General features: G+C 62.6%; 46 protein-coding genes. 20 read left to right on the forward strand and 26 right to left on the reverse strand.

The genetic code is table 11. The features are described from left to right. The 3 genes from VFF99_RS18640 to VFF99_RS18650 form a co-directional block, all read right to left on the reverse strand. The coding region (locus tag VFF99_RS18640) for a molybdopterin-dependent oxidoreductase (RefSeq protein ID WP_325020421.1) at positions 1 to 1732 on the reverse strand (1732 nt) is incomplete at its 3' end. After that, positions 1729 to 3318, reverse strand: a complete 1590-nt coding sequence (locus tag VFF99_RS18645) for a formate dehydrogenase beta subunit (protein ID WP_325020422.1) — start codon at positions 3316 to 3318, stop codon at positions 1729 to 1731. The genes VFF99_RS18645 and VFF99_RS18640, both read right to left, overlap by 4 nt. Further along, on the reverse strand, positions 3315 to 3812 hold the full coding sequence (locus VFF99_RS18650; protein ID WP_325020423.1) for a formate dehydrogenase subunit gamma: 498 nt from the start codon (positions 3810 to 3812) through the stop codon (positions 3315 to 3317). The genes VFF99_RS18645 and VFF99_RS18650 overlap by 4 nt, the downstream gene beginning before the upstream one ends. 114 nt (positions 3813 to 3926) lie before the next feature. Between VFF99_RS18650 and VFF99_RS18655 the strand changes: the two genes are divergently transcribed. From VFF99_RS18655 to VFF99_RS18690, 8 genes are all read left to right on the forward strand, one after another. Next, on the forward strand, positions 3927 to 4997 hold the full coding sequence (locus VFF99_RS18655; RefSeq protein ID WP_325020424.1) for a substrate-binding domain-containing protein: 1071 nt from the start codon (positions 3927 to 3929) through the stop codon (positions 4995 to 4997). A 112-nt stretch (positions 4998 to 5109) separates the two neighbouring features. Then, a complete protein-coding gene (locus VFF99_RS18660; protein WP_325020425.1) occupies positions 5110 to 5985 on the forward strand; it encodes a LysR substrate-binding domain-containing protein in 876 nt (291 codons plus the stop codon). A gap of 357 nt (positions 5986 to 6342) precedes the next feature. Next, on the forward strand, positions 6343 to 7473 hold the full coding sequence (locus VFF99_RS18665) for a porin (RefSeq protein WP_325020426.1): 1131 nt from the start codon (positions 6343 to 6345) through the stop codon (positions 7471 to 7473). Positions 7474 to 7521: 48 nt separating this feature from the next. Further along, positions 7522 to 8889: an aminotransferase class III-fold pyridoxal phosphate-dependent enzyme gene (locus VFF99_RS18670; protein WP_325020427.1), complete on the forward strand. Its 1368-nt coding sequence runs from the start codon at positions 7522 to 7524 to the stop codon at positions 8887 to 8889. 68 nt (positions 8890 to 8957) lie between these two features. Beyond that, positions 8958 to 10310: an MFS transporter gene (locus VFF99_RS18675; RefSeq protein WP_325020428.1), complete on the forward strand. Its 1353-nt coding sequence runs from the start codon at positions 8958 to 8960 to the stop codon at positions 10308 to 10310. Positions 10311 to 10337: 27 nt separating this feature from the next. Next, the gene (locus VFF99_RS18680; protein WP_325020429.1) at positions 10338 to 12530 is read left to right on the forward strand and encodes a N,N-dimethylformamidase beta subunit family domain-containing protein; all 2193 of its coding nucleotides are present in this window, start codon (positions 10338 to 10340) and stop codon (positions 12528 to 12530) included. 207 nt (positions 12531 to 12737) lie between these two features. Next, positions 12738 to 14405 (forward strand): 3-(methylthio)propionyl-CoA ligase, encoded by a 1668-nt coding sequence (locus VFF99_RS18685; protein WP_325020430.1) that lies wholly within the window; start codon positions 12738 to 12740, stop codon positions 14403 to 14405. Positions 14406 to 14429: 24 nt separating this feature from the next. Continuing rightward, the gene (locus VFF99_RS18690) at positions 14430 to 15485 is read left to right on the forward strand and encodes a phosphotransferase family protein (protein ID WP_325020431.1); all 1056 of its coding nucleotides are present in this window, start codon (positions 14430 to 14432) and stop codon (positions 15483 to 15485) included. A 49-nt stretch (positions 15486 to 15534) separates the two neighbouring features. Here VFF99_RS18690 and VFF99_RS18695 read toward each other — a convergent pair whose 3' ends face one another. Then, entirely contained in the window at positions 15535 to 16521 is a 987-nt protein-coding gene (locus VFF99_RS18695; RefSeq protein WP_325020432.1) for a GlxA family transcriptional regulator, read from the reverse strand. Between the two features lie 111 nt (positions 16522 to 16632). On the opposite strand from VFF99_RS18695, the gene VFF99_RS18700 reads away from it, so the two are divergent. The 8 genes from VFF99_RS18700 (at position 16633) to VFF99_RS18735 (ending at position 23320) form a co-directional block, all read left to right on the forward strand. After that, positions 16633 to 17283, forward strand: coding sequence for a DJ-1/PfpI family protein (locus tag VFF99_RS18700; RefSeq protein ID WP_325020433.1), 651 nt, complete (start codon positions 16633 to 16635; stop codon positions 17281 to 17283). Between the two features lie 73 nt (positions 17284 to 17356). Next, entirely contained in the window at positions 17357 to 18550 is a 1194-nt protein-coding gene (locus VFF99_RS18705; RefSeq protein WP_325020466.1) for an ABC transporter substrate-binding protein, read from the forward strand. 100 nt (positions 18551 to 18650) lie between these two features. Next, positions 18651 to 19508: a branched-chain amino acid ABC transporter permease gene (locus VFF99_RS18710; RefSeq protein ID WP_325020434.1), complete on the forward strand. Its 858-nt coding sequence runs from the start codon at positions 18651 to 18653 to the stop codon at positions 19506 to 19508. A gap of 7 nt (positions 19509 to 19515) precedes the next feature. Continuing rightward, on the forward strand, positions 19516 to 20517 hold the full coding sequence (locus VFF99_RS18715) for a branched-chain amino acid ABC transporter permease (protein WP_325020435.1): 1002 nt from the start codon (positions 19516 to 19518) through the stop codon (positions 20515 to 20517). Further along, positions 20510 to 21277: an ABC transporter ATP-binding protein gene (locus VFF99_RS18720; RefSeq protein ID WP_325020437.1), complete on the forward strand. Its 768-nt coding sequence runs from the start codon at positions 20510 to 20512 to the stop codon at positions 21275 to 21277. Before VFF99_RS18715 ends, VFF99_RS18720 begins: the two co-directional genes overlap by 8 nt. Continuing rightward, a complete protein-coding gene (locus tag VFF99_RS18725) occupies positions 21274 to 21978 on the forward strand; it encodes an ABC transporter ATP-binding protein (RefSeq protein ID WP_325020438.1) in 705 nt (234 codons plus the stop codon). The genes VFF99_RS18720 and VFF99_RS18725 overlap by 4 nt, the downstream gene beginning before the upstream one ends. A 34-nt stretch (positions 21979 to 22012) precedes the next feature. Next, on the forward strand, positions 22013 to 22879 hold the full coding sequence (locus tag VFF99_RS18730) for an alpha/beta hydrolase (protein WP_325020439.1): 867 nt from the start codon (positions 22013 to 22015) through the stop codon (positions 22877 to 22879). Between the two features lie 39 nt (positions 22880 to 22918). Then, positions 22919 to 23320 (forward strand): RidA family protein, encoded by a 402-nt coding sequence (locus VFF99_RS18735; RefSeq protein WP_325020440.1) that lies wholly within the window; start codon positions 22919 to 22921, stop codon positions 23318 to 23320. A 91-nt stretch (positions 23321 to 23411) separates the two neighbouring features. On the opposite strand, the gene VFF99_RS18740 is transcribed toward VFF99_RS18735, so the two are convergent. From VFF99_RS18740 to VFF99_RS18770, 7 genes are all read right to left on the reverse strand, one after another. Beyond that, on the reverse strand, positions 23412 to 24440 hold the full coding sequence (locus VFF99_RS18740; protein ID WP_325020441.1) for a methyltransferase: 1029 nt from the start codon (positions 24438 to 24440) through the stop codon (positions 23412 to 23414). A 34-nt stretch (positions 24441 to 24474) separates the two neighbouring features. Next, a complete protein-coding gene (locus VFF99_RS18745; protein ID WP_325020442.1) occupies positions 24475 to 25062 on the reverse strand; it encodes a LysE family translocator in 588 nt (195 codons plus the stop codon). A gap of 151 nt (positions 25063 to 25213) precedes the next feature. After that, positions 25214 to 26761: an alpha/beta fold hydrolase gene (locus VFF99_RS18750; RefSeq protein ID WP_325020443.1), complete on the reverse strand. Its 1548-nt coding sequence runs from the start codon at positions 26759 to 26761 to the stop codon at positions 25214 to 25216. Between the two features lie 136 nt (positions 26762 to 26897). Continuing rightward, entirely contained in the window at positions 26898 to 27176 is a 279-nt protein-coding gene (locus VFF99_RS18755; RefSeq protein ID WP_325020444.1) for a hypothetical protein, read from the reverse strand. Positions 27177 to 27220: 44 nt separating this feature from the next. After that, the gene (locus VFF99_RS18760; protein ID WP_325020445.1) at positions 27221 to 27454 is read right to left on the reverse strand and encodes a hypothetical protein; all 234 of its coding nucleotides are present in this window, start codon (positions 27452 to 27454) and stop codon (positions 27221 to 27223) included. 290 nt (positions 27455 to 27744) lie between these two features. Beyond that, on the reverse strand, positions 27745 to 28662 hold the full coding sequence (gene rarD, locus VFF99_RS18765; RefSeq protein ID WP_325020446.1) for an EamA family transporter RarD: 918 nt from the start codon (positions 28660 to 28662) through the stop codon (positions 27745 to 27747). A 4-nt stretch (positions 28663 to 28666) separates the two neighbouring features. Continuing rightward, a complete protein-coding gene (locus VFF99_RS18770) occupies positions 28667 to 29047 on the reverse strand; it encodes a tautomerase family protein (protein ID WP_325020447.1) in 381 nt (126 codons plus the stop codon). Positions 29048 to 29141: 94 nt separating this feature from the next. Between VFF99_RS18770 and VFF99_RS18775 the strand changes: the two genes are divergently transcribed. Together VFF99_RS18775 and VFF99_RS18780 are read left to right on the forward strand one after the other, a co-directional pair. Continuing rightward, positions 29142 to 29999, forward strand: a complete 858-nt coding sequence (locus VFF99_RS18775; RefSeq protein ID WP_325020448.1) for a LysR family transcriptional regulator — start codon at positions 29142 to 29144, stop codon at positions 29997 to 29999. A gap of 98 nt (positions 30000 to 30097) precedes the next feature. After that, the gene (locus VFF99_RS18780; RefSeq protein WP_325020449.1) at positions 30098 to 30439 is read left to right on the forward strand and encodes a YnfA family protein; all 342 of its coding nucleotides are present in this window, start codon (positions 30098 to 30100) and stop codon (positions 30437 to 30439) included. Positions 30440 to 30610: 171 nt separating this feature from the next. On the opposite strand, the gene VFF99_RS18785 is transcribed toward VFF99_RS18780, so the two are convergent. The 5 genes from VFF99_RS18785 to VFF99_RS18805 all read right to left on the reverse strand — a co-directional run bounded on the left by VFF99_RS18785 (position 30611) and on the right by VFF99_RS18805 (position 37008). Next, complete coding sequence (locus VFF99_RS18785; protein ID WP_325020450.1) at positions 30611 to 31279, reverse strand: hypothetical protein; 669 nt, start codon at positions 31277 to 31279, stop codon at positions 30611 to 30613. A 309-nt stretch (positions 31280 to 31588) separates the two neighbouring features. After that, positions 31589 to 32329, reverse strand: a complete 741-nt coding sequence (locus VFF99_RS18790; RefSeq protein ID WP_325020451.1) for a hypothetical protein — start codon at positions 32327 to 32329, stop codon at positions 31589 to 31591. Positions 32330 to 32351: 22 nt separating this feature from the next. Next, entirely contained in the window at positions 32352 to 35714 is a 3363-nt protein-coding gene (locus VFF99_RS18795; protein ID WP_325020452.1) for a bifunctional diguanylate cyclase/phosphodiesterase, read from the reverse strand. 301 nt (positions 35715 to 36015) lie between these two features. After that, positions 36016 to 36570 carry a dihydrofolate reductase family protein gene (locus tag VFF99_RS18800; protein ID WP_325020453.1) on the reverse strand — a complete coding sequence of 185 codons (555 nt, stop codon included), beginning with the start codon at positions 36568 to 36570 and terminating at the stop codon, positions 36016 to 36018. Between the two features lie 15 nt (positions 36571 to 36585). Further along, complete coding sequence (locus VFF99_RS18805) at positions 36586 to 37008, reverse strand: hypothetical protein (protein WP_325020454.1); 423 nt, start codon at positions 37006 to 37008, stop codon at positions 36586 to 36588. 59 nt (positions 37009 to 37067) lie between these two features. Here VFF99_RS18805 and VFF99_RS18810 point away from each other — a divergent pair, with 59 nt between their 5' ends. Continuing rightward, positions 37068 to 37466, forward strand: a complete 399-nt coding sequence (locus VFF99_RS18810) for a hypothetical protein (RefSeq protein WP_325020455.1) — start codon at positions 37068 to 37070, stop codon at positions 37464 to 37466. 22 nt (positions 37467 to 37488) lie between these two features. Here VFF99_RS18810 and VFF99_RS18815 read toward each other — a convergent pair whose 3' ends face one another. Both VFF99_RS18815 and VFF99_RS18820 read right to left on the reverse strand, forming a co-directional pair. Beyond that, entirely contained in the window at positions 37489 to 39207 is a 1719-nt protein-coding gene (locus tag VFF99_RS18815) for a diguanylate cyclase (RefSeq protein WP_325020456.1), read from the reverse strand. Between the two features lie 292 nt (positions 39208 to 39499). Beyond that, positions 39500 to 39760 carry a hypothetical protein gene (locus VFF99_RS18820; protein WP_325020457.1) on the reverse strand — a complete coding sequence of 87 codons (261 nt, stop codon included), beginning with the start codon at positions 39758 to 39760 and terminating at the stop codon, positions 39500 to 39502. 204 nt (positions 39761 to 39964) lie between these two features. Here VFF99_RS18820 and VFF99_RS18825 point away from each other — a divergent pair, with 204 nt between their 5' ends. Further along, positions 39965 to 40330 carry a hypothetical protein gene (locus VFF99_RS18825; RefSeq protein WP_325020458.1) on the forward strand — a complete coding sequence of 122 codons (366 nt, stop codon included), beginning with the start codon at positions 39965 to 39967 and terminating at the stop codon, positions 40328 to 40330. Between the two features lie 6 nt (positions 40331 to 40336). Here the strand turns inward: VFF99_RS18825 and VFF99_RS18830 are convergent, their stop codons facing one another. From VFF99_RS18830 to fdh3B, 8 genes are read right to left on the reverse strand one after another with little or no spacing between them, the layout of a single operon-like run. Further along, positions 40337 to 41116: a substrate-binding domain-containing protein gene (locus tag VFF99_RS18830; RefSeq protein WP_325020467.1), complete on the reverse strand. Its 780-nt coding sequence runs from the start codon at positions 41114 to 41116 to the stop codon at positions 40337 to 40339. A gap of 51 nt (positions 41117 to 41167) precedes the next feature. Then, entirely contained in the window at positions 41168 to 41845 is a 678-nt protein-coding gene (locus VFF99_RS18835) for an energy-coupling factor ABC transporter ATP-binding protein (protein ID WP_325020459.1), read from the reverse strand. Further along, positions 41842 to 42549, reverse strand: a complete 708-nt coding sequence (locus tag VFF99_RS18840) for an ABC transporter permease (protein ID WP_325020460.1) — start codon at positions 42547 to 42549, stop codon at positions 41842 to 41844. The genes VFF99_RS18835 and VFF99_RS18840 overlap by 4 nt, the downstream gene beginning before the upstream one ends. A gap of 6 nt (positions 42550 to 42555) precedes the next feature. Then, the gene (locus tag VFF99_RS18845; RefSeq protein WP_325020461.1) at positions 42556 to 43398 is read right to left on the reverse strand and encodes a formate dehydrogenase accessory sulfurtransferase FdhD; all 843 of its coding nucleotides are present in this window, start codon (positions 43396 to 43398) and stop codon (positions 42556 to 42558) included. Positions 43399 to 43425: 27 nt separating this feature from the next. Further along, on the reverse strand, positions 43426 to 43809 hold the full coding sequence (locus VFF99_RS18850; protein ID WP_325020462.1) for a hypothetical protein: 384 nt from the start codon (positions 43807 to 43809) through the stop codon (positions 43426 to 43428). 16 nt (positions 43810 to 43825) lie between these two features. Further along, a complete protein-coding gene (locus tag VFF99_RS18855) occupies positions 43826 to 44944 on the reverse strand; it encodes a formate dehydrogenase subunit gamma (RefSeq protein WP_325020463.1) in 1119 nt (372 codons plus the stop codon). Continuing rightward, on the reverse strand, positions 44941 to 45204 hold the full coding sequence (locus VFF99_RS18860; RefSeq protein WP_325020464.1) for a hypothetical protein: 264 nt from the start codon (positions 45202 to 45204) through the stop codon (positions 44941 to 44943). Before VFF99_RS18860 ends, VFF99_RS18855 begins: the two co-directional genes overlap by 4 nt. Further along, positions 45201 to 45827, reverse strand: coding sequence for a formate dehydrogenase FDH3 subunit beta (fdh3B, locus tag VFF99_RS18865; RefSeq protein WP_325020465.1), 627 nt, complete (start codon positions 45825 to 45827; stop codon positions 45201 to 45203). The genes VFF99_RS18860 and fdh3B overlap by 4 nt, the downstream gene beginning before the upstream one ends. Positions 45828 to 45870: the final 43 nt, after the last annotated feature.

The following is a 45870-nucleotide window of genomic DNA, read 5'->3' on the forward strand; positions in this document are numbered from 1 at the left end:
TGTTCTGGCCGCGCAGCGGGTTGACGCCGACGCCTTCGCGCCCGACGTTCCCGGTGGCCATCGCAAGGTTCGCAATGGCCATCACGGCGGTCGTACCTTGTGCGTGTTCGGTGACGCCGAGACCGTAATAGATTGCCGCATTGCCGCCCGTGGCGTACGTACGGGCAGCTTCGCGCAGCAGCCGGGCCGGTACCCCCGAGACGGCTTCGGTCGCCTCCGGCGCGTTTTCCGGCTGCGAGACAAACTGGCGCCATGCATGAAAAGCCTTGCCCTCGCAGCGCCCGGCGATAAACGCTTCGTCCAGCAGGCCTTCGACGACAATGACATGCGCGAGGGCGTTGAGGACGGCGACGTTCGTTCCGGGACGCAGCTGCAGATGGCAGGCCGCGCGCACATGCGGCGACTTCACCAGGTCGATGCGGCGAGGATCGATGACAATCAGCTTTGCGCCCTGGCGCAGCCGCTTCTTCAAGCGGGACGCAAAGACCGGGTGGCCGTCGGTGGGATTGGCGCCGATGAGCATGATGACATCGGCACGTTCCACCGATTTGAACGTCTGCGTACCGGCGGATTCGCCCAGGGTGTGCTTGAGCCCGTAACCGGTCGGCGAGTGGCATACCCGCGCGCAGGTATCCACATTGTTGTTGCCGAATGCCGCCCGCACCAGTTTCTGTACGAGGTAACCCTCTTCGTTGGTACAGCGCGAGGAAACGATCCCGCCAACCGAGTCGCGGCCGTATCCGGCCTGGATTCGCTTGAATTCGGAAGCAGCAAAATCGAGCGCCTCGTCCCAGGACACTTCGCGCCACGGCTCGGTGATCGCGTTGCGTATCATCGGCGTGGTGATGCGGTCGCGATGCGTCGCATAGCCCCAGGCAAAGCGCCCCTTGACGCAGGCATGGCCCTCATTGGCCTTGCCGTCCTTGTAAGGCACCATTCTCACGACCTGGTTGCCCTTCAATTCGGCTTTCAGTGCGCAACCGACGCCGCAGTAGGCACAGGTGGTGACGACGCTGTGTTCGCCCTGGCCGAGCCAGATTACCGACTTTTCCTGTAGGGTTGCGGTCGGACAGGCTTGAACGCACGCGCCGCAGGAGACGCACTCGGATTCCATGAAGGTGTCGGCCTGCCCCGCGGTAATGCGTGATGCAAATCCGCGTCCCGAAACCGTCAGCGCGAACGTTCCCTGGGTTTCCTCGCAGGCGCGGACGCACCGGTTGCAGACGATGCACTTGGCGGGATCGTAGGTGAAGTAGGGATTCGACTCGTCCTTTTTGTCGGCGAGGTGATTGGCGCCGTCTATGCCGTACCGCACCTCCCGCAGTCCGACGACGCCCGCCATGTCCTGGAGTTCGCAGTCGCCGTTTGCCGGGCAGGTGAGGCAGTCAAGCGGGTGGTCGGAGATATAAAGCTCCATGACCCCCTTGCGCAAGGATTGCAGCTTCCCGGACTGCGTGCGCACCTTCATGCCTTCTTCCACGACGGTGGTGCAGGATGCAGGGTAACCCCGCCTGCCTTCAATTTCGACCAGGCACAGCCGGCACGAACCGAATGCCTCGATGCTGTCCGTCGCGCAGAGTTTCGGAATATTGATGCCGCTTTCCGCCGCCGCGCGCATGACGGATGTGCCGGCTGGAACCGTGACCGCAATGCCGTCGATCTCCAGGTTGACCTGAATCGCCGATGAGCGCGCCGGGGTGCCGCAGTCTCGCGTCAGAACCGTTTCTTTCATGGCATTCGCCTCTCCATGTCGCGCCCCGAATCATCGCGGCGAAAGTCATCGGGAAAATGGTCCAGCGCAGAGAGAACCGGCAAAGGCGTCATGCTCCCCATTGCGCAAAGCGAGCCGTGCACCATCGTGTCGCAGAGATCGCGCAGGAGTTGAATCTGCTGCATGCTGCCGTTGCTGCCGTTGCTGCCGTTGCTGCCGATGATCTTGTCGATCACCTCCACGCCGCGGGTTGAGCCGATGCGGCAGGGCGTGCATTTGCCGCAGGATTCGATGGCGCAGAATTCCATCGCATAGCGCGCCAGGCGCCCGAGGTTCGCGCTGTCGTCATGGACGACGATGCCGCCGTGGCCCAGTACGGCGCCGATGGCGGAAAATGCTTCGTAGTCGAGCGGTGTATCCCAGCGCGATTCCGGAAGATAGGCGCCGAGCGGGCCGCCGACCTGCACCGCCTTGATGGGGCGGCCCGATGCCGTTCCACCCCCGTATTCGTATAACACCTCGCGCAGCGTGACACCGAAGGCTTTCTCGATGAGACCGCCGTGCTTGATGTTGCCGGCAAGCTGGATGGCGATGGTGCCGCGCGACCGGCCCATCCCGAAATCACGATAGAAGTCTGCTCCCCGGTGCAAGATGACCGGGACGCTCGTGAATGAAAGGACGTTGTTGACAATCGTCGGCTGATTGAACAAGCCGTGAACCGCGGGCAGCGGGGGGCGCGCCCTGACGATTCCGCGGTTTCCTTCCAGGCTTTCCAGAAGCGCTGTTTCCTCGCCGCAGATATACGCGCCGGCGCCCTTGCGCACCTCCAGGTCAAACTGCTTGCCTGAACCCAGGATATCGTCACCCAGGTAACCGGCATGTCTCGCGGTCTGGATTGCCGCTTCCAGCGTGGCCATGGCATGCGGATATTCGCTGCGGACGTAGAGGTAGCCCTTCGTGGCGGATACCGCCATGGCAGCGATCGTCATACCTTCGATGAGTGAAAAAGGATCGCCCTCCATCACGAGGCGGTCTGCGAATGTGCCTGAGTCGCCCTCATCGGCGTTGCACACCACGTATTTCCGGTCCGCGTTCGTATCGAGGACGGTTTTCCATTTGACGCCGGTTGGAAACGCGGCGCCCCCGCGGCCGCGCAAACCGGAGTGCGTCACCGTCTCGACGATGGCGGCCGGGGGCATGGCAAGTGCCGCGCGCAATCCCCGGTAGCCGTCGTGCCGAAGGTAATCGCTGAGCGAAAGCGGGTCCACCACGCCGTTGCGTGCGAAGGTAAGACGCTCCTGGCGCTTCATATATGGCAGCTGGTCTACCAGACCCAGCGAGAGGGGATGGCGTGTGCTGCCCAGATGAAAGCCGCTCGCGAACAAGCCGGGAACATCGGTCTCGCGCACCGGTCCGTACCCCGCGCGACCGGCGGGGGTGTCCACCTCCACCAGGGGTTCGAGCCAGAACATGCCACGCGAACCGGTCCGCACGATTTCCACGGGCACACCCAGGCGCTGTGCCTCGGACACGATCGCCTTGCGCACCTTCTCCGCGCCCAGCGCGAGCGCCGAGGAGTCGCGCGGCAAAAAGATTCGTACCGTCATAGGGTTTCCTGTCTGGCTTGGTCGAGGATTTCGGCAATGCGGTCAGGGGTGACGCGCACCCAAAGACGCTCGTCGACCGTCAGTGCCGGCGCAACGGCGCACTGCCCGAGACAGTAGACGGGCTCAAGCGACATCGAGCCGTCGGCAGTTTGTTCATGCATCCGGCAGCCGAGGATGCGTTCCGCTTCGGCAAGCACGCCGTCGGCGCCCATGCTTTGGCAGGCCTCAGCCCGGCAAATCCTCAGTTGATGTTGCGCAGGCGGCGTTGTCCGGAAGTCGTGATAGAAGCTGACGACGCCATGTACTTCCGCGCGCGAGCGATTGAAGGCGCCGGCAATCGCCGGAACGGCTTCGGGCGGTATCCAGCCGAGTGCTTCCTGGACCGCGTGCAAGGCTGGAACGAGGCCGCCGGGGATCGCCGATTTGTCCGCGGCGATGCGTACAACCGTTTTGGCGACAGGATCGGCGACAGTGCAGGGGAGTCGGCTATCCATGTCGGTCCCCGCCAGTGATATATGCATGAAAAAGCATATGAAATCCAGTTGTTGATTTGATTGGCCGCAGGCTAACATGCTGAAAATTCAGCTTCAATATGATTGAAACAGCATATGAAAATCGAAATTCGACCGGAATGGCTGCTGCGCCACGGCGACGGCACGACGATTTCGCTGCCCTTGCTCCTGCGGCTGTTGACGGAAATCCGCGACCAGGGAAGCATTGCCAGCGCGGCGCAGACAGCCGGACTGTCTTATCGCTATGCGTGGGGCTTGCTGAAAGAGTTCGACGAACGGTTCGGCGCCGCATTGGTGCAAAAGTCGCGCGGACAGGGCACGCGCTTGTCGCCGCTTGCCGAGAAGCTGATCTGGGCCGACAAGCGGATTGAAGCGCGTCTCTCGCCATTCCTTGAAACCCTGGCTTCGGAACTGGAGCGTGAACTCGCGACCGTGCTTGCCGAGGAAAGCCCCGCTCTCCGGCTCACCGCATCTCATGGGTTCGCAGTCGACGCCCTCGTCAGGAAGTTCAGTGCGGGCGATATCGTGGTTGACCTGAAGTACCGTGGGAGCACGGAAGCGGTTGCCGCGCTCGCCCGCGGGGAATGCGACCTGGCGGGATTCCACCTCCCGGTCGGGGAATTCCGGAGAGCCGCCGCACAGCAGTACCTCAAATGGCTGGATCCGAAGCGCCACGTCCTCGTGCACCTCGCATACCGGACGCAGGGCCTGTTCGTCGAGAAAGGCAATCCGAAAGGCATCACGTCGCTTCGCGATCTTGCGCGGACCGATATCCGCTTCGTGAATCGCCAGGCCGGCTCGGGCACGCGGGTACTGCTCGAACTACTGCTGGCGAAGGAGAAAATCAGGACGGCCCGAGTGCCGGGCTATGAAAGCGCGGAGTTTACGCACGCCGCCGTGGCTGCATTTGTTGCGAGTGGCATGGCAGATGTGGGGTTCGGTGTCGAGACTGCCGCACGCCGCTTCAATCTCGACTTCCTCCCGGTGGTGCGCGAACAGTATTTTTTTGCGGCCGAGCGCAAGCAGCTGGACGACCCGCGGCTTTCCCTTGCGGTGAAACTGATGGCAAGCGATGAAATCCGTCACGCGATCAGCGCTCTGGCCGGTTACGACGGCGCGCTGTCGGGGACGGTGATGGAGCTGGACGATGCGGCCGCCGCAGCATAGGACAGCACCGGGCAAGGCCGATGAATGCCCCATGTGCGTGGTACCATTTTCGACCGGGTTCGGCAACGCTGCACCCCTCCCGGTGCGGCGAACCTGACTACTTGAGCGCGATATGAAACTGCCTCCCCTGAACGCATTGCGCGTCTTTTACGTACTGGGCCAGACCACGAGCCTGCGCCGCGCCGCGGAAACGCTGTGCGTGACCCACACGGCAGTGGTCCGGCAGATCAAGGAGCTGGAGGCATGGTTCGGCGTCAAGCTGGTATCGACAACGGTACGCGGCACCGAGCTGACGGCGGAGGGGCGGCGCCTCTACACCTTCGTCGCTGAAAGCTTCAAGCTCCTGGCGCAGGGAACGGAGGAGATCAAGCCTTCCCGCCAGACCAAGGAGCTGCGGATCTGGGCGATGCCCGGTTTCGCCACGTTCTGGATTCTTCCGCGGCTGGGATCCTTGCAGGAGGCCTTGCCAGGGGTGGCGATATCGCTTCTCCCGACCGAACAAACGCCCTCCTTCTTCGACAACGAGGTCGATGCCGTGGTGCGTTACGGCTGCCCCACCGCGCGCGATCTCTCGAACCACCTGATCCTGAGACCGCGCCTGATCGCGGTGGCGTCGCGGGCGTGGGTGGAAAAGCATCCGGAAATACGCCAGCCCAAGGACCTGCTGTCCGTGCCTCTCATCCACGAGCGTTACCAGGAAGACTGGCAAAACTGGTTCGATGCGCTGGGCATCAAGAACTGCGGCCACTTGAACGGGCCCCGCGTCGGCGTGTCGACCGCAGTGCTCGAGGCGGTGCACCGGGATCAGGGTCCCGGCCTTTTTCCCGACGTTTTCAACGTGCAAAACATGCGCGGCGGCCTGCTGCAGGTCGTTCCCGATGCGCCCCGCATCGGCGGCTACTACTTCGTCACCAGAAGCGATCGCGAGAATGAGCCGCGCATTGTGCGGCTGCGGGAGTGGCTGATGGAAAATCTCAAGGACGCCTGAGTCCTCTCTGCATTTCCCCCTCTGCATTTCCCCCGAAATCGTCACCTCGATTGCCCCGCCCGCACTGGGCCGGGTGTGGTGACTTTTTCGTTCGTCCAAGCCCCTCGGTGGAAACTTTTTGAGACCGCCCGGGTGAGAATTTTGTGCCTTACTGACACATCTTCCTGTTGCTAGCATGGTCTTGCTGCAACACGACTGGCGAATGAACTTACTGCATTTTCAGAGTTGAGGACGACACGCTTTCGATTCATTCCCGCGAGTGTCGTGATTGCGGCGAGGCTTCCGATAAACCAAATAATCCGTGCGCCCGGCGAATGCCGCAATGCGTAACGGAAAACAACGATTAAAGGTGAATCCATGCGAAAGCTTGCTTGCTTGCTCCCGCTATTGCTTACTTCCGGGGCAGCTTCAGCGCAATCCAATGTGACAGTGTATGGCCTGCTCGATGTCGCCGTCAGCGTGACAGACGCCGGCGGCGCCGCGCTCCGGCAAAAGGAAATGACTTCCGGGGTAGGGCTCGGGAGCAGAATCGGATTTCGGGGCACCGAAGATCTGGGCGGGGGCCTGAAGGCGAATTTCGTTCTTGAGAACGGATTCAACCCCGACACGGGAACGATCGGCCAGGGCGGCGTGCTGTTTGGCCGTCAGGCATGGGTGGGCCTGGCATCGTCCTCGCTCAGTGTTTCGTTCGGACGCCAGTACTCGCCCATGCTGCTGACCCTGGCAACCACGGATCCCGGCAGCCAGGGCTACTGGGGCAACAATCAGGGAACGGGCAACGCGCTGTATCAAAGTCCCGGTTCGGGCGCCGGATCAGGCGGACACCAGGCGACGGGGCGCATCAACAATTCGATTCTCCTTACCGGCACCTCCGGGGCGCTTTCCGGCCGCTTGATGCTGGGGCTGGGCGATGAAAACCCCGCCGGGTCGGGCCGTCTTGTCGGCGCCAGCGGCAACTACGCATCGGGCCCGGTCCTGCTGTCCGCCGCCGTTACCCGGTTCCGCCAGTACGCATCCACCATCGTCGCCGGCGCCGAGCCGGACTGGCAAACGGAATACGCGGTCGCCGGCACCTACAACTTCAATGTCGCGAAGCTGTTTACGGGTTACTACAACTATCGGCCGTCGGGTGCGAATCTGGTCCCCGCGGCAACCACCGCGACCGGCCTTGCCCTCGATCCGCGCTTCACCGAGAACAAGACGTTCTGGATCGGCGCGCGCGTTCCGCTGGCCGGCGGCACCGTCATCGCCAACGCCATGCGCACCACCTTTGAATATGCCGCGCTGCCGGACGGCAAAAGCACTACCCTCGGCCTGGCCTACGAATACCCGCTCTCGAAGCGGACACTCGTCTACGGCAGCTACGGCCAGGTGATGAACAACGCGACAGGACGGGTAAGCCTGCTGGCCGCCATTCCTGCAGTCTTCCCCTCGGCCGCGGGCGCCGATCCGAAGGCGCTTTCCGCCGGCATCCGTCATACCTTCTAAGGTCATGACGGGCGCGTTCCATCCAACGCTTATTCGTCAGGTATCAACATGAATGCAAACGAATCGATCGCCGCCATCGGCGCGGCTTCGTCAACGCTGCACGGCTTCGCGGACCTTCGTGCGCTCCAGCACAGCGCCAGCCTGAAGCTCATCAAGGGCGGCCGCGGCGTCTGGGTCTATGACGAGGCCGGGCGCCCGCTTCTTGAAGCGGCTTCCGGCATGTGGTGCGCAAGCCTCGGTTTCGGCGATCCCGAACTGGTCGAGGCAGCCATCGAGCAGTTCAAAACCCTTCCTTACTACCATACGCTGGGAGGGAAATCGGTGGTGCCGTCCGAAGTGCTGTCGGAACGGCTGCTTGCAAAGTCGCCGATCAGTAAAGGCAAGGTCTACTTTGCCTGCACCGGGTCCGAGGGCAACGATTTCCTCGTCAAGTTCGTGCGCTTTGCGAACAACGCCGCCGGGCTGCCGAAGAAAAAGAAGTTCATCTCCCGCACCAATGGTTATCACGGCGCCACGCTGGCCGCATCGAGCCTGACAGGCATCGCCGGCAACCACAAGGGCTTCGATCTGCCGCTGCCCGGCTTCCTGCATACCGCGGACCCGCACTACTACCGCAATGCATTGCCCGGCGAGTCGGAAGACGACTTTTGCCAGCGGATGGTGCGCGAACTCCGCACCTTGATCGAGTCCGAGGGACCGGAAACCATCGCCGGCTTCCTCGCGGAACCGGTCGGCGGAGCAGGGGGAGTGGTGATCCCGCCTTCCGGCTACTACAACCGCGTCCAGGAGCTGCTGCAAGGTTTCGGCATTCCGTTCTTCTCCGATGAAGTGATTACGGGCGTCGGGCGGCTGGGGGACTGGTTCGGCAGTGACACGATGGGCATCAAACCGCGCGCCATCGTGATGGGCAAAGGGCTTACCAGCGCCTACTTCCCGCTCTCCGCCGTCATCCTCGAGCAAGAGCTGGTCGACCGGATCACGGAAGGCAGCGACAGGAACGGCCACTATTTTGCCCATGGAGCCACTTACGCGGGGCATCCCGTCGGTTGTGCAATTGCGCTTGCCGTGCTCGATATCATCGAACGACGTAATATTCTTGACCATGTAAAACGCATGGCCGAAGTATTCAAGCGGCGATTGCTGGCGCTGCAGGAGCATCCCCTCGTGGGCCACGCCCGCTGTGTCGGACTGGTCGGCGCCGTCGAGCTGCGGCCCGCGCCGGGCAGCGCCGGCGATCCCGGGGGCGAGCTGGTAAAGAAGGTACATGCGATCGCGGAAAACAGATATGGCCTGATCTTCCGGAAGCTTGCGAACAACGTATGTGCTTTTTCGCCTCCCCTCGTCATCACCGAGGAGGAGGTCAACGAGCTCTTCGACCGTTTCACAGCAGCCCTTGACAGTGCAATGGCCTCTTGAACCCAAGCGAGCGGCCGTAATTCCGTAAATTGCGGCCGGTCTGCCCAACTCACCCATTAGGAGTGAAGATGAATACAGGATTTTCTGCCGGTTTGTCCCAGGATCTGGTACGCAAGATTTCGTGGAGGATTACCCCCGTCCTGATGCTCATGTATTTCATGTGCATCATCGACCGGGTCAACCTGGGATATGCCTCCCTCACGATGAACAAGGAGCTCGGCCTGACGGCGGCCCAGTACGGATTTGCCGCGGGTCTGCTGTACATGACCTACATTCTGTGCGAGGTCCCGAGCAACATTCTTCTCCACCGCACCTCGCCGCGCATCTGGTTTACCCGGATCATGATTACCTGGGGCCTGTGTTCCGCCGCCACCGGCCTGATCCAGAACGAAACCCACCTCTACACCGCGCGGCTTCTGCTCGGCGCGGCCGAGGCGGGTCTTTTCCCCGGCGTCCTGTACTACCTGACCCGGTGGCTTCCGCGCGAGGAACGCGTTTCTGTCGTCGCCATGTTCATGATGGCGGCGCCGATCGCCTTCGTTGTCGGCGCACCGGTATCCGGCTACCTGATCGACCATGCGTCAGTCTTCGGCTACTCCGGATGGCGCGCCATGCTGATCATCGAGGGCCTCATTCCCGTGGCACTCGGCCTGATGCTGCCTTTCATCCTGACCAATACGCCTGAAGAAGCAAAATGGCTGAGCGCGACGGAAAAGAGCGCGATTCGCAGCGCCCTGGCAGAAGAGGAAAAGTCGGCGATCGCCAACGACCACGGATTCCTCAAGGCCTTGGCGGACGGGAAGGTCTGGGCGCTGGGCTTCGTATTCTTTGGCATCAACGTCACGTTCTCCATCCTGTTCTGGTTCCTGCCGCAAATGGTCGCCGGGTTCAAGTCGACGATGGGCGGGAACCTGACGACCGGCCAGATCGGCATGATCTCCGCGTCGCCGTTCGCCACTGCCGCCATTGCGATGCTTGTCTACGGCTTCTGGCTCAAGGGAAAGGCCACGACGGTGGCGCATGTGAGCGGGCCGATTGCGGTCGCCGCGCTGGGCACGGTCATTCCGGCGATGTCGGCTTCTCCCTACGTGATCATGGTCGGTCTGTGCATGGCTGCGGCGGGCGCTTTCTGTGCGATGGTGTCGTTCTGGCAGTTGCCGCCGATGATCTTCAAGGGGCGGACGGCGGCAAGCGGTATCGCGATGGTCGCCGCGATCGGCGTGTCATCCAATGCCGTCATCCCCTGGATCAATGGCTACATCAAGGACATGACCGGCTCGCTCGACGGTGCAATGATGTTCAACGGCGGCGTCATTGTTCTCGCACTGATCACCGCGATCGTCATCAGCTTCAAACTGACGCGTCAAAGCCGCGCGCCGATTGCCGAGGCTTCCGGCATTCGCGGCACGGCGCGCAGCTAGTTTTTGTTCAATCAATCAGGCACAAGCATGGTTCCTATCATCGGATACACAAACAGGTCGTCGGCACGCCCCGGGGAGCAGGTCGAGGTCAAGGTGAGTTGCGATTACGACGGCACCTACGACGTCGACTTCGTCCAGATCCTCAGCGCCGATCCGAACCCCGACAGCACCGGGGTCCGGTACCGTGAAATGGCAGCGCCGTTCAACGGCTCATACCCGTCGCGGAAGCAACAGATCCGGGTCGGCTCATACGGCGTCGTCGACGTTCCGGGCGGCACCGGGCTCGGCAACCGATGGACCTTTTCGGTGCGCGTCCAGCCCTGGCTGCTGGATGACAAGTACCAGACCGTCGCCGCGCTCGTCATGCAGCAACCGATCTCGATGTCGGTCTCGGCGCGCGGCACGGTACTTGCGTTGCCGTCCGGGCTTGAAGTGGCGCTCCCTCCGATGCACAGGAAAAAGTGGTATGAGTTGCGCGTCGTGAGCGACGGGGCCAAGGTTTCCTTCCACCAGATCCCGCTCCACCGGCGAGACGGGGCACCGGTCCACAAGACCGTGGTGGGAGGCCTGCCGCCTGACCTCGCCTTGCAACGTGTCGTACTCGCTGCGGCATGGGATGCGAGCGCCGGGCAGTATTCGCGGTTCTTCAACGGCCGCCTGGAAGACCCCGCAGTCCTGACCTCGGCAATCGACACGCCTGAATTGCTCGACCTGGAGGACGCCGTGCAGCGGAGCGGCGACGTTGCCCACTGGTGGGATTTTTCAGCCGACATACCGGGGCAGACCTTGACCGATCGCGGTACCCGCCGCGCGCCGGGCCACGTCGTCAACCTGCCCGCGCGCGCCGTGTGCGGCTCGCGCTGGTCAGGCAGGGAAATGAACTGGACGCAGGCGCCGCGCGATTATGCCGCCATCCATTTTCACGAGGATGACCTGTACGACTGTGGATGGGAAACGGACTTCGTGGCAAGCATCCCCGAGGATCTTGCCAGCGGCGTGTACGGCTTCCGCTTGCGTTGCGGCCGTAGCGAAGACGTGATTCCGCTGTACGTGCTGCCGGCCAAAACCGCGTCGAAGAAAGCAGTCGCGCTGCTTGTTCCGACCTTCACCTACCAGGTGTATGCCAATTTCGATCGCGCCAATTTCGACGATGCGTACCGCGCCCGCCGCGCAGAGTGGGGAGGGTACCCGCACCATCCCGCCGAGCACCGCGAGTACGGCTATTCGACCTACGACCGGCACCGGGACGGAAGCGGAGTGATCTATTCGAGCTCGCGCCGCCCCGTCCTCACGGACCGTCCCGGCTACATCTGCTATGTCGACCTGAAAGGATCGGGCATCCGCCACCTGTCGGCCGACATGCACATCGTCGATTGGATGCGCGCATCGGGGATCGAATTCGATGTGATTACCGACCATGATCTCCATCGCGAGGGCCGCGCGCTCCTCCAGGATTACCGCTGCGTGCTCACCGGAACCCATCCCGAATACCACACCGTCGAGACCCTGGATGCGCTCCAGGCTTACATCGACGATGGCGGGAAGTTTGTCTACCTCGGTGGAAACGGCTTCTACTGGAAACTCGGTATCAGCAGCAGCGTGCCAGACGTCCTCGAAGTGCGGCGGGCCGAAGCCGGTACGCGCGCCTGGGCGTCCGACCCCGGGGAGTACTACCACGCGCTGGATGGCGCGTTCGGCGGCCTCTGGCGGCGCAATCGCCGCCCGCCGCAGGCACTGGTCGGCGTGGGGATGACCGCGCAAGGGTATTTCGAGGGGACCTATTACCGCCGGCTCCCTGAATCGTACCGGCCGGACATGGCATGGATGTTCGAAGGGATCCAGGACGAACTGCTCGGCAACTTCGGCCTTTCCGGCGGCGGCGCCGCCGGCTTCGAGCTCGATCGTGCCGACATCGAACTCGGCACGCCCGTGAATGCCGTCGTAGTTGCACGTTCCGAAAAGCACCAGGCGCATTTCGGCGTTACGCCGGAAGAAGTGTTGTCGACGCTTCCGCACATCGGCGGCGGCGGCTCCGCCGACCTCATCCGCGCAGACATGACTTACTTCGAAAGGCCCGGCGGAGGCGCTGTTTTCTCCGTTGGCTCGATCACGTTCTGCGGCAGCCTCTCGCACAACAACTACGAGAACAACATCTCGCAGCTGTTAAGGAACGTCGTCAGGCGGTTTGCGGCACGCGCAGAAGTGCGAGGGGAACGATGAGACCGTCGATATGAGCCGGGACATGCAAGCGACAAAAGAAGACATACGCGCATGGATCCTCAGCCGATATAAAACCCGCATTCCGCTGCCGGATATCACGGATATCCAGCGCGCGGTGGGGTGGACAAGGCCGAGCGACGCTTCCAGGCAATCGAATTCCGCGTTTGGCGGAAATCTCTCATTCCAGCGACAGCCCAGGAGAATCTGATGTTCCAGTTTTCGTCGAGCCCCGTAGAGGGACAAATGATGAGCGATCCGCTGCTCATTTCGTCGATCATCGAGTATGCAGAGCGGTATCACCCGGACACAGAAATCGTGTCGCGCCGGGTCGAAGGAGACATGCATCGCTACACCTATCGCGACTGTCACAAGCGGGCGCGGAAGATGGCGAAGGCGCTTGCGGCGCTCGGCGTCCGCCCGGGTGAGCGGATCGGAACGCTGGCGTGGAACGGCTACCGGCATCTCGAGCTGTACTACGCGATTTCAGGTTCCGGCTCGGTGATGCATACCATCAATCCGCGCCTGCATGCCGACCAGGTCGCCTACATCATCAACCACGCGGAAGACCAGTACCTCTTCTTCGACATCAGCTTCCTTTCCCTGGTGGAGTCTGTCGCGCCGCAATGCAAGGGGGTAAAAGGCTTCGTGATGATGTGCGGCCGCGAGCACATGCCAAAGACAACGGTGCTCTCCAATCTCCTCTGCTACGAATCACTGCTTGAACAGCATGACGACGACTACACATGGCCGGTGTTGAACGAAGCGGCCGCATCGAGCCTGTGCTACACGTCGGGAACCACCGGGAACCCGAAGGGCGCGCTGTATTCGCACCGGTCGACGTTGTTGCACTCGTATGCGACTGTACAGCCAAACGCATTCGGCCTTTCTTCGCGCGAGGTTGTGATGCCGGTGGTGCCCATGTTTCACGTCAACGCATGGGGACTTCCCTACTCGGCGCCGATGGCCGGTGCAAAGCTGGTGTTGCCCGGTCCGTCACTTGATGGGAATTCATTGTTCGAGCTGATCGAGGGGGAGGGCGTTACTTTCTCCGCCGGCGTGCCGACGGTGTGGCTGGGAGTGCTCGACCATGCGGACAAGGCTGGAAAGCGCTTTACCACGTTCAAGAGGATCGTCATTGGCGGATCGGCTTGCCCGCCGGCGCTGATGAAAGCTTGGCGCGAGCGGTACGGCGTCGAAGTGATCCACGCCTGGGGCATGACGGAGATGTCGCCGGTCGGCGCGGTATGCAGCTTGCACCCGCGGCACGCAGTGCTGGGTGCCGAAGAACAGCAGCAACTGCGAGAAAAGCAGGGGCAGGCGGTGTTCGGAATCAAAATGAAAATCGCCGGCGACCTCGGCGAGGACCTGCCCTGGGATGGAAAGACGCGCGGCAACCTGCTGGTAAAAGGGCCTTGGGTGATCAGCAGCTACTTCAAGGGCGAAGGGGGCGAGGCGCTGCAGGATGGATGGTTTCCGACGGGCGACGTGGTCACGATCGACAACGATGGCTACATGCAGATCACGGACAGAAGCAAGGACGTGATCAAGTCGGGAGGCGAATGGATCGGCTCGATCGATCTGGAAAACATCGCCATGGCCCATCCTGCCGTCCATCAGGCGGCGTGCATCGGCGTCTACCACCCGAAATGGGACGAGAGACCCCTCCTGGTTGTCGAGAAGAGACCGGGCGCGGAGCTCGACAAGCAAAGCCTGCTGGCCTTCTACGAAGGGAAAGTCGCCAGATGGTGGCTGCCGGACGACGTGGTATTCGTCGATGCCCTGCCCATCGGGGCGACAGGAAAGGTATTGAAAAGCGAGATCCGCAAGCAGTTCAAGGACTTCAAGTTGTCGGCCGAGCCGGCGCGGAACGGGTAACAGCCCGGAGTTGACGATTACAGCATGCAAGCACCACACACAATCGAAGCATTCGATGCGCGCGCACGCGCGCGGTTGGATGCGTATCTGTCCGAACATGTCCCTGACTTCGATGGCATACGGGAGTTGAGCAAGTTCGAAGGCGGGCAGTCGAACCCGACCTACCGGTTAAGCACTGCAACACGGAATTACGTGCTGCGCACCAAGCCGGCGCCGGCTACGGAGCTGCTGCCCTCGGCGCACGCCATCGACCGCGAGTACCGCGTGATCAGCGCGCTTGGACGGGCCGGGATTCCGGTTCCCGAGACCTTTGTGCACTGTGAAGACGAGGGGATTATCGGCCGCCAGTTCTACCTGATGGGTTTTGTATCCGGCCGCATCTTCTGGGACCAGGCATTGCCGATGCTGCCGGCGTCGGAGAGAGCGGCGATCTATGGCGAAATGAATCGCGTGATCGCCGCGCTTCACAGCGTTGATCCCGCCAATGCCGGACTCGCGGATTTCGGGAAGCCGGGCAATTACTTCGGCCGGCAGATTTCGCGCTGGACGAAGCAATACCGGGCCTCGCAGACCCAGGTACAGCCGGCGATGGAACAGCTCATCGAATGGCTGCCCGGGCATATTCCGGACGGCGAGGAAACGTGCATCGTCCACGGCGACTTCCGCCTGGATAACCTGGTGTTCCACCCCACCGAACCGAGGGTGACCGCGATTCTCGACTGGGAGCTCGCCACCCTGGGCCATCCGCTAGCCGATTTCTCGTACCACTGCCTCGGCTACCGGATTGCGCCGCACCAGTTCCGCGGCATCGCAGGACTGGATCTGCCGGCGCTCGGCATACCGTCCGAGCAGGCATATATCGCGATGTACTGCGACCGCACCGGCCGCAACCGGATCGACGACTGGGAGTATTACATCGCGTACAACCTGTTCCGGCTTGCGGCCATCCTTCAGGGAATCGCCAAGCGCGCCGAGGATGGGACCGCGGCGGCCGCGGATGCGGCGCGGGTGGGGGCGCAGGCGCGCGAGCTCGCAGAACTGGGTTGGGCGGCCGCATTGCAGTGCGGGAAGCGCGGGTAGGCAAGCCGAACGATTCGGTTTGCCGTCGCCGAGCGCGGCAGGCGGCGTGTCACCCGGAATGAAGCAAGCCGTATTGCGACGGAGTCATGTCGAAGCGCCGCCGGAACACCCTCGCCAGATGTTCGTCCGATGTAAATCCCGCAGCCCGCGCGGCGGCCTTCACCGATGCGCCCGCTTCCAGCTTGTTGCGCGCGACCTGCAGGCGTAGTTCTTCGATGAACCGGGCCGGCGTGAGCCCGGTCTCGTCCCTGAAGTTGCGGTGGAAGCTGCGCACCGACTCGTTTGCCGCTTCGCTCAAACGCTGCACGTCGAGCGGCTCGTGCAAATGCGTGCGCATCCAGTCGACCAGCTCGGCATAGCGGCCAAGCTGCGAATCAAGAATGAGCGAAAACTGGGACTGGTTGCCCAGCCGCCGTGTCGACAGGATGAGATGCTTGGCGATGCTCGCCGCCATCAGCCGGCCCAGATCTTCCTCGATCATCGCCAGGCACATGTCGATCCCGGCGGTGACCCCGCCCGATGTCCATACGCGCCCGTCGCGGACGTAGAGCGCTTCGGGGTCCACGTCGATCGCCGGAAAGCGGTTCGCCATGTATCCCGCGGCCAGCCAGTGAGTGGTCGCCCTGCAGCCGTCGAGCAGTCCCCATTCCGCAAGCGCAAGCGCACCCGAACAAACAGACCCGTATCGCCTGGCCACCTTCGCGGCCTGCTGTGTCCAACTCTTCAGGGATGGATCGTGCACCAGCGCACGAAGGCCTTCATCGGGGCCGCCCGCGAGAATCAGCGTGTCGAGCGAAGACGGCCGTATGTCTTCAATCGACGCACTTGCTATTTCGAGTCCGCTCGAAGTCCGGATCGGGCCGCCGCCGGCGGACAGCACAACGATATTGAACGGTGGTTCGGGGCTGAGGCGATTGGCAAGGGAAAAGACATCGATCGGGCCGGCAAAGTCGAGAAGCTGCACGGAAGGGAATGTGACGAATGCGACGGTGCGCCGTCGGCCGGCCTTGCGCTGTTTTGTTGCGGGTCTGCTCATGCGCAAACTGTAGCAGAAATGCGCAGGTCTTTGTCATTGCTGCCAACCTGCACGGACACGATACTTGTGATCCAAGTTGTCGATCAGGCGGCAACGCAACCAGGAGGAAATATGAAACCGTTGAAGATCGGAGTGCTGCTGTTTCCGCATGTGACAGCGCTGGATTTGGTCGGGCCTGTGCAGGTGTTCGCCGCCGCCACCGGCGCCGAGGTCTACCTCGTATGGAAGGACCTGGCGCCGGTGCCGGTCGATTCAGGCTATAGCATCACGCCGACCGCGACGCTGGAAACCTGCCCGCAAGTTGACCTTCTGTGCGTCCCGGGCGGACCGGGACAAGTCCCGCTCAGGGACGATGCGGAATTGTGCCAGTGGCTGCGGCGCCAGGGAGAAGCCGCAAGCTGGGTCACCAGTGTCTGCACCGGCTCCTTGCTGCTCGGCGCGGCAGGCTTGCTGAAGGGGTATCGGGCGGCAAGCCACTGGAACTACAGGGAGCACCTGGCGGCGTTCGGAGCGATTCCCGACACGGGCAGGGTGGTGCACGACCGCAACCGCATTACCGGGGGAGGATGCACGGCCGGCATCGATTTCGCGCTGCAAGTCGTGGCGCACATTTTCGGAGAGCAGGAAGCCAAGGAAATCCAGCTCTTCATCGAGTATGCGCCGCAGCCTCCGTTCAACTCCGGCCGCCCGGAGGATGCCGATGCACTGACGGTCGATCGCGTCAAGAATCGGCTTGCCAATCTGAGAAAAACCCTGGCGTGAGCATTCCCGCGTCCTCGCGGTAAAGCAAACGCCACAACGCATGGCGTACCTATAACAAGGAGACATGACAATGATGGATCGTCGCAATTTTCTGAAACTCTCTGCAGCCGCACCGCTCACCGCTGCTTTCGGCAAGGTACTTGCCCAATCCGATACGATCGAGCTCGTTTGCCCGGTGCCCCTGTCGGGACCGTTCGCCGCAAACGGAAAGTTTTCGGAAATGGGCGTGCGCCTGGCCGTGGAGAACTACGGCAAGCTGCTCGGCAAGCGCGTGACCTACACCACGATGGACACGGAAGGAAAACCGGCAACCGCGGTGCGCAAGGTGCAGGAAGCGGCACAGCAGAAGGGCGCCCGATTCTTTGTCGGCGGCATCCTGTCGTCCGAGGCGCTTGCCATGAGCAAGGAAGTGGACAAGGCGGGAGGCGTGTACATGACCATCGCCGGCGCCGATGAAATCACGGGCAGCGATTGCAATCGCTCGACGTTCCGCTGGTCGGTGCCGACCTACGGGATCATCGACCAGACCGTGCGCCAGGTGGCGGAGAAATTCCCGAATGCGAAGCGCTGGTACACGATCACCCCTCAGTATGTCTTCGGCGAAGGCCTGCTGCACTGGTCGAAGGAAGTCTTCAAAGCCAAGGGGATCGAGCACGTGGGCAACAGTTCCCACTCGCTTGCCGAGAAGGAGTTCAGCGGCTATCTCACCAACGCCATGGCGGCCAAACCCGATGTATTGCTGCTGTTGAATTTTGCCTCGCAGTCGTCCGACACGCTGCGCCAGGCCGTGAGCTTCGGCATCAAGAAAAACATGATCGTCGTGGTGGCGCAGTCCGCCGGCCTGGAACAGTTCGAATCGCTGGGTCCCGATATTTGCGACGGCGTGTATTTCGGTCTGCAGAACTGGCACGGCGTCGATACCCCGTTCAACAGGGAATTCACCAGGCTGGCCAACGGCGCGACCCGGAGCGATCCCAATTTCACGGTCACCAGTACCTATACCTGCGCCAAAGTCGTTCTCGACGCCATCAAGAAAGCCAATAGCACCGACCCCAAGGCTGTCATCGCGGCGATGGAAGGCATGCAGTATGAAGGGCCGACAGGCATCGAAGAGATCCGCAGGGGAGACCATCAGGTCATCAAGGATTTTTATCTGCTCAAGGGCAAGCCCAAGGCTGCGATGAAAAACAAGAGTGACTACGGCGATATCGTCTCCTCCGGCAAATCCTTCCTGCCGGTGGAAAAGACCTTGTGCAAGATGGCCTAGCGAGGCCCGCCAAAAAAAAGCAGCCGCTCATGCGGCGGCGGCGGTTTACCGTCGCCGCGGCCGCCGGCTGTCCTACGCTCGAAGCGCCCGGCTTGAAAAGATGAACATCTACCTACTTCAGATAATCAACGGCATCGGCATCGGAATGCTTTACTTCCTGATGGCCGTGGGGCTGAGCATCGTCTTCGGACTGCTCGGCTTCGTCAACTTTGCGCACGGTGCATTCTTTCTGCTCGGCGCGTACGCCTGCTATCAGTTCGCATTGGCCGGCCTCGACTACTGGCTGGCATTGGTGCTCGCGCCGGTCATCGTCGGCGGCTTTGCCTGGATCACCGAGAAAGCCTTCCTGCATCGCATTTACAAACTGCCGCATGAATTTCATATCCTGCTGACGGTCGGCGTCGCACTGGTCTTGCAGGAGGCGGTGATCCTGCAATGGGGCATCGTGGGCCAGAACGTCGCCGTGCCCGAGGCACTTGAAGGCGTGCTGATACTGGGTCAGTTCGTTTACCCCAAGTACCGGATCTTTGTCATTGCATTCACGGCCGTCATTGCACTGTTGCTCTGGTGCTTGCTCGACAAGACACGTCTCGGCGCCATTGTCCGCGCGGGGAGCGAGTCCACCGAAATGGTGTCGCTCCTGGGAATTCACGTTACCCGGATCTTCAGCTTTGTCTTTGCGCTCGGCGGCGCCACGGCCGGACTGGCGGGGGTCCTCGCTGCGCCGCTCCGGGGCGTGGAGCCGTTCATGGGCGTCGAGGCGCTCGGTATCGCGTTCGTCGTTGTTGTCATCGGCGGCATGGGGAGCTTTGCCGGCGCGCTGGCGAGCGGGCTCCTGGTCGGTGTCGTGCAAAGCCTGATGAGCACCCTTTGGCCGGAGGGGGCCCGGTTGATGATCTTCGTCGCGATGGCGGCGGTCATGCTGTTGCGCCCGAACGGGCTGTTTGGAAGAACCTAGGAATCCAATGAACGCAAGCTTTCTCTGTCAATATCGCCACCTGGCGATGGCGGTAGCCACGGTGGTCGTGCTGCCTCTCGTCCTGACTTCCGGTTCGCTCGCCACCGAAGTCCTCATCTTCGCGCTCGCGGCGCTGGGATGCAATCTGCTGCTCGGCTATACCGGGCTGATGTCATTCGGCCAGGGCATCTTCCTTGGACTCGGCAGCTATGCCGCCGGACTGGCCCTGCTGCATTTGCGCATCCCGCTGATCGCCGTTCTTCCGCTGGCGATGATTGTGGGGGCACTGGCGGCCGCGCTGGTCGGCTGGTTCTCGATCCGGCAGCGCGGAACCTACTTTGTCATGTTGACCCTCGCGTTCGCGCAGATGTTCTACTTTCTCGCTTACACGCTGCGCGACATCACGGGCGGCGACAACGGCCTGCTCGACATACCGCGTCCTCCTCTGGAAATCCTCGGGCAAAGACTGCTCCCGACCGCAGGGCCATGGGAATACTACACGCTGGTTGCCGTCGTATTTGTCGTCGTGTTCTGGGTATTGCAGCGGATTGTCGATTCCATCCTCGGACGTACTCTGCTGGCGGTACGCGACAATGAAGCGCGCGCCGCGGCAGCCGGATACGACGTGCGAATGCTCAAACTCATCGCCTTCATGATATCCGGCGCCATCACCGGTCTCGCCGGCGCGCTTCACGCAATGCTGACCGGAATCGCTCCCCTTTCCAACATCGAATACGGGACGAGCGAGTCCATCCTCATCATGACGGTGATCGGCGGAACAGGAAAACTGTTTGCGTCGGTGCTCGGCGCGGGCTTCTATGTCCTCGTCGGGGACTGGCTTTCCACGCTCTGGCCGCGCTGGCTCATGCTTCTCGGGATGCTGCTGATTGCCGTCAGCCTGTTCATGCAAAAGGGGTTATGGGGTGTGGGAACGGGCTTGCTCCAGCGTGTGCGTCGACAGGGGCGGGCTGACGACACCGCAACGCAAAGGAGTGCCGCGTATGACTGAGCCGATCCTCCAGGCACGGAATATCGTCAAGCGGTATGGCCGGTTCACCGCGGTAAACGGCGTATCGATAGACGTACTTCCACACACGGTGCATTCGGTGATCGGGCCCAACGGCGCAGGAAAGACGACCCTGTTCCATGCATTGACCGGCACCGTCCCCCTCACCTCCGGCCAGATCCTTGTGGACGGCGTGGATATTTCAGCGTTGCCCGGATTCAAACGCGTCCGCACAGGCCTCGCGAGATCGTTTCAGGTGACCAGCCTGTTTCCGAACCTGACGGTACTCGAGAATCTGCGGCTGGCGGCGCAGGGCGTGGATGCGGTGCAGGCATTCCATCCCTGGCGGCGCCCGGAGAGTTTCAAGGCCGCATGCGAGACCGCGGCGTCTCTTGCCGAGCGCTTGAATCTCACGCTTGTTCGCTCCCGCCTCGCGGGGGAGTTGTCCCATGGCCAGCAGCGCAGGCTTGAGGTCGGCATGGCGCTCGCGGCCCGTCCCAAAGTGATTTTTCTCGACGAGCCCACGTCAGGAATGGGTGTGGATGACATTGGCGACATGAAGCAGCTGATCTTCAGCCTGCGCAGTGACTACACCGTGGTTTTGATCGAGCACAACATGGATATTGTCATGGACATCTCCGACACGATCACCGTGATGCAGCTTGGCCAGGTACTGGTCGAGGGAGCGCCCGACGCGGTGCGTTGCGACGACCGCGTACGCTCGGCGTACCTCGGAAGCATGATCACCGGGGGGCGGAAATGATTCTCGAGCTGCTCGATGTCCACAGCTATTACGGCAAAAGCCACATTATTCAGGGTGTTTCCCTTCACGTTGAAAAAGGCGAGGTGGTTACCCTTCTCGGGCGGAACGGCGCCGGCAAGACGACGACACTCAAGACCATCATGGGCGTCGTGGCGCCGCGCAGGGGGGCCATCCGGTTCGATGGAAAAGAGATCGCCGGGTTGCCACCCCATGCCATTGCCGGGAAAGGCCTGAGCCTTGTTCCCGAGCATCGCGGGATATTCCGCCTTCTGACGGTTGAAGAGAACCTCACCATGGCCGCGCGCCGCGATTCTCCATGGAGCCTGGAAGAGATATACCGCATCTTCCCGCGCCTGCGCGAGCGGCGCCGGAATGGCGGCAGCCAGCTGTCGGGCGGCGAGCAGCAGATGCTTGCCATCGGCCGGGCGCTGATGACCAATCCGAAAGTGCTGATGCTCGACGAGCCGGTGGAAGGGCTCGCGCCGGTCATCGTGGACGAGATCGTTACCCAGATCGGAAAAATCAAGGAAAGCGGTATTCCCATCATTCTGGTCGAGCAGAATCTGGCGGTGTGTACGCAGCTGGCCGATCGGCACTACATCATCGAACAGGGTCGCGTCGTCTATACGGGAAGCAATGCCGAATTTCTCGCCGACGACGGCGTCAAGGACCGCTACCTTGGCATCAATATCGCGGCATGACAAGAACCGCAGAATCTGCATGCAAGGAGGATGTATGACAGGGCACCACCAGTACACGCCGGAAGAACTGGAGCGGCAGTACAACGTGCGTTTGGCACGCCCCGATTTCGAGAGCGTGGTGATTCCGGGATGGACGGCGCGAAGTGCCGGGTTTCGCGCAGGGACGAATGCGAAGCTTGACCTGGCGTATGGTGCGCAGGCGCGCGAGCGGCTCGACGTCTTCTCTGCCGGCGGTGCTGCAGCCGCTCCGGCGATTGTGTTTTTCCATGGAGGGTATTGGCAGCGATTCGACAAATCCGTGTTCAGCTTTATTGCGGAGCCCTTTGTCAGACGCGGCGTGTCCGTCGTCCTGCCGAACTATGCGCTTTGTCCCACGGTCCGCATCGGAAAAATACCGGAGCAGGCCAGGCGAGCGGTGGCCTGGGTTTGGCGGAACGCAAGTGAACTGGGCATCGATCGAAACAGGATCTTCGTCATGGGCCATTCTGCCGGCGGACACATTACCGCCATGCTCATGGCAACCCGGTGGGCAGCCGTCGCGCCGGCTTTGCCAAGCGATCTCGTCAAGGGGGGCATTCCGATTTCCGGTCTGTTTGAGCTGGAACCGCTGCGCCACACCTCGATCAACCGGGGTTTGGGCCTGGACGAAGAGGAAGCGGCGAACCAGAGCCCGATGAATCACGAACCGGCGACCTGCGCGCCGCAGCTCGTCGTGTGCGGCGGCAAGGAGTCCGCCGAATTCCACCGCCAGTCCGACGTTTATGTGCAGGCCTTCGCGACGAAAGAACGGCGCATCGAGCGCTTCACCGTTCCATGGCGCGACCACATGGACGTACTCGATGACTTGTCGGATGAGAACGCCGCGTTCTTTCAAAAAGTGCATGCCCTGGTTACGGCGTGAAGCGATATTGACGTTGTTACTGACAAAAATGAGGAAATCATGACTGTTCAAATCATCAATCCGGAGACGATATCCGCGCCGCTCGGCGCCTATAGTCAGGCAATCCTGACCACAGGGCAGGGCCGGACACTGAATATCTCGGGTCAGATCGGCATCCGCGAAGACGGTCGCGTGGCCGGCGGCTTTGCCGAACAAGCGGACGCGGCATGGAAGAATATTGTGGAGATCCTGGGTGCGGCCGACATGGATGTCTCGAACCTGATCAAGATCGTGACATATTTGACTGACCCGGCCGACGCGGCCAGGCTTGCGGAAATCAGGTCGAAGTACCTGGGCAACAACAGGCCGGCGTCGACAATGGTCGTTGTCAAATCGCTACTGAAGTCCGACTGGCTGATCGAGATTGAAGCGACGGCGTTCAAGCTCGGTAGGCCGGGATGAAATCCCAGCAAGCGTCCCATCGTTAAACTGCGCTGGGATTGCATCCCAGCCTACGGCCTTCGCACCTCTCTCGGCCTGCTGCCAATCGGCCTCATTTGTACGCAACCGCTGCACTTGCCGGACCAGCCAAGGGGATGATCTCCACCTTCCGGAAGCCGACGTCGCGGCACCATCCTTCAAAGTCGCGGCCGGTGAAGTCGAAGGCGTCGCCGAATTCAATGAGCATGTTCAGCGACATCATCAGGCCGAAGGCGTTCTCGCGGCGCGCGTCGTCGATCAGATTCTCGATGGCGACGAAGGCGCCGCCTTCGGGCAATGCGTCATATGCGGCACGAATCAGGTGCATCTTCTTGTCGAGATTCCAGTCATGCAGGATCATTCCCATGGTGATGATGTCGGCACGCGGCAATGGCTCGGAGAGGAAATCGACGGAAGCCGCCTTCACGCGGTTTTCCATATTCGCCGCAGCGATCTTTCGCCGGGCGATGGGCGTTACGACCGGCAAGTCGGCCGTGGTGCAGCGCATGTGCGTGTGTTCCCGGGCCACGATGAGCGATAGCTGGCCGGTGGCGCCGCCGATGTCGCAGAGGGTCGTGTATCTGGAAAAATCAAACTTGCCGGCAAATGCCTGAAAATTCGCGAGCGAAATTCCGGTCATGGCGTCCATGAACTGTTCGAGGCGTTTGGGATCGCGATAGAGCTCGTCGAACATTGGCTTGCCGCTGTGCTTCACTTCGTTTTGCGGGCGCCCGGTCCGCAGCGCCTCCGTCAGGTCGCCCCAGAAGGGGTAGAGCCTTGCGTTGGCCATCTCCAGAATCCCGCCGATGTAGGAGGCGCTCTCACGATCGAGGAAGCGGGCGGTGTCGCTTGTGTTGCCGTAGCGCGCGTCCCTGCCTTCGCCCTCGCGGGCCAGAAGCTTCAATGCCACCAATGCGTCGAAGAAGTCTGGATTGGCCCGCGGATGCAGATCGAGCGTGTCTTCCAGCTCCTTTCCTGTCATGGGCCGTTTCCGGAGCACGGTAAAGAGGCCGATTTCGACGGCGCTGAGCAGTATCTTGGATGGCCAGAAACCGAAGCCGATGTCGAGGATGCGGGCGGGTGATTCAGTGGCGGTACTCATGATGGTCCTCTCAAGCAGTTGAACAGGGGGCTTGCTACCAAAGCATGAAGATGGTGATTGCGGTGAGGATAGCGACGCAGCGGTTGAGTCTCCGTAACGCGAGCGGGTCGCGCAGGATATGCCGTATGGCTGCGCCGAACAACACCCACGCGAACAGGATAGGTGCGGAGAAAAGCATGAACAAGGAGCAGAGGACGGCTTGGCCCGCATAGCTGGTCGCGCTTTCCGCGAACGCGGTGACAACAGCAATGGCAATGAGCCATGCCTTCGGGTTGACGAACTGGAATACCAGCGCTTGCGCGAGCGGTATTGGCGTCGAGCATGCGGCCTCGGGCGTGCTTGCCGCGTTCCAGAGCCGGCGTGCCAGCCAAAGGAGATAGACGGTGCCCGCCAGCCGCAGCAGCCAGAGAATGCGTGGCTCCGCAAGGATCATGGCTTGCAGGCCGGCGGCAATGGCGGCCAGCAGCAATGCGAATCCCATCAGGATGCCGGCGAATTGCGGCAGCGAGCGTCGCACGCCGAATGCCAGGCCGGAAGCCGCCAGCATCACGGTGTTTGGCCCCGGCGTGGCGGTAATGAGCCCGGCAAATGCCGCCAGCGAGAGTACGGTGCTTGTTTCCATCTTGCGATGCCTCCTTCCGGAAACTGTTGTGGATCGGATAGGGGAGCGGGGCAGGCAAAGCGCCGGCCCGTAGGAACGAACAATACGGAATCGGGCGCCGATGGACATCGTCAGAAAGAGCCATTTTGCAATGGCTCTTTGGGCGCGCCGGTCAGGCGCCGAGGGTGCTGATGACGGCCGCTGCGGCGGCGCGGTTGGACAGATCGAGCTTCAACAGGATATTGGCGACATGGCGCTTGACTGTGTGCTCGCTGAGATGAAGCCGGTCAGCGATCATGGCGTTAGTCAGGCCGAGCGAGATCAGCGTGAGAACTTCCTTTTCACGCGCGCTCAGTGATGCGAACTTCACCCTCAGTCCGTGCGAGCCATTGGCGACGGGGCCGGCAGTGCCGGCTGTGAAGACGGGAATCTGGCGATTGTCGAGTTCCAACACGGTCCTGGAGTCCATATAGCTCAGGCCGGACCCGACGGTGAGGTCCCGGACGACGCCGGTGACGAGCACTTGCGAGGTGGTGGAGGCGAGGGCGAGTTGTCGTGCGAGCTGCACGGTCACGCCGCTGACTTTGTCGTGGCGCTTCTCGGCTTCTCCGATGTGCACGCCGCAGGCAAGCGGCACGCCATGCGCTGCCGCGTCTTGCAGTAAGGCTGCTGCGCATTGCACGGCGCGCACCGGGCCGTCGAACCATCCGTAGATTTCTTCGTTCGAGGAAAAGAAGGCCACGCCACGGTTCGCGGAAATCACGTTCATGGCGCGCTGGCGGAGCTCGGCGCGCTTGCGTTCCCACTCGGCGTCGCCCCACTTGATCGCCTGGGCGACAGGATCGACGATGGCGGCTGCCACAACGGTGACGAGGACGGTGGCGTCGCTGGGGGCCGGACGGTTTCCGGTCACGAATTCCTGGATTTCGTTGGTGATTGCGTCGACGTTGCCGGTGAAGAAAAGATGGTCGCGCCCCTCCAGTTCCGCATAGCGCGCGCCGTCGATACTCTCCGCGAGGCGGCGGCCGGAAGATACGGACACGCGGGTATCGTCGCGCCGATGAAGGATCAGCGTGGGGACCCTGATCGATGGCAAAAGGTCGCTGACGTTGATCTCCGCGTTCATCCTGACCAGCGAGACGGCGGCGGTTGGGCTCGCGGAATGGCGTTCGTAGCGCGCCCACCATTCGACCATGCGCTCGTCGTCGCTCAGGCTGGGTGCGAAGTAGCGCAGGCTGGCGCCTGTGCCCCAGCCATTTTCCATGGCGTCGATATAGCCGGCCAGCCCGGAACGGTCCAGCACATCCGGGTGGAAGCGCGAGTAGGTGCCGTATAGGACAAGCGCGCGGGTGCGATGCGGGTAGGTCGCAGCAAACAGCATGCTCATCGGCCCGCCTTCGGAAACGCCGATCAGGACCGCGCTTTTCATGCCTGCCGCGTCCATGACGGCGCGCACATCATCCATCCGCGCCTCGAGCGTTGGCAGGGCATTGCCCGGCACCCGGTCGCTCAGGCCGGTTCCGCGTTTGTCGAAGACGACGAGCCGGGCAAAGCCCGCGATATTTTCAAGCAGGCGCCGGAATCCGGAATGCTCCCATTGCAGGTCCACATTGGAGACGAATCCGGGGACGAGGACAATATCGATCGACCCTTTCCCGATCACCTGGTAGGCGATGCGATGGGTTCCGCTCTTCGCGTATTGCGTTGTGGGAATGGTCATCGGAAACGTTGAGCTGACGCGACAGCGCCATTGTAGAGTTGGCGGCCGTGCGGCTGCAAGGCGGGATGTCCGGACGACCCAGGCGGCCGTTGCAGGCTGAACCTGAAAACAGGAGACGCTGCAACGGCCCAATGCCTCAGTAGCCGAAGTTGATGTTGTTGTTTGCGGTCTGGACCGGCGACACGGTGGACGTGATGCCGCTGGCGAAGGCGACGTTGTTGCCGTTGTTGTTCTCCACATTCTGCGATTGGCCGATCATCTGGGAAGCATCGAAGCTCATGTTGGCCGGCTTGCCGTACAGCTTCGGCATGTCGTACTTGGGCGGGCAGTACGAGCAGCCGCCGCGCACTGCTGCCATGGCTTTACCGTCGAGGTCGGCGGCGTTGGAAAGGTCTTTGATCAGAAGCGTCGTCATTTTGGTTTCCTCAAGTGTGTGAAGTGTGAATGCGAGTGGGTCGCTTAGTACGGGGCGACGCCGCCAACGAATGCGGCGTTGTTGCCGTTGTTGTTCACGACGTTCTGGCTCTGCCCGACCATTTGCGAGGCGTCGATCGAGAATTTCTGGAAGTCGAACTTGGGCATGCCGAAGAGCGGCGCCCAGCCCGGCAGGCCTTGGCCGCCACGTACGGCAGACATCGCGTCGCGGTCGAGCTCCTTGGAGACGGACAAGTCTTTCATCATCAGGGTTGTCATTGCGGGGTTCCTAAAAAGTAGTGTCGAGTTGGTGAAGAAGCGAGCATTTCTTGCGCTCGACAGACCTATTGCAGGCGGCGTGCCAGCGCCGGGGACGCATGCGGTCGAATGCCGCAAGCTGTTGAATTGATGGAGAAAACCTTGTGATGAGGTGTGCTTGATTCGGCAGGCAAGCCAGGTGGAGCCGGGGGGATGACGGCTTGGCGCCGACAGGCCGGCAGCATTGGTTCGGGCGCGGCAAACAGAATGGCCTGTTGGCCGCCCCCGGGACACTGGGGTGCCGGGCTTCCTCAGAGCGGTGAAGGCCGGGCCTTGAAGTCACCCTCTGCGCGAAGATGAAGGATGCCGTCCGCGGCAAGGAAGATCAACGCGCCCCAGATCGGCGCATACGTGAACCACTCGCCCTCGGAGATTCGCTCACCGAGAAGCAGCGATACAACCAGCATCAGGATGGGTTCGACGTAGCTCAGCAGTCCGAAGAGGCTGAAGGACAGCAACATGTTGGCCATGCTGTAGCTCATGAACGCGGCAGCGCTCATGATGGCCAGGCCTGCAACCAGGAGGTAGAGGCGAGGGGTGTGGGAAAACGCTTGAAGCGCGTCCGCATTGCCCGAAACGAACCAGGCAGCAATGGGAAGCGTGATGGCCATGTCAAACCACAGGCCGCCCAGGCTGTTGGTATTCAGCTTCCGCCGCAAGGTGAAATACGCCGGAAAACCGATGGCCACGGCCATGGCTTCCCATGAGAATCCTCCGACACGCAGTACTTCATGCACCACCCCGAGGCAGGCGCTGCACGCAGCGGTGGTTTGCAGGGCGGTCAGGCGCTCTCCATACAGCAGCCGGCCGATGATGAGCATGGACAGGGGCATGAGGAAATAGCCGAGGGACACTTGGAGTGCCCGCCCGTTGACGGGCGCCCAGAGGAACAGCCACTGCTGGCTGCCGACCAGCGCGCTGCTCAGGATCAGGCCGGCGGCGAGCATGGGCTGTGCACGCACGCGCCTGGCGATGCCGCGAACCAGATGCCATTGGCAGGTTGCAATGAGAAACACGGTCACGCACGGCAGCGTGAGCAGCATGCGCCATCCGAAGATCTGCTCGCCGTTCAACGGATGCAGCAAGGTCGCGTAATAGTAGAGGCCGGCAAACAGTGCCGACGAGAAGACCGAAAGAACGATGCCTTGCTGCATGGATGAAGCTTGCATCGCGTCAGGCGTATTGCGCTACACCGTTGCCGAGCGACCAGTTCTCCTTTGCCACCTCGACCAGGCTCACGAATACGTCTTCCGGCCGGATGCCGGGACGGTCGCCGAGCAGCTCGACGAGGCGCCGGTACAGCGCTTTCTTCTGTTCGGCGGTGCGGGTGTTGTTGGCGGTGATCTGGATATACACGACGTCGGCGCTCCGGGCGACGCCGAGATAGGTCGGGCTGTAGCGGAAATTCGCCGCTTCGTGCTCCGTGATGGTCATGAACTGGTCGTCTTCCGGCACGTTGAATGTTTCGTGCATCGCCCGGTAAACCCCGTCGAAGATCGCTTGGCGGTAGGCTTCCGGCTTTCCTGCGCGCATGGAAATGTGAACGAGTGGCATTGCGGCTCCTTTCGATTTATCCGGACTTCATGGTAAGCGCCGCCGCATAATTTTGATATGCTATAGGAATTAATTTCAATGATAACGGTTTGAAATGATAGAGCGTCCTCTTGACCTGGATGCCGTCCAGGCTTTCATCCGTGTTGCCGAGCTCGGCAGCTTCACCCGCGCTGCGGAAGCGATGCGGACGACGCAGGCCGCGGTCAGCCTGAAGCTGAAGCGGCTCGAAGACAGGCTCGGCTGCCGGCTCGTCGAGCGCACGCCCCGTTATGTGCAGCTTTCGGCGCACGGCGAAGCTTTCCTCGACCACGCCCGCGAACTCCTGGAAGCGCACCAGCGCGCGCTCGGCGTATTTGCCGCCAGCCGCCAGCGTCTCACCATCGGCATCAGCGACCACGTGGCGGGGCCGGAGCTTCCGGCCCTGATTGCGCGCATGAACGCGCAAGACCCGCAGCTCTTGATCGAGATCCGGATCGGTTCTTCCGGCGACCTGCTGCAAAGCTTCGACCGGCGGGAGCTGGACACGGCGATCGTGCGCCTGCACGCCGGGCGCAATGACGGCGAGATCCTTGCTGAAGAAAAGTTCGGCTGGTTCGCGGCGCCGGGCTGGCAGCATCGCACGGGCGAGCCCCTGCCGCTCGCCACGCTTGCCGAGCCCTGCGGCGTGCGCGCGCTGGCCGGACAGCTTCTCGATGCGGCTGCCGTGCCGTGGACGGAGATCTTTGTCGGCGGCGGGGTTGCGGCCGTCTCCGCTGCCGTCATGGCCGGGCTCGGCGTCGCTGCATTGGCGCCGCGCATGGTGCCGTTTGGCGCGGTTGACGTCGGTCCAAGGCTCGGGCTTCCCGATTTGCCGCGCTTGCCGGTTTTGCTTCATTCAAGGGTCAAGGGCGGCCGGGCGCGCGAAGCGCTTGCCGCGCTTTCGGCGGCATTCAGGGGCGCGGTCCGGGGTTAGGCGCCGGACCGAAAACTTCCATACCGCTTCGCTGAAAGAAAAGAAGTGCCTGAAGCCGGTAGAATCGTCCGCTTTCAAGAACTCGGGCGGACATGAGCATGGAATGGACAGGCTTCCTTCGCACCTTCGGATTATTCTTCGCTACTGCAATCGCCGAACTGCTTGGGTGTTACCTGCCGCTGCTTTGGCTGACGGGTAAGGCAAGCATCTGGCTGCTCTTGCCTGCGGCACTCAGCCTGGTAATGTTTGTCTGGCTCCTGACGCTGCACCCGACGGCCAGCGGCAGGGTCTATGCGACCTATGGTGCGGTCTACATCGCGGCCGCGCTGGGATGGCTCTGGCTGGTCGACGGCGTGCAACCGAGCTGGAGCGACGTCCTGGGTGCCGGCCTCGCGCTCTGCGGAGCAGTGGTCATTGTGATGGGGCAGCGAGCAGCCTGAGGCCTGAGGCCTGATTCGAGAGGCGGCGCGGCATGGCATGACGAGCGGGACATCAACGACCGCGCCAGGGGCGGCGCTGCATCGCGCTGATGGACGGCCCATGCGGGGCCGGAATGAACAGGAGGCGCAAGGGAACCGTGCGCCTCCTTTTTCAGTGCCTGATCCGCCGGATCAGAAGCGGTAGCTGACGCCCACGCGAAGAACCGGATAGGCCTTGAAATCCTTCACTTCATCGCGCAGACGAACGTTTTCCGCGGCGACGTCGGCCGCCAGCTGTGCGCAGACGGGGGCCGGCGCGGTGCAGCCATTGTTGGCGAGCGAGGTCCGCGGGGAGCCCTGGAGGAGCACGCCGAGGTCGGCATTGAAGCCGAAGCCAGCCTTGTCGCCGGCGACGGCGTTGCCCCAGCCGATGCCGAGATAGGGAGCGAAATTACGGAAGTCCACCTGGCCGTTCAGCGTCCCTGCCGACGCGGCGGTATACGTGTTGCCGTTCAGCGTATAGGTGCCGGCTGCGGTCGGGCGGCCGTTCGCGGTGATCTTGTTGCCGTTGTAGACCACGCCACCGGTGAAGCGGAATGCGCCGCCGGCCGGGTACCAGTCGAGCAGGGCGTCGAGCGTCTTGAGCTTGAGCTTGAAATCGTAGTCGACGTTGGACGTCGAACCGTCGAAGGAGTAGTTCAGCAGGCTGGTGCCGATGCGGGCATTGAGCTGCTTCTGTACCGGGACAACGGCGTGGATGCCGAGGCCGGTGGTTCCGGCTTCGACGGAAAGACCGATGTCTGCTGCAGCGGCGCTCATCGATGCCGCGCCGGCCAGTACTGCCAAGTAAAGCTTCTTCACGTTTTGTTTCCTGTATGTAGTTGCGGATGCAGTACCCCGCGCGCGCGGTGGCGCCTTGGGTTGACTGGGGGGGAAACTGCGGGCCGAACTCTAGCAGCGCGTGTTTCAGGGCGACAATCCCATAAATCGGGGAAGGAAAACCGCCTACACGCAGACTCCCCCGGACTCGGACACGTTGCCAGCCGCCGTGCCGGGGATGCGTTCAGCAATAAGTGAACCGATTCCAGCGGATGCCGAAAGGTTCAATACTGCGAAAGGGAATGGGTTGCATCCCCCGGCATGCGCAAGGGGATGCAGATGCGCACTTGCTTATAGCGAGGGACGGATGGCGACATTCAGTACCGCGCTTGCTTTCACCTTGTTTGCCGACAAGGTCTGCGGCTGGCCGGCGGCGACGCCGCAGTACGCGTCCTTGCCCGCTGCGGCCACCCCGCAATACGCGTCCTTCCCTGCCGCGGCTACGCCGCAGTAGGCGTCCTTGCCTTCCGCAGCCACCCCGCAGTAGGCGTCCTTGCCTTCCGCAGCCACACCGCAGTAAGCATCCTTGCCTTCCGCAGCCACACCGCAGTAAGCATCCTTGCCCGCTGCAGCGACGCCACAGTACGCATCCTTGCCTTCCGCCGTCACACCGCAATAGCCCGGCGCGGTGGTGCCCGGCTCGCCGAATTCTTTCTCATACAGCCCGCGCGTCGTCTGCCCCGCTGTAGACAGGTTGCGCGCGTCGTCCTCTCCGCGCATGCCGAAATAGGGGAAATGGTGGAGGAAGTAGCCGAATACGCGCTGGCAATCCTCGGCGTACTTCAGTGTGTCCAGGATGTGGCCGTGCCAGAATTTGTCCACGGCCTTGTTCGGTACGATCGTTTCTTCGGGGTACTTCGCCAGCAAGGTCAGGAAGCGTTTGTACTCGCGTTCCATCGCGTCGGCATGCTGGCGCGACCAGCCGTACCCTTCTTCACGGTCCATCAGCTTGAACTTGATCGGGCTCAGGTCGAGTGCGTCAATGGCCGCGACGATTTCATCCTTCGTTTTTCCTGGCAAATTCGCTTTCATGTTGAATCCCCTATGACTAAGATTAAACGCCGCAGGGCAGCGATGCCCTGCGGTTCGACACTCCACGCTCCACCGAGTCGTGATTGTGTTGGAGTAGGGGTGTGATGTCTTCGCCGCACATTGGCTTGCAAAAGTAGAACCCCTGTATCTGGTCGCATCCGTTCATCTTCAGGAACTGCAGCTGCTCGTCCGTCTCGACCCCTTCCGCAATGACCTTCAGGCGCAGGCTGTGGCCGAGTCCGATGATGCCCAGTGTCATGGCCATGTCGTCGGCTTCCTGCGGGATGTCCTTGATGAAGAAGCGGTCGACCTTGACGCAGGTGACGGGCAGCCGCCGCAAGTACGCAAGTGACGAGTAGCCCGTGCCAAAGTCGTCGATCGAAAGCTGGATTCCCATGGCGCGCAGTTCCGTCAGCACGCGGATCGCGTGGTCGGTGTTATGCATCACCATGCTTTCCGTGACTTCCAGTTCCAGCCATTCGGGCGAGATGCCGGTGGCGGCGAGCGCATCGCAGATGTCCTTGACGAGGTTCGCATGCCGGAACTGGCGCGCCGACAGATTGACCGCGATCGGCGTCTTCGGCAGGCCCTGCTGCTGCCAGGTCCGCACCTGTTCGCACGCTGTTTTCAATGCCCAGTTGCCGATCTCGATGATCAGGCCCGATTCCTCGGCGACGGGAACAAAGTCGGCCGGGGATATCCAGCTCCAGTCCGGATGGCGCCAGCGCAGCAGCGCTTCCACGCCAGCGATCCTGCCGGTATGCAGGTCGAGCTTGGGTTGGTAGTGCAGTTCCAGCTCGCCGCGCGCAGTGGCATGCCGCAAGCTGGCCTCCAGTGCCAGCCGCTGGAAATGGCGTTCGTCCATCTGCGACGAATACAGCTTGTAGGTATTTCCCTCGGCCTTGGCGCGGTACATGGCCGTGTCCGCGCTCGTCAGCAGGGTCTCCACGTCGGTACCGTCGTGCGGATAGCGGCTGATCCCGATGCTTGCGCCCACCAGCAGTTCCTGCCCCTCGAAGGTGAACGGTTCCACCAGCGCCGCCAATACCTTCCGCGCGATGGTGAGAACATCGCCGATATCCGCGAAGCGTTCGATGAGCAGCGCGAATTCGTCGCCGCCGAGGCGGGCGACGATGTCGCTCTCGCGCGTGCATGCGGTCAGGCGCCGGGCGCACTCCTGCAACAGCCGGTCTCCCGCGCCGTGGCCCAGGGTGTCGTTCACCAGCTTGAAGCGGTCAAGGTCGATGAACAAGACGGCGAGCCCGGCGCAATGGCGGGCGTCGCGCGCGATCGCCTGCGTCAGGCATTGATTGAACATGCACCGGTTGGGCAGGTTGGTCAGCGAATCATGTGCCGCAACATGGCGCAGCGTGTTCTCTACCGACTTGCGCAGGAAATACTGCCCTACCTGGCGCCCGATCGAGTCGAGCACCCCCGCCACCGCATCTTCCTGCTGGTTCAGGGCCGGCACCGTGCACACGATGACGCCGAACAGGTTGTCGGCGGATTGGATGGGGAATGCGGCGAGCAGCGTTCCGATTCCGTCGCCATGCTGTTGCGCAAAAACCGTGCTGCGCAGGCGAGCGGCGCGCTCGGAAACGCCGGCCGCGTCCGTCTCGGCCGACGAGCCGGGCCAGCGCAGGCACTGCGTCAGGCGCTTGCCGCGCTCATCCATGCGATAGAAGACGCCATTGGTCCAGCCAAAGCCGGTGCACACGATCTCGATCACCGCCGGCATGACCTGCTGCGCGTCTTCGGTGGCCGACGCCACATGGCGGGTCACCCGATGCTCCACTTCGGCCCGTACACTCGCCAGCTTGCGCTCGGTGATGTCCATCACGATGCCGTCCAGGCCATTTTCCTTGTTGCGGCGGCATACCAGCTGCGCCCAGACCGGCGCGCCTTCGTTTTGCGCGATGCGCAGTTCGGCCTGGAACTCTTTGGCCGAACGCAAGACACTTTCGAATCCGGCCTTGACGGCGGCGGCGTCGTCCTCATGCACCCGCGCAAGAAAATCCTGGTAATGCATCGGCCGTCCGCCCGGCGCCAGGCCGAATATGCGATAGGTCTCGTTGGAACACTCCATGCGCCCATCGGCCGGGTAAAGCTTCCAGTTGCCCAGGCGCGCGATGCGCTGCGCCTCTTTCAAGTTCGCCTCCCGCTCGGAGAGATCCTTGGTGATCTCGCGGGCGATCTCCAGGGCCCGGCTGCGCGATGTCGCAATCGAATACAAGAGATAGAAGAGCGAGGCCGTCAGCAGAAATCCGGTAGCGAGCGCAAGCCAGGGCGCCACGCGGTCGAAGCCCAGTATGTAAGCATCCTTGCGTGCGGTGAATTCGACATTCCATGTACGGCTGGCGATGACCATCGGCAGGCGCGCGATGAACTGGTCGTCGTCCACCTCGTGCGGTTCGACGGCCGGCGAGGGATGCAGGTTGTGACTGTCGAACAGGAGGCGCGGCACGTCGCTGCCGGGTTGCGGCCGGCCGGCTGCCGGTCCCATATCCGACAGGCGGAAGCGCACGTAGTTGAGTTTCTCTTCGTCGAGCACGCCGCGCATCAGATTGCGGACGTTGAAACCCGCGCCGAGCGAGCCCAGGTAGGCGGCGCGGCGCTCCTCGACTGAGGCGAGCGGCATTCCGTAGCGGTACACCGGCAGCCGCATTGCCAGGCCAAGATGCGGGTTCCGGCCGTCGACCTTGATCAGCGTGCCGGAGGAGGTGAGGGCGCCGGTGTCGCGCGCTGCTTCCAGCGCCGCCCGCACCGGCGGATTCGCCGCAATGTCGAGACCGAAGTTCGGTGCGCTCTGGTCCATGGGTTCAAGATAAGTGAGGACCGTGTACTGGTCCCGTTCGCCCGCCGGTTTGACCGCAAAGCCGGGATAACCCGCGGGCGTCATGCTCGTGTCTTGCCGGACCTGACTCTCGAATGCCTGCTTGCGTTCATGCGGGACATGCTCGGCATAGTTGATGCTCTGGAAGCCCGGATAATGCGTTTGCAGGTTCAGGCCGGTGACATAATCGTGGAACTGCTGGCGCGACACCGGCACCGGTGTGTTGAAGCGCGCGGCGAGGCCGTGGATCACATCCGCGTACGACTGGATGCGCCGGTGGATCGCTTCCTGCCCCTCGTATGCCATGCGTTCGAAGCGGAATCCGGCCTGTTCCTCGATCTGGCTTTTGACGAAAGAGAAGAAGAAAACCGAGAGGACGATGCCAACGGTGAGCACACCCCACGCGCTCACGAGCGGCCAGACGGAGATGCGGCGGTCAGGCGAAGCGTCCTTGTTTCCTCCCGTGTGCGGCGCTAGGGCTGTCGCCCTCGCCGGCGCCAACGGAATCAGCCGGCGGTCCGCAGCGGCGGGGGATCTGCGGGTGGACATCATGCGCCCGGCCCCTGCCTGTGCAAGCCGGCGGCACTGCCCTTGTCCGCCGGCGGCAATGACCGGCGAAGGCTGGTGGTTCTGCGCCCGAGACACATGATTGCGGAATCCATCCAATGAGAGTAATTGCGCCGCAGCGATGACATGGCGCCGTGCCATGCCGCCCGGGGCAAGCCGTGCAAGCGCCTGTCCTTAGGTCCAAGCTAATGCCATCCTTGCCGTAAGGAAATTACTGTTAAAGAATATTAGTTGCCGTTTTGCTCAGTGCGTCTCTGCAAAAGGGCAATGCGAGGCAGGCGGCGGCTCAAGCCGGTTCTTTTTCTACCTGGTAGGTCGACTGCACAAAGCCGAACGGGTAGGACTTCGACGAGGCGAGCTTGAGCGTCACGTCACGGGAGAGTGTTCCGAAGAGGGTGCGGCCGGCACCGAGCAGCACCGGAATGGTCGTGATCGTGAGATCGGTGATCAGGCCGTCCCGCAGGAACGCCTGGATGAGCTGCCCTCCATCGACATACAAGCGCTGGTGACCGCATTGCCCGGCAATGGCGACGATCTCGCGTGGCGAGTCGTTCATCAGCCGCACTTGCGGCGGCAGTGTCGCGGGGAGACTCTTGAGCGTGCGGCTGACGACCCAGACCGGCTTGTCGCCATACGGCCACGCAGGAAAGGACAAGACGGTTTCGAAGGTCCCCCTGCCCATGACCAGCACATCGACCGATGACATGAAAGCGCCGTATCCGCAATCCTCGCCTTGCGTCACCGTTGCGTTGGCCGCCTCCAGCCAATCGATGCTCCCGTCGGAGCGCGCGATGTAGCCGTCGAGGGATGTGGCGATGAAGACCGAGCAGCGAAGAGACATTTGACGCACGCAATCCTACATGACGATGGCGAAGTTGAACTTCGCATGCATTGCCGCCGCTTTTCTTGCGAACGCGAGGCTTTCTTGCAGTTCGATCATGACATTGTCATGGTCGTTCCTAAGGAGGCCGAACCTTGTCTTTTTTGCCTGGATTTCGGCGAGAAGCGCCTCCAGCAAGCGAACCGCATCCTGCGACGCCACCCAGACGCCGTTTTGCGCCATGAGCTCGTTGGTGGACTTTACGCCGTCCGGAAGTTCATCATCCCGCAGGTTAAACTGCATGTCGGTGGAGTCGCAGAGGGAAGAGAACGCCTGCAGCTTCGTGGCGGCGGCGACGCTGTCCAGCTTGTCCGAATACTTGTAGAGGGCATGCTTGTCCGCCTCATCGGATGTCACTACGCCGTCCAGCAGGTAGTTGGCCCAAAGGACTGTGCTCATCTCTCACCTCCCTATTGTTTTCAAGGTCCCTGGTTAAGGTGCCGTAAGTTTATCGTCAAATGCCCTTCAAAACCGAACTTGCACGCGTAAGCCTGGCGGCATTCCTGAGCCTCATGGCCTGTGCACTTCTGTACTTTTTCTATGCACTCGCCTGGCCGCTGTTTTCGGGGGCGGGGACATGGGGGCTGGATCTGTTGTCCCGTGCCGGCGCCTTGTCCGCAGTTTTTCTTTTCTTGGGCGCCCTCGCCACGTTCGGATATGGCGCTCCGGTTTATGCCTGGAGCAGGCGGCGCAACGCCGCGCGGTGGTGGACAGCCGCGTTGATCGGTGTGATGCCCGGGGTGGCCGCCGTGGCGCTCGGGAATTTCTGGGGTGTTTATCTCGTCGCAGGCGGGACCGCGGTTTCATTGCTCACGCATGGAATCCATGCGCGACTCTGGGGCGGCCGCGACAGGTGACAGCGCGTGGCGTTCATCGGGTTCATCCCGCCACGCGCGCCTTCTTGCGTTCAAACATGCGCTGATCCGCCTTCTTCAACAGCGCATCGATATCCATGCCGTCGCCGGGATATTGCGCCCAGCCGATGGAAGCGCCGACGCGGCAAGCGATGCCGGGCCCGACTTCGACCGGCGCTGCGATCACTTGAAGCAGCTTCGCGCGCACGGCACCGATATCCTCGGCGGAATACATCCCGTGCAAATACACCACGAATTCGTCGCCGCCGAAGCGTGCCACTTCGTCGTCGGCGCGCAAGGCCTTCTTGAGGCGGCCGGCGATTTCGATCAGCACCTTGTCGCCCGCATCGTGTCCGTGCTCGTCATTGACCTGCTTGAAGAAATCGAGGTCGACAAACAGCAGCGCAAACTTCAGCGGCATCACTTCGGAAGCCGTCGAGGCGCGGAATTCGATCTGCGAGACGAGGGATTGCCGGTTGAGCACGCCGGTCAGCTTGTCCGTGCGCAGGTTGCGCTCCATTTCCTGCAGGCTCTTGGCAAGCACGCCGATCTCGTCGGCGCGGCGGATATCGAGCGGCGCCAGGGGGCGGCCTTGTCCGATGCTTTCGGCGGCGTTCGTCAGCTTGCGGATGTCCGTCAATACCCAGTGCAGCAATCCTGAGCCGAGCGCGAGCAGGAGCAGGACGGCAATGAACGCAATGCCGAAGCTTTCGTAGAAGACGGTCGAGACGTTTCCGATGAAGTCGGCGCGGGGAATGGCGACAACGGTGATCCATTCGAGGCCGGCCGTGTCCCGCAGCAGGCTTGCGCCCACCTGGATGACGCCCATGTCTGTTTCGAACTCGCGCGATACGGGCGTCTCGAGACGATCCCCGTCCCGCTGCCACTGGAGCACTTGTTCGTACGCCTGGCGCAGCAGCGGCGAGACGCTTTCGCCGGCCATGAGCCGCACCAGCGCATCGTTTTCAACCCGGTAGGGCAATTCATTGGTCGAGGTCGCGATAATGGCGCCCGAGCGCTCCACGACGAAGGCAACGCCATGACGGCTGACCGATAGCGAGCTGAAAAAATCGGTGAGCTGACTGAGCGACAGGTCGGTCGCTGCAACACCGACGAGCTGATGGTCGGCGCCGTAGGCCGGCTTGGACAGGGTGATCGTCGGCTCGCGCGTGGTGAAGTCGGTATAGACCGACGACCAGCTTTCCTGGCCGTTGACCAAGGCAGTCTTGTACCAGGGGCGCGTACGCGGATCGTAATTGTCCGTACGAAGCAGGCCAAGGCGCTTGCCCGGCGCTCCGACGCTGTACACCTTGCGGGTGTTGGCACCCGGCTCCCGCAGGCGCAGCTCGATGTGGTCCACCGCGCGCAGGATGCCGACGAAGCTGCCGTCGGCGCCGCCGAAATAGGCGTAGTTGTTCACGGCCGGGAAGAATCCGGTCGCGACCCAAAGCTGGCGTTCCAGGTCTTCGACGGTGGATGGGATCAGGAAAGGCGTGGTCGTGTAGTCGGCCGGCGAGTAGATCGGGTTGGGAACGACCGTGTTGAGCGCAACCCTTGCCCCGCTGAGGTGGCTTTCGGTCTGGGTCGTGACGCGGCCCACCATGTCGAGCAGGACACGCTGCGAGAATTCCTGCCCGGCGTAATCGGCGGAGCGGTGCGAGGCCCAGTAGATCACTACCGCCAGCGACAGCACCAGAAGGATGAAGGGTACGACTAGTACACGTTTCAAAGAGGTCAGTTGCATGCGCAAACTCTTTGTGGAATCACTACCCGGATACACATGCTGTTGTCATGACGCTATCCGGCGGCCATTCTCCTGACCGTGGTGCGCAGGAGGAACTGGATAAGGCGCACACCTTAACATAAATTAAGATTGCCTATCGGCAATGCTACTCCAGGGCCGGGTTTTACGCGGCAAAAGGATGAGGAGTGTGGTGGGGAGCAGACAGCGCCGAGGAAGAGTGTGGATGTCAGAAGAGACAGGCCGGGCGGCGCGCGGACGCTTTGTGCCGCCGGCAAAATCAGTGCAACGAGGCTCAGCTGCAGCTGCAACCACCTCCGCCTCCGCCGCAACCGCCTGTGCGGGCAGCGGTCTGCATTGCATACCCGGCATCCGTCAATACGGCTTGCAGGCTCTGCCTGGATGCAAGGTCGGCATTGAATTGGACGTTCAATTCATTGCGCAGGAGCGAGGGGGTGACGGCGATGACGCCTTCGACACCGCTCAACACCTTGACCGCCTCGTCCATGGATTGCTGGGTCGTTGCTTGTCGAAACTGAAAAATCTCGGATTGCATGGTTTTTCCTTGTATTGCTGGGTGACAAATTACGGCTTGGCAAACCGTATTGTGGCATAAGATGGAAAACGCATGCATCTTTTAATCCTCCTTGCGCAACATCATTTACCAGAACGGGTTCAGACAGCACTTGTCAAACTACTAGTTGCGGCACGGCGGACTGCTCGCCAGTAGCGGGACCGCTCTTTTATCGAGGAGGGCTTCATGAAGGTTAAGACAACCTTGGTGCTCACCGGACTTGTGCTTGCCATGTTGTCGGCGTGCCAGAAAGCGCCGGAGCCGAAGACGACGGGCGCTGATCCGACCAGCGGTTCTTCCCCGGCTGTTTCACCGGCACCGCCGGGTGGATCGGTCGCGCTGCCGGCAGAAAAGACGCCGCCGTCGGATGCGACGGTTCCGCCCTCCGCCAGTGCGGGAAGCAAGGGCAATAGCGGCGATGCCAACACGCCGACCCAGGCCAATCCGGCCGCGCTGCAGAAATCGCAGGAGCAGGGGACCATGCCGCATTCCGGGCAGGTCAACAATCACTCTGTGCCGGAAACGACCGGAACCACGGGAACCAAGAAGTAAGACGCGTCAGCGCTGGGCTGCCGTCGGAAAGAACAACTGCTGTCCGTCGACGCGGAAGGCAGCGATCCGCTTTTGCCCGGCTTCCGACGTGATCCAGCGGATCAGTTTCATCGCGCCCTCGGCATTGACGCCTGGGTGCCGCGCCGGATTGACGGCGATGATCCCGTAGGGGTTGAACATGGCCGGGTCGCCCTCGACGGCGATGGCCAGTCCTGTCCTTGCCTTGTAGGCAACGTAGGTGGCGCGGTCCGTCAGCGTGTAGGCCTGCAGCTCCGCCGCCATGTTCAGCACTTCACCCATGCCCAGGCCGGCGGAGACATAGGCGCTGCCGGCCGGCTTGACGCCGGCGGTCTTCCAGTACGCCTGTTCCATCTGGTCGGTGCCCGAGTTGTCGCCGCGTGAGATGAAGCGCGCCTTTGCCTGCACGATCTTGCGGAATGCGGCGTGCACGTCCTTCATTCCCTTGATGCCGGCAGGGTCGGCAGACGGACCGACCACGATGAAGTCGTTGTACATCACGTCACGCCGCTCCACGCCGTATCCCTGCGCGACGAACTGGTCTTCCGCAGCCCGGGCATGGACGAGCGTGACGTCGACGTCGCCGTTCTTCGCCAGTTCAAGCGCCTTGCCGGTGCCCACCGAAATCACCTGCACCTTCAGGCCGGATTCCGACTCGAAGGGCGGCAGCAGGTAGCGCAGCAGGCCGGAGTTTTCGGTGCTGGTCGTTGTCGACAGCTTGAGGACTTGCTGTGCCGGGGCGGCCGGCGCCAGCCAGAGCAGGGACATTGCCAGCACAATGTTCAGGAATCGTTTCACGTTGTTCACTCCTTGCTTGGTTCAGAGAACCCGCCGCAGCCGGTTCTGGCGTGCCTGCAGGCGGCCGTCGCGCAGCTTCAGGCGTTCCACCCGGGGCAGGGAAATCAGGTCGCGGTCGTGGCAGGCCATGACGACGGTGCGTCCTTCCGCGACCAGCGAGGGGATCAGCGCAATCACCTGCTCGCGGGCGGCGCCGTCGAGGTTCGATGTCGGTTCATCCAGCAACAGCAGTTTCGGCTGGAGCACATAGGCGCGGGCCAGCGCGACGCGCTGCTTTTCGCCGCCGGAAAGCGTGGCCGGCTTGCTCTTGCGCAGGTGCTCCACGCCCGCCCATTGCATGGCCGCGTCGACGCGGCGTACGATCTCATCCCGCTCCAACCCGCGCGCGCTCAAGCCGTAGGCGATGTTTTCCGGCACCGAAGTGGAGAACATGACCGGGTGCTGGTGCACATACACCACGGCATCGCGCAAGGCCCTGGGATAGGGGGCGAGCGTCACCGGCGCATCGAGGAAGCGCACCGATTCCACCTCGGCGCTTTCCAGTCCGGCGAGAATGCGCAGCAGGGTGCTCTTGCCGGTGCCGTTCAGGCCGGTCAGCGCATAGGCCGCGCCCTGGCGCAACACGAGGCGGTCGATGTCGAACAGGAGGCGTTGGCCGAAGCACTTTTTCAGGCCGGCGATGTCGAGCATCGGACTCATGCGCCGGCCCTTGCCGTCCGGGTATCGCCTTGCGCCAGCACGAGCGCGGCATTGATCAGCAAGGCAATCGTGACCAGCACGATGCCCAGCGCGATGCCCTGCGCGAATTCTCCCTTGCTGGTCTGCAGCGCAATGGCGGTCGTCATGGTGCGCGTCTCGCCGACGATATTCCCGCCGATCATGATGGCGCAGCCGACTTCCGAGATGACGCGGCCGAAGCCAGTGATGACCGCGGCCATGATGCCGAAGCGGACTTCATGGAGCACGGTGCGCATTGCTCCCCAGCGCGAGGCGCCGAGCGTGACGGCGGTTTCCGCGATGCGCGGATCGGCGGCCTGGATTGCCGCCAGCGAGAAGGCGGTCAGGACCGGCAGTGCGATCAGTACCTGGCCCGCGATGATGCCGCTTTGCGAAAACAGCCAGTGCAGCTCTCCCAGCGGGCCCTGGCGGGACAGCATGAGGTACAGCAGCAGGCCGATCAGCACGGTGGGCAGCGACAGCGTCGCCTGCACCAGCCAGATCACGACGCGGCGGCCGCGAAACGAATGGGTGGCAAGGCCGTAGCCGGCCAGGACGGCCAGCGGCGTCGCGATGACCAGCGCGGCCAGGGTGGTTTTCAGGGATACCCAGATGACCTGCCAGAGCTCGGCATCGCCGGTGAAGAGGAGGGAAAAGGCGGCGTGGACGGCGTCGGACAGTTGCATGTTCGGTCAGGCCACCCGGAGGACGTCGGCCAGGTGAGTTTCCATGATCAGCCTTTCCTTGCCGGAGAGGGCGAGGAAGTGCTTGCCGGTGCAGCGTGCAAGCAGGCACATGCCCAGGCGCTCGGCCACCATGTGCCCCATCTGCGTGGTGCCCGAGCGCGACAGCAGGAAGGGAATGCCCATCTGCGCGCCCTTGATCACCATTTCCGAGGTGAGCCGCCCGGTGGTGTAGAACACCTTGTCTTCGCCGGTGAAGCCGTCCAGCCACATCAGCCCGGCGATGGAATCCACGGCGTTGTGGCGGCCCACGTCTTCGATGAAGTACAGCAGCTCGCCCTCGCCGGTGAACAGCGCGCAGCCGTGCACCGATCCCGCCTGCTTGTAGATGGACTGGTAGGTGCGCACCGTGTCGACCACGCGGTACAGCACCGACTGCCGCAGGCGCGCGTCGGGCGGCAGCACGATGCGGTCGATCTCGTCCATCAGCCCGCCGAACACCGAGCCCTGGCCGCAGCCAGTGGTCACGACCTTGCGTGCGGTGCGCTCCGCGATATCGGCGATGCCGCTGACAGTTTTCACGGCAACGGCATCGACGTCCCAGTCAACAGTGATGGACTCGACATCCTCGATCGAGTTGACCAGCCGCTGGTTGCGGAGATAGCCGAGGGTCAGGGCTTCGGGCGCGGCGCCGAGCGTCATGAGGGTCACCAGTTCCCGTTTGTCCACATAGACGGTGAGCGGCCGTTCCGCCGGGATCGAGATCACGGACAAGCGCCCGCGCTCGTCCATCGCCTCCACCTCTCGGGTCAGGGGGGCTCGGGCATTGGTCATGGTAGGCCGACGAGACATGGCTGGCTTTCGACGCGTTGAACAAATTCACTTCTTCGGCGCTGCTGCCGCTGCTGCCGGTGCAGGAGCGGCAGCAGCAGCGGCAGGGGCCGCCTGCGGTGCCGCGGCAGCGCTTCCTGCAGCGGGGGCAGCGGGAGCAGCCGCAGCACTCGGCGTATAGGGGCCGGGATCGGTGCAGGGCGGCGTTTCCACCGTCTGCTTCGGCGCCCCTTCCTTGGTCTTCCGGTATTGCTGTGCCACACGGTCTTGCGAGAGGCAAAGTTTGTAGGCGGCGACTTTTTCAGTCCATGCCGCCTTGTCTTTCGCGGCGGCGGCCGCGGCGGCGGCTTCGGGGGATTGCGGCGGCAGCTTGGCCACGGCGCTGCCCGCGCAGAGCGCCAGCAGGGTCGTCAGTACGAGTACTTTACGCATCGAGCTCTCCTCCAGATCAGGCCTTGACGGGCGATGGCGATCCGCCGGAACGCGGCCGCGTGCGCACGCGCGGCACTTCGCCGCGCTGCACCTGCTCGTACCACAGGTCGTGATGTTCCTTGGCCCAGCTGTCGTCCACATAGCCGTGGCGCATCGCGTCGTAGGTGCCTTCCATGCCGACGGTGCCGAGATAGATATGGCCGACCGCGCCGGCCAGCATCAAGGTCGCGCCGAGCAGGTGGACGATGTGGGCGAGCTGCATGTTGCCGCGGGTATAGGCGATGCCGGGCACCAGCATGTCGAGCACGAAGCCGGAGGCGCTGATGATGAGTCCCAGCAGCACCAGCCCGCCCCAGAACCAGATCTTTTCGCCGCCATTGAAGCGGCCGGAACTGGGCTCCTTGCCGCTGAACAGGCCCCCGGCTCGCATCAGCCAGCGCACATCATGCTTGCGCGGCAGGTTATCGCGCACGTACAGCACGAAGAAGACGATGATCGAGATGGTAAACAGCGGTCCGACGAAGTTGTGGACGTTTTTCAGCGCATAGGTCAGCCAGCCGAACAGCGTATGGCCGATCAGGGGCAGCAGCAGGTAGCGGCCGAACAGCATGACCAGGCCGGATATGGCGAGCACGACGAAGCTGATGGCAACCGTCCAGTGCACGATCCGTTCGGCGCGGGTGAAGCGCTCGATACGGCGCCCGGTCGGCGCTTCCTTGGTCCGGATCTTGCCGGCGACGAAGTAAAGGATGGCCACCACCGCCAGCGCGGCAAGGATGAGGCCGGCGCCAATCGCGGTCATCGGTCCGTTGCGGTACTGGCGCCATGCTTCGCCTGCCGTGGTCGCGCGGTCCTGCCCGATGAAGCGGCTCATGGGCTGGATCAGCACGCCGGCTTCCGGGTCAGGGAGGCTGGAATAGTGCGCCGTGCCGCTATTGACGGCACGCCACACCGGCGCGTTGTTGCCCGGCTGGTCTCGCTGCCGCTCGGCCTGGTTCTGCTTGAGGATGTCGACCGACTCCACCTTGGGCAAGCCGGCGCCCGGATTCTGCGCCGGCGCCGGCTGCGCATCCTGTGCGGACGCCGAGGCCGCCAGCATCGCGGAGAAGACAAGGGTGGCAATCCATCTGTTCATTGCGTCGTCCCTCCCTGTGCAGGCGGGTTGCCTGTGCCCGTCCTGATGTACTCGTTCTGGAGCTGGCCGCGTGCCCTGATCTGGTTTTCCCAGCTCGCCTGGTTGCCGGGATTCCAGCCTTTCGCCACATGCGGGTTGTGCGCGCCTTGCCAGGGAACGACATCGGCCCGGTTGGTGTTGCCCGCAGCCTTGGTCTGGTCAGGCTCGCCGCAGGCGGCAAGCAGCGCTGCAGCGGAAAGGAGAAGAATGGCGGCCTTCATGATTTCTTCCCGTTCGGCGAGGTTGCCTGGTTGGGGGCCTTGCCGTAAGCGGTGCCCCATCCCCACACTTCGCTGCCCTTGCCGCGCTGCACGACACGGGTGCGGAAAATATCGGCCACCACGTCGCCGTCGCCGCCGAGCAGTGCCTTGGTCGAGCACATTTCCGCGCAGGCCGGCAGCTTTCCTTCCGCCAGGCGGTTGCGGCCGTATTTCTCGAACTCCGCGGTCGAGCCGTTTTCTTCCGGGCCCCCGGCGCAGAAGGTGCACTTGTCCATCTTGCCGCGCAGGCCGAAGGTGCCGCTCGACGGGAACTGCGGCGCGCCGAACGGGCAGGCGTAGGAACAGTAGCCGCAACCGATGCAGGTGTCCTTGTTGTGCAGCACCACGCCCTCGTCCGTGCGGTAGAAGCAGTCCACCGGGCAAACCGCCATGCAGGGCGCGTCGGAGCAATGCATGCAGGCCACGGAAATCGATTTCTCCTGCCCGACCACGCCATCGTTGATGGTCACCACGCGGCGCCGGTTCACGCCCCAGGGTACTTCGTTCTCGTTCTTGCAGGCGGTGGCGCAGCTGTTGCACTCGATGCAGCGCTCCGCGTCGCAAATGAATTTCATCCGTGCCATGTCGTCACTCCATCAGGCGGTGAAACGTTCGATGTTGCAAATC

The organism is Noviherbaspirillum sp. (assembly GCF_035654295.1).
Taxonomy (GTDB): Bacteria; Pseudomonadota; Gammaproteobacteria; order Burkholderiales; family Burkholderiaceae_D; genus Noviherbaspirillum.

Coding starts and splice junctions, on each gene's coding strand:
- VFF99_RS18805 (WP_325020454.1), bottom strand. CDS start 37,008: ATGAGCACAGTCCTTTGGGCCAACTACCTGCTGGACGGCGTAGTGACA.
- VFF99_RS18655 (WP_325020424.1), top strand. CDS start 3,927: ATGAAAATCGAAATTCGACCGGAATGGCTGCTGCGCCACGGCGACGGC.
- VFF99_RS18645 (WP_325020422.1), bottom strand. CDS start 3,318: ATGACGGTACGAATCTTTTTGCCGCGCGACTCCTCGGCGCTCGCGCTG.
- VFF99_RS18725 (WP_325020438.1), top strand. CDS start 21,274: ATGATTCTCGAGCTGCTCGATGTCCACAGCTATTACGGCAAAAGCCAC.
- VFF99_RS18830 (WP_325020467.1), bottom strand. CDS start 41,116: ATGTCCCTGCTCTGGCTGGCGCCGGCCGCCCCGGCACAGCAAGTCCTC.
- VFF99_RS18845 (WP_325020461.1), bottom strand. CDS start 43,398: ATGTCTCGTCGGCCTACCATGACCAATGCCCGAGCCCCCCTGACCCGA.
- VFF99_RS18775 (WP_325020448.1), top strand. CDS start 29,142: ATGATAGAGCGTCCTCTTGACCTGGATGCCGTCCAGGCTTTCATCCGT.
- VFF99_RS18795 (WP_325020452.1), bottom strand. CDS start 35,714: ATGATGTCCACCCGCAGATCCCCCGCCGCTGCGGACCGCCGGCTGATT.
- VFF99_RS18780 (WP_325020449.1), top strand. CDS start 30,098: ATGGAATGGACAGGCTTCCTTCGCACCTTCGGATTATTCTTCGCTACT.
- VFF99_RS18690 (WP_325020431.1), top strand. CDS start 14,430: ATGCAAGCACCACACACAATCGAAGCATTCGATGCGCGCGCACGCGCG.
- VFF99_RS18680 (WP_325020429.1), top strand. CDS start 10,338: ATGGTTCCTATCATCGGATACACAAACAGGTCGTCGGCACGCCCCGGG.
- VFF99_RS18760 (WP_325020445.1), bottom strand. CDS start 27,454: ATGACAACCCTGATGATGAAAGACTTGTCCGTCTCCAAGGAGCTCGAC.
- VFF99_RS18850 (WP_325020462.1), bottom strand. CDS start 43,809: ATGCGTAAAGTACTCGTACTGACGACCCTGCTGGCGCTCTGCGCGGGC.
- VFF99_RS18675 (WP_325020428.1), top strand. CDS start 8,958: ATGAATACAGGATTTTCTGCCGGTTTGTCCCAGGATCTGGTACGCAAG.
- VFF99_RS18670 (WP_325020427.1), top strand. CDS start 7,522: ATGAATGCAAACGAATCGATCGCCGCCATCGGCGCGGCTTCGTCAACG.
- VFF99_RS18735 (WP_325020440.1), top strand. CDS start 22,919: ATGACTGTTCAAATCATCAATCCGGAGACGATATCCGCGCCGCTCGGC.
- VFF99_RS18855 (WP_325020463.1), bottom strand. CDS start 44,944: ATGAACAGATGGATTGCCACCCTTGTCTTCTCCGCGATGCTGGCGGCC.
- VFF99_RS18700 (WP_325020433.1), top strand. CDS start 16,633: ATGAAACCGTTGAAGATCGGAGTGCTGCTGTTTCCGCATGTGACAGCG.
- VFF99_RS18685 (WP_325020430.1), top strand. CDS start 12,738: ATGTTCCAGTTTTCGTCGAGCCCCGTAGAGGGACAAATGATGAGCGAT.
- VFF99_RS18840 (WP_325020460.1), bottom strand. CDS start 42,549: ATGCAACTGTCCGACGCCGTCCACGCCGCCTTTTCCCTCCTCTTCACC.
- rarD (WP_325020446.1), bottom strand. CDS start 28,662: ATGCAAGCTTCATCCATGCAGCAAGGCATCGTTCTTTCGGTCTTCTCG.
- VFF99_RS18825 (WP_325020458.1), top strand. CDS start 39,965: ATGAAGGTTAAGACAACCTTGGTGCTCACCGGACTTGTGCTTGCCATG.
- VFF99_RS18660 (WP_325020425.1), top strand. CDS start 5,110: ATGAAACTGCCTCCCCTGAACGCATTGCGCGTCTTTTACGTACTGGGC.
- VFF99_RS18730 (WP_325020439.1), top strand. CDS start 22,013: ATGACAGGGCACCACCAGTACACGCCGGAAGAACTGGAGCGGCAGTAC.
- VFF99_RS18705 (WP_325020466.1), top strand. CDS start 17,357: ATGGATCGTCGCAATTTTCTGAAACTCTCTGCAGCCGCACCGCTCACC.
- VFF99_RS18810 (WP_325020455.1), top strand. CDS start 37,068: ATGCCCTTCAAAACCGAACTTGCACGCGTAAGCCTGGCGGCATTCCTG.
- VFF99_RS18820 (WP_325020457.1), bottom strand. CDS start 39,760: ATGCAATCCGAGATTTTTCAGTTTCGACAAGCAACGACCCAGCAATCC.
- VFF99_RS18710 (WP_325020434.1), top strand. CDS start 18,651: ATGAACATCTACCTACTTCAGATAATCAACGGCATCGGCATCGGAATG.
- VFF99_RS18650 (WP_325020423.1), bottom strand. CDS start 3,812: ATGGATAGCCGACTCCCCTGCACTGTCGCCGATCCTGTCGCCAAAACG.
- fdh3B (WP_325020465.1), bottom strand. CDS start 45,827: ATGGCACGGATGAAATTCATTTGCGACGCGGAGCGCTGCATCGAGTGC.
- VFF99_RS18740 (WP_325020441.1), bottom strand. CDS start 24,440: ATGAGTACCGCCACTGAATCACCCGCCCGCATCCTCGACATCGGCTTC.
- VFF99_RS18755 (WP_325020444.1), bottom strand. CDS start 27,176: ATGACGACGCTTCTGATCAAAGACCTTTCCAACGCCGCCGACCTCGAC.
- VFF99_RS18800 (WP_325020453.1), bottom strand. CDS start 36,570: ATGTCTCTTCGCTGCTCGGTCTTCATCGCCACATCCCTCGACGGCTAC.
- VFF99_RS18720 (WP_325020437.1), top strand. CDS start 20,510: ATGACTGAGCCGATCCTCCAGGCACGGAATATCGTCAAGCGGTATGGC.
- VFF99_RS18770 (WP_325020447.1), bottom strand. CDS start 29,047: ATGCCACTCGTTCACATTTCCATGCGCGCAGGAAAGCCGGAAGCCTAC.
- VFF99_RS18665 (WP_325020426.1), top strand. CDS start 6,343: ATGCGAAAGCTTGCTTGCTTGCTCCCGCTATTGCTTACTTCCGGGGCA.
- VFF99_RS18815 (WP_325020456.1), bottom strand. CDS start 39,207: ATGCAACTGACCTCTTTGAAACGTGTACTAGTCGTACCCTTCATCCTT.
- VFF99_RS18695 (WP_325020432.1), bottom strand. CDS start 16,521: ATGAGCAGACCCGCAACAAAACAGCGCAAGGCCGGCCGACGGCGCACC.
- VFF99_RS18790 (WP_325020451.1), bottom strand. CDS start 32,329: ATGAAAGCGAATTTGCCAGGAAAAACGAAGGATGAAATCGTCGCGGCC.
- VFF99_RS18745 (WP_325020442.1), bottom strand. CDS start 25,062: ATGGAAACAAGCACCGTACTCTCGCTGGCGGCATTTGCCGGGCTCATT.
- VFF99_RS18860 (WP_325020464.1), bottom strand. CDS start 45,204: ATGAAGGCCGCCATTCTTCTCCTTTCCGCTGCAGCGCTGCTTGCCGCC.
- VFF99_RS18715 (WP_325020435.1), top strand. CDS start 19,516: ATGAACGCAAGCTTTCTCTGTCAATATCGCCACCTGGCGATGGCGGTA.
- VFF99_RS18835 (WP_325020459.1), bottom strand. CDS start 41,845: ATGAGTCCGATGCTCGACATCGCCGGCCTGAAAAAGTGCTTCGGCCAA.
- VFF99_RS18750 (WP_325020443.1), bottom strand. CDS start 26,761: ATGACCATTCCCACAACGCAATACGCGAAGAGCGGAACCCATCGCATC.